Here is a 57,671-nt window from a genome sequence, read left to right on the forward strand (position 1 = left end):
CTCTTCCTGCTGGTGCCGAAGTTCGGATTGTTCGGAGCCGGGGTGGCTATGCTCTCATCGGCTGTGCTGCGGTTCCTGTTCATTATTCTCAATATCAGGTACAACCTGAAGGTTAAGCTTCCGCGGCTGCTCATTAACGCCCAGGACCTTCAGTGGATGAAGACGACGATGAATTCGTATATTCGCAAGAAACCTATGGATGTGTAGCAGTTAAGTAACTAGTTGTTTTGGCGAGCCGAGTACACGAGGCGAGCCCTTATCTGCTTAAAAAACCAAGGGACGGTGTTTGGAGAAGCGCAGAGAAAATTTGGAGCTGTAGGAGCGTTAGCGTCCGCCTTTGTTCTCTGATTTCACCCGCTATCAGCGGTCCAATCAAGGAAATCAGAGAACAACAGCGGCCGGAAGCCCAAACTTTTCTCGCAGCGACGACACACGCCGGACCCTACCAGGCAAAGGAGGATACCTATCATGGATTCAGTAACAAGCGTGCTTGGCGGCCGGGGCAGCTACCCGATCTCGGCGGTCATCATTGCCCAGGACGACGAAGTTCGGATATCCAAAGCGATTCAGTCCTGCCGGTTATTCGCCGATGAGGTGGTCGTAATCGACGGAGGAAGCAAAGACGGGACTGTAGGGCTATCCGAGAGCCTCGGATGCCGGGTGTATGTCAACCCCTGGCCCGGATATGCGAAGCAAAGGGAATTCGGAGTGGAACGTGCCATCCATGATTGGGTCTTTCTAATTGATACTGACGAAGTGGTCAGCGAGGAGCTGGCCCGGGATATCCTGGAGCGCAAGCCGGGACTGACCGATGCTACGGTCGCGTTCTCGCTGTACCGGATTGGCGACTTCCTAGGCAAATGGCTGGATAAAGGCGAGTATCTGGTGCGGCTGTATAACCGCAAGGAATACGGTATCCGCAACTCTCTGGTGCATGAGATGCCAGAGGTGTCCGAGGAACGGACCGTGAAGCTGAACGGAACGCTGTGGCATCAAGGCTTCCGCAGCATCAACGATCATGTCGCCCGGTTCAACAAATACACCGATCTGGAAGCAGAGAGTGCATTCGCCAGCGGCAAGCCATTCAAGCTGAGCCACCTGCTGCTGCGTCCGCCGGCTCGGTTCCTGCAGAAGTATTTCCTGCATGGCCTGTTCAAGAAAGGCATCTCGGGCTTCGCGGTATCCGTCTTCTGGGTGATGTATGAATTCATGGTCGGCTTCAAGCATTACGAATTGCACAGCGCAGGCAGGCTGGCCCGGCATAACGAAGCGGGTCAGGCCGAGAAGGAGAACAAGGGGGAGAGAAGCTATGTCGTACAATGACGGACTCAACATTATGACGACCGGCCTCAGCTGGCCCTCGTTACAGCCCGGAGGACTGAACACCTATTTCAAATCCGTGTGTGAACAGCTCTCTTCACGGAACCGGGTGCATGCCCTGATCTGCAGCCAAGAAACACCGGAGACGCCGAAGGAACTGATCATTCACAATGCCGGTGATCCGAAGGAGACGATCTGGAAGCGCAAGGATGCCTTCCAGCGCAAGGCGGCCTCCCTGATGGGGGATGGCAGCGGGCGGATTGATATTCTCTACACCCACTTCGCCCCTTACGGCATCGGGCCGGCAATTGAAGCGAAGAAGCGGGGGATTCCGGTCATCATGACCTTCCACGGCCCGTGGAACGAAGAGATGAAGATCGAAGGTCAAGGTATCAAGCATAAGGTCAAAACAACGATTGCCAAATCGATAGAACATAAGGCTTACAAGCTGGCGGACAAATTCATCGTCCTCAGCGATTACTTCCGTAACATGCTGCACGAACTGCATGGTGTACCGCTGCATAAGATTACTGTCATTCCGGGAGCGGCCAATGTCGAGCGGTTCACGCCCGCGACGAACCGGCTGGCGATCCGCCGGACGCTGAATCTGCCGGAAGGCGCAACAACGGTCCTGACCGTCCGCCGGCTGATGAACCGGATGGGGTTGCTGCAACTGCTGGAAGCCTGGAAGCAGGTGGCAGAGCGGTTCCCGAACGCAATTCTGCTGATCGGGGGCAAGGGCCCGCTGCGCGGGGAGCTGGAAGAGCGGATCGCCGATTACGGGCTGGGCAACAAGGTCCGGCTGCTCGGGTACATTCCCGATCATGAGCTGGCCTCCTATTATCAGGCGGCAGATATGTTCGTTGTTCCTTCCCAGGCACTGGAAGGCTTCGGCCTGATCACCGTTGAAGCCTTGGCCTCGGGGCTGCCGGTGATGGCTACGCCGGTCGGCGGCAACAAGGAGATCCTCCAGGGCTTCCGGCCTGAGCTGCTGTTCAAGAGTGCAGCCAGTGAGGATATGGCGGAAGGCATGATTCATATGCTGAGCAACCGCAAGCTGCTGCCGGGCCGGGACGAATGCCGGAATCATGTGCTGGAGAAGTACACCTGGCAGCATGTGGGCGACAAGATTGAATCTGTATTCCTCGAAACCTTGGGAAAGGGTGTGAGCGTAGGATGATCAAAGTCGCTTATATCGACCACACCGCCAAATGGAGCGGGGGCGAGGTTGCCTTGTTCAACATCCTCACCAACATTGGTGAGCAGATTGAGCCGCTGGTGATCCTGGCGGAGGAAGGCACGCTTGCCGAACGTCTGCGGGAGAAGGGCATCGATGTCCGCATTATCCCGCTGGATGAGAGCATCCGCAGCCGCGGCCGCAATGCCGTGAATCTCGGGGCTCCGGCGGCTGCAATGAAGCTGCTGGCTTATGGCCGTAAGCTGGCTCCGCTGCTAAAGGAAGAGAAGGTGGATTGCGTGCATACCAATTCCCTGAAATCGGCCTTTTACGGAGCTGTTGCTGCCAAAAAAGCAGGTGTGCCGCTGATCTGGCACATCCGGGATCACATCGGGGCGCCTTATCTGAAGCCGGTTGTCGCCAAGGCGATCCGGCTGCTGTCACGCCTGCTGCCCAACGGGGTCATTGCCAATTCCCACTCCACGCTGAATGCACTGGAGCTGCCGCGCTCGAAGAAGACGCTGGTCGTCTACTCGGCCTTCGCCAAGGCGATCGGTGAAGGGATCGGCCGGCGGGACCGGAAGGACTTCAACGTCCTGCTGGTCGGGCGGCTCGCCCACTGGAAAGGCCAGCATATTGTGCTGGAAGCGGCCAAGGCCTTCAAGCAGGACAGCCGCGTGAAATTCTGGCTGGCCGGTGACGCTCTGTTCGGGGAGGAAGAATACAAGCAGGAATTAATTGCGCAGATGCAGCAGGGGGACATCACCAATGTCAGCCTGCTGGGTCATGTAGATGATATACAAGGACTCATGAACCAAGCGGATTTACTGATTCATACGTCGATCACTCCTGAGCCGTTCGGCCAGGTCATCGTCGAAGGCATGGCAGCCGGACTGCCGGTGATTGCCTCCAATGAAGGCGGACCGGTGGAGATCGTGGTTCCTGGTGAGACAGGACTGCTGATCCAGCCGGGAGATGCTACTGTACTTGCAGACTCCATCACCTGGATGCTGAACCATCCCGAAGAGCGTAGACGGATGGCGGACAATGGAATGAGACGGGTGAAAGAGCATTTTGTCATCGAGAACACGGTCAAGGATATTGTCGCTTACTACAAAGGTCTGCTGGCAGTCACCTGACCTTCCCGCTCCATAATGCTTAAGGCTTGCATCATATCTGTCTCTAGCCATGCGTGTACTGCTTAATGATGCTGCTCCATAAAACTTTGAGGATGATTCACATGAAAATTGCGATCGCGCACGATTATTTAATCCAGATGGGCGGGGCGGAACGGGTGGTGGAGGTTTTCCATCACATGTACCCGGAAGCTCCGATTTTCACAACGGTTTTTAACGGAAGCCGCCTGACCGATAACCTCAAAGATGCCGATATCCGGGCCTCCTGGCTGCAGAAGATTCCGGGAGTGAAGCGTAACTTCAAAGGGGTGCTCCCGCTCTACCCCATGGCTGTCCGCGATTTGGACTTCAGCGGGTATGATATCGTTCTTAGCTCCAGCAGTGCTTTTATGAAAAGCATCCAGGTGCCCGAGTCCACCTTCCATCTGTGCTACTGTCATACGCCGATGCGTTTCGCCTGGGACTATGACACATACATGGAGCGGCAATCGAATTCCGGGTTATTCAAAAGACTGCTCAAGGTGTATATGCAGCGGCTCAAGAACTGGGATCAGCGCACCTCCAAAAATGTGAACCAGTTCGTCGCCAACTCCTCAGTCGTGAAGACGCGGATTCAGAATTATTACCACCGGGATTCCGATGTGATTTTCCCGCCCATCAATACGGCCCGCTTCTCCAGCTCTACGAGCATCGGCGATTATTATCTGATTGTCTCGCGGCTGGTCTCCTACAAGCGGATCGATCTGGCGGTGGAGGCGTTCAACCGTAACGGGCTCAAGCTGTATATTGTCGGGGACGGACCGGACAGGAAGCGTCTGGAAGGCATGGCCAAGGGGAACGTTTCGTTTCTGGGCCGGCTGGAGGATGAGGAAGTCACAGGGCTGATGTCCCAGTGCCGGGCGTTTGTTTTCCCGGGGGAAGAGGATTTCGGCATCACGCCGCTGGAGGCGAATGCTGCTGGAAGACCGGTCATCGCCTATCAGGCCGGGGGAGCGCTGGACACGATTATTCCATACGTTAACGGCGTGTTTTTCCAGCATCAGGAAGTTGATGATTTGCTTAAGGCCATTGATGAGGTGGAGTCCTATGCGTGGGATATCGACCAGATTATGGGCCATGCACGCAAATTCGATGAGCAGGCGTTTATGGTTCAGTTCAAGCAGTATGTGGAACAGGCCTACGTCAATTTCCTAAAAGGAGGATGAAAGTATGAAACTCGCAGTGATTGGTACCGGCTATGTAGGACTTGTATCAGGCGTATGCTTTACCCTAAATGGAAATCATGTCATCTGTGTGGATAAGGATGAACAGAAGATCGAGAAGCTGAACCGGATGGAATCCCCTATTTATGAGCCGGGTATTGAAGCCCTGATCGAAATGAATCTGCGCGAGGGGCGGCTGAGCTTCTCGTCCGATCTTCAGGAGTCGGTCCGCCGCTCCGATATCGTCATTCTTGCTGTGGGTACACCTTCTCTGCCGGGCGGCGAAGCCGACCTGAGATATATCGAAGGGGCCGCTGCCGAGATTGCGCAGGCGATGGAAGGCTATAAGATCATTATGACCAAGTCGACCGTCCCTGTTGGAACCAATGAGCGTATCCGCCAGCTGATCTCCTCCCTCACGAATCATCCCTTCGATATCGTCTCTGCGCCTGAATTCCTCCGTGAAGGCTCTGCCATCCGCGACACGCTTCATCCCGACCGGATCGTAATCGGACTGGATAATCAGGCGCTTGAGCCGACTATGCGCGAGCTGCATAAGGGCTTCACAGAGAATGTATTCGTCACGGATATCCGCAGCGCCGAGATGATCAAATATGCCTCGAATGCTTTTCTGGCGACGAAGATCTCCTTCATTAATGAGATTGCCAACATTTGCGAAAAGGTAGGAGCGGATGTCACCGAAGTCGCAGGCGGCATGGGGATGGACCAGAGAATCGGTGCGACCTTCCTGCAGGCCGGTATCGGCTATGGCGGCTCCTGCTTCCCGAAGGATACCAATGCGCTGATCCAGATTGCCGGGAATGTGGATTATGAGTTCAAGCTGCTCAAATCCGTCGTTGAAGTCAATAAAGGCCAGCGCTTCATGATTATCTCCAAGCTCCATGAATCGCTCGGCAGCCTGCGCGGCGCGGTCATCGGCATCTGGGGGCTTGCCTTCAAGCCCAATACCGATGATGTCCGCGAAGCCCCAGCCCGTGAGATCGTCGAGGCGCTGGTCGCCGAGGGCGCCATAGTGAAGCTGTACGATCCCATCGCCGCCGAGAACTTCCGCAAGGAATATGATCACCCGCAGCTCCGCTGGTGCGGACTGGCCGAAGAGGCAGCCGAAGGCAGCGATGCTGTCTGCCTGCTGACCGACTGGAGCCAGTTCAAGGAGATCAACCTGCACCAGCTTGCCGGAACCATGCGCCGCCAGGTGCTGATCGACGGCCGCAACGTCTATACCAAAGAGCAGATCGAAGGCACCGGCCTCGAATATATCTCCGTCGGCCGCCCGCAGATGGGCGGGCTTAGCGGATTCTCCGCCAGCGTGGCTGGCGCGGTGTAGACCGGCAATCCACTTGATGCGTTACGGCGATAAATCCCATTGAATGCGCCGAAAGTGGGCTGGATGGCGAAATGAGAGGGATAAATCCCATTAAAAGCGCCGAAAGTGGGCTGGACGGCGAAATGAGAGGGATAAATCCCATTAAATGCGCCGAAAGCGGGCTGGACGGCGAAATGAGAGGGATAAATCCCATTAAATGCGCCGAAAGCGGGCTGGACGGCGAAATGAAGAGTATAAGTACCCTTGATTTATCGAATGCTGGCCGAATGGAGCAAATGAGGAGCACAAATGTCCCTGGTTTCCCGAATTCGAGCCAAATGGAGCAAATGAGGAGCACAAATGCCCCTGATTTCCCGGATGCGGGCCAAATGGAGCAAATGAGGAGCAGAAGTGCCCTTGATTTCCCGGGTGCGGGCCAAATGGAGCAAATGAGGAGCAGAAGTGCCCCTGATTTCCCGGATGCGGACTAAATGGAGCAAATGAGGAGCAGAAGTGCCCCTGATTTCCCGGATGCGGGCCAAATGGAGCAAATGAGGAGCACTAGTGTCTAGTACTTAACTAACCAGCTTCTGCCGCCGCGAACTTGTGCGGCTAGCCCTTGGCACAAGAGTCTTGAATCCAGGTCTTGAATTCCGGTCTTGAATTCCATTGTCTTGGAACTCTTGTTCTCTCCAGCTGCTAGGTCAGCGGCGACGCCTTGGAACAAGCGGCACTTAAGAGTCTTTGAGCCTTTGAATTTTTCTCCGCCGCAACAGTAGGCGGCAACCAGGGATTCAATTGTCGTGAAGGCAGGCTACCGGCAACCAGGATTCAACTGCTGCCGCGCAAGCATAGCGGCGGCCCGGCTCCCCTTGCCGCTACAACAAGCGGCAATATCGGATCTTTAGCCGGGAGCTTCGCCAGCGGGCGAAGCGGATATAAAATCACAAGCCTGTTATGAAATGGAGCGGAGAGGAATTTTGGAGCTGTAGGAGCGTTAGCGTCCGCCTTTGTCTCCGGATGTTATCTGCTGCAAGCAATATAATCAACAACATCTGGAGACAACAGCGGCCGTAAGCCCAAAATTCCTTGCAGCGACCCTCATAACAGGCGGGATTTTAACTCACAGCTCCGCAACAAGAAATACCCAATAACAATACGATATGGAGGGTTCACTATGAAACTAGTACTTCTATCAGGCGGCTCCGGCAAGCGGCTCTGGCCGTTGTCCAATGATTCACGCTCCAAGCAATTTCTGAAGGTACTGGCAAGCCCGGCAGGTGAACCGGAATCAATGGTACAACGGGTATGGAGACAGCTGGAGGAGAACGGCATGGCCGGGTCCTCGTATCTGGCGACCGGGCGCAGCCAGGTGGAGATGATCCAGAGCCAGCTCGGCAGCGAGGTGCCGATCATCGTGGAGCCGGAGCGGCGGGATACCTTCCCGGCTATTGCGCTGACGGCGGCCTACCTGTATTCCATCGCGGGGGTGTCCCCAAGCGAGACCGTGGCGATTCTGCCGGTGGACCCATACGTGGAATCCTCCTTTTTCGAAACGGTGCTGCAGCTGGAGAACACCATGCTGGTGAGCGGGGCGAACCTGGCGCTGATGGGCGTAGTTCCCGAGCATGCTTCGGAGAAATACGGCTACATTATTCCAACGGGCGCAGATGCGGGAGCGAATGGTTACCTGCAAGTGAGCCACTTCCAGGAGAAGCCGGACCGCATCCAAGCTGAGGAGCTAATCAGGCGGGGAGCGCTCTGGAACTGCGGAGTGTTCGCCTTCCGTCTGGGTTACCTGCTGGATATACTGCAGCGCAAAGGGCTGCCGCTCAATTACGAGGAGCTGCAGAAGCAGTATAAGCTGCTGTCCTCGATTAGCTTCGATTACGAAGTGGTGGAGAAAGAAGAGAACATCGTCGTGCAGCCTTACGCCGGATTCTGGAAAGACCTGGGCACCTGGAATACGCTGACCGAGGAAATGACCAGTAACCATGTCGGCAAAGGCTTTATCACCGCTGACTCCGAAGGCACCTGCCTCATTAACGAGCTGGATATTCCAATCACGGTAATCGGGGCGAAGGATCTGATTATCGCCGCCAGCCCGGACGGCATTCTGGTGACACACAAGGCCGAGAGTCCGCGGATCAAGGAAGTGCTGAAGACTTTTGAACAAAGACCGATGTACGAGGAACGCCGCTGGGGCCACTACAAGGTGATCGATTATGTGAAATATGATGAGGGCAACGAGGTGCTGACCAAGCGGATTTTCATCAATGAGGGCAAAAATATCAGCTACCAGCTGCATCACAAACGCAGTGAAATCTGGACCTTCGTCAGCGGGGAAGCCAGCATTGTCATCAATGAGAAGATGCATAAGGTGAAGGCGGGAGATGTGGTGCGGATACCGGAAGGGACCAAGCATGCCATTCTTGCTCTTACCGATGTGGAGTTCATTGAGGTGCAGACAGGGTCTGAGCTGGTAGAGGAGGACAATATCCGTATTACTCTGGACTGGGAGGATATCGCTCTACATCAGTTCATTTCGTAGGTCTAACTTATCTATTTAACCAATTGTTACAATTTTTAATCAGGCATTTAGAACTATTTTTCAGACAAAATTTGTTTTTACTCTACATTAAATTTGCATATCGACGATACTTACGGTAAGAGGGATTGATCCTTCCAAAACGACAATGGCAAACCTAATCGAAAGATAGGGACGCAAAGCTATAGGGCCTTCGCAAGAGTGGCAGCCTGGCTACCGAAAGGAAGAGAATATTGTGAAAACTTACCGTAAGTCTCGTTTGCTCTGCGCTGTGCTGTCGCTGGCCGTGGTATTGTCTGCTGTACCCGTGGGACTGGGAATCGCCCCGTCCACTGTCAAGGCTGCTTCCTCTACAGGAGCGCCCGTGAACCCTAATGCCTCAGCCGAGGCGGTCAAGCTGCTGAACAGTCTCTATGAGATCTCCGGGAACGGAATCATTACAGGGCAGCATGACTATTTCGAAAGTCCGGATGAGCTGAGCAACAAGCTGAAGGGAACAAGCGGACAATACGCCGCACTGCATGGGTATGAGCTTGGAGCAATCGGTGGACAGAGCGAGAGCGGAGTAGCTGCACAACGCAAAAATATCGTCTGGAGTGCAACGAACTGGTCCAGAGCGGGCGGCATTGTCGCCATGACCTTCCACCAGAGTCTGCCGGGCACCAAGTACGAATGGTCCAATGTGCAGAAGCCAATTACTCAGGCGCAATTTAACAAATACGTAACCCCCGGCACGCCAGAGTATAATGCTCTAATCACTGATCTGGATAAAGTAGCTGTCTCTCTGAAAAGTCTGCGGGATGCTAAGGTTCCGATCCTCTGGAGACCGTACCATGAAATGAACGGCGGCTGGTTCTGGTGGGGCAAGAAAGACAACTTCACTGCACTATGGAATATTATGTATGACCGGTTCGTGAACGTTCATCAGTTAAATAATCTGATTTGGGTATGGAACCCGAATGCGCCGAATGCCAACTCTGATCCCTATGCACGGACCTATCCGGGCGCGGACAGAGTGGATGTGCTGGCAGCAGATATATATAATAACGACTACTCGAATAAATATCATGATGATCTGACCAGCCTGGCTGGCGGCAAACCGATCGGCATCGGCGAGAACGGCGAAATGCCGAACATCTCGAAGCTGAAGCTGACCCAGCAGAATTACGTGTTCATGATGAACTGGGGCAAGATGCTCTATGAGAATAACAGCACGGCTACGATCAAGAATTTCATGAATGACAGCTACACACTGACCCGTGACCAATATAAGGCCTGGTCTGCTCCGGCGGCGGCTCCTAAGCCAACGGCAACGCCTACCGCAACGCCGACTGCAACACCAACACCAACGCCGACTGCAACACCAACACCAACGCCGACTGCAACACCGACACCAACGCCGACTGTAACACCAACGCCGACTGCAACACCAACCGTTGCGCCGATTCCGAAGCCGGTCCCAACCTCCGGTGATACGGACAGTAAGCCTGCCCAGAATGGCTTGCTTGGAGAATACTTCAAGAACATGACGCTCTCGGGGACACCGGTTATGGTGCGTAACGATGATGTCATCAGCTTCAATTGGCGCCAGGGTACTCCTAATGCTGCACTCGGTGTAGACTACTTCTCGATCCGCTGGACCGGCCAGATTAAGCCGGCTTACAGTGAGACCTATCAGTTCTATACTACATCGGATGACGGTATCCGCTTGTGGGTGAACGGCACAGCAGTCATTGACAGCTGGGTCAAGCAGAGCGGAACGGCCCGCACAGGAAGCATAGCCTTGACTGCCGGGCAACTGTACGATATCAAGGTAGAGTATTATGAGAATGCAGGCGATGCGAATGTCCATCTGATGTGGCAGAGCCCCAGCCAGGTGAAGGGAACCGTGCCTGCAAGTGCACTTTTCTCCAGAGCAGGCAACACATCCATACCTGCTCCGGCTGCAACAGCAGTACCGACAACGGTACCAGCAGCGCCAGCACCGACACCAACGCCGGCACCAGTAACGACACCAATGCCAACACCAGCACCAACACTGACGCCAGCACCGACACCAACGCCAACACCGGTGCCTACGCCGACAGCGGTTCCTGTTCCCGTTCCTTCTCCTACAGCAACACCGGCGGATCTGCCGGTAGAAGTTCCTGCTGCCAATGGACTGTACGCGGAATACTTCAATAATATGACTCTATCGGGCGAACCCGCTGTAGTGCGTACTGATGCTGTGCTTGATTTCAACTGGCGCCAAGGCACGCCGGATGCCGCTATCGGCATAGACTTCTTCTCTGTCCGCTGGAGCGGGAAGATGAAGCCGCTGTACACGGAGACTTATCAGATCTACACCACTTCCGATGACGGTATCCGCGTACGGGTGAACGGTGAGCTTGTGATTGACAGCTGGGTGAAGCAGAGCGGCACCGAACGCATGGGCAGCATCAGCCTGACCGCAGGCGAGCTGTATGATATTCAGGTAGAGTATTATGAGAATCAAGGGGATGCAAAAGCGCGGCTGATGTGGCAGAGTCCAAGCCAGGCCAAAGGAACCATTCCGGCAAGCGCGTTGTTCCTCCCGTCCGCTTCGTAAGCTCATAAGGTCCGCAGCTGTGTTCAACATTGGCGCTGTTACTGGTTAAGACGTTACAATTATAAATCCTGTAAGCCACTCTTAATGGCCCTGCTTACCAGCAGGGCTACTAAGCTATAGAAAGGCAGACAATCCGGCAGGCGTAACCTCCGGGGCCCTGCCGGAGAGTGTGGCTGAAGAAAGGAGATTACATTGAACACTTACCGTAAGTACAGGCTATATACAACTATTTTTCCTCTAATCCTTATCCTTTCATTGCTTCCATGGGGGGAAGGGCGCAGTCTGCCCGCAGCCGCCAAGGTTACGGCACCTGCCGCCCCCGCTCCCATACAGCCCATTAATCCTTCGGCCTCCAAGGAGGCTTCCGCACTGTTAAGCTATCTCAGTAATCTCAGCGGCAAGGGGATGATATCCGGCCAGCATGATTACCTGGAGAGCCCCGATGAATTTAATAATAAGCTCCGCACCACAACCGGCCGCTATGCCGTTCTGCATGGCTATGAGCTGGGAGCCATAGGCAACCAGTCCAAGGAGACCATTGCCAAGCAGCGTCAGGCTGTCGTGGACAGCGCCATCCGTTGGCATGAGGGCGGCGGTATTGTCGCCATGACCTTCCATCAGAATCTGCCGGGAACCGCGCCGGTATGGACCAATGTGCAGAAGCCGCTGAGCCAGAGTCAATTCAAGCTGTATGTCACTCCCGGAACGCCGCAGTACAAAGCCCTGGTCGCTGAGCTGGATGAAGTGGCCAAGTATCTGGGCGAGCTGCGCGATGCCGGAGTTCCGGTGTTATGGCGGCCCTATCATGAGATGAACGGCGGCTGGTTCTGGTGGGGGCAGAAGGATGACTTCGCGAAGCTCTGGGACCTGGTCTATGACCGCATGGTGAATACGCATAAGCTGAATAATCTGCTGTGGGTATGGAATCCGAATGCTCCCAACAAGTCGTCTGAGCCGTATGCCGCCTATTTTCCCGGCCTCGCCAAGGTGGATATTCTGGCCGCCGACATTTATGACAATGATTTCAAACAGTCTTATTATGACAGCCTCCTGAAGCTGGCGGGTGGCAAACCGATCGGAATCGGGGAGAGCGGAGAGCTTCCAGACCCTGTCATCATGTCTCAAAAACAAAGCAAATGGGTATATACGATGACATGGGGCAAGATGCTGGTTGAGAATAACCCGACTGTGAAAATTCAAAGCTTCATGAACCATAAATACACGGTATCGCGGGAGGATTACAAGCTCGCGGCGGGTGCCAAAACGCATGCGGCGGCTGTAAGCTCAAGGAACGGCCTGAGAGGCCAGTATTATGGCAATATGGACCTGTCCGGCACACCGCTGCTTACCCGTAACGACAGCACCCTTCAATTCAACTGGCATGGCAATTCACCGGCTCCCGGCCTTCCCAAGGATGCATTCTCGGTACGCTGGACCGGGACCCTTAAGCCTCTCTACAGTGAAAAGTATACGTTCACCGCTTCTTCGGATGACGGCATCCGCATATGGATCGGCGGCAAGCTCCTGATCGACAGCTGGAAGAACCAGAGCAGTGCGAGCAAGGAGGGCAGCATCACGCTCTCTGCGGGTACCCCCTACGCCATCAAGGTGGAGTATTACGAGAACCGCGGGGATGCCAGCGTCAGTCTGATGTGGAGGAGCCAGAGCCAGAAGCAGATGATTATTCCCCAGAGCGCGCTGACGCTTCCTTAAGGAAGCTCCGCGGAAGACGAAGTGTGACGTAAACCAGGTACAGCATAGAATTCCGGAAGAAAGCGAGGACAAGGGAATGAGGACTAGAGTTCAAAAGAAACCCAGTAAATATCTCCACAGGCTACTAAAATTTGCAGCACTGATCATCTTGATTCTGTTGTCCGTCTCTGTCTTCGGAGATTACGGGACGAAGGACGGTGAAGATGATGTGGATCTGTCTTCATTGTCGGCGGCCAAGGATGCCGGTCCTGAGATGCCGGAAGGAACGGTTCTATGGAAGCTTGGCAAGCATGACGGTTCTGCCGGTGAGTTCAAGGCGGCAGGGTCAAGCGGGGTGAAGAAGACACTCAGCATAGCTTCAACCACTGCCAGGTCGGCAGAGCTGAAGTCACTGCCCTCCGGCCTGCACGGGGAGACCAACCCGGAGCTGCGGATTCAGTATGAGCTGGATAAGATCCCGGAGCACGGGGTCTTATTTCGCGTGAGCATTATCGATGCTTACAAATCCGTTCCCCAGATGAGCGTGTTCTCCAACCGTCAGCTCTCAGGCATCATTCAGATCGCAGGGATTGCCGGAACAGGCAGCAAATACGACTTCCGCAAAACCTATGAGCTGTACATTCCCAAAGAGCAGCTCATCAGCGGCACCAACGAGCTGACGCTGCGGACGGCCAGAGGAATCTATTCCTCAGAGGCTGAGGATAAGTACAACTGGTGGACATGGGATAATCTCAGTCTGGAGGCGCTGAAGTCTCCGATTAAGGAGCCGATTCACGGCAGCTATACGCTGACGGGGACGGTGGTGAATAACAAGCAGTTTTATTTTGACGAGGGGGCGGTTACCCATCTGCCTTATATTATGAAGTGGCTGGGTGTAGCCTATAGCGGCAATATCATGCGGACCAGCTGTGCCAGCGATGTAGGCCGCTCGTGTGAGAATATGGAGGAGTACTACAAGGTCCTGAAGGATTACAATATGCAGGCCGTAGCGCTCTATCTGTACACAGGCGATATCAAGCTGAAGGCGGACGGAACGCTGCCGGAGGATGCGGAGAAGAAGCTGACGGATTATTTCCAGAAGTACAGCCCGTACTTCCAGTATTACGAGGTGGATAACGAACCGGGCCTGTTCAACCGTTCCAAAGCGGTCAATCTGGCCATAGCCGAGTGGCTGAACAGCAAGGGTAAGACGATCGCCCCGCATCTGCAGACGGTTGCACCCGGATGGGCCTACTGGCCGGGCTACAGCGAAGACTCGTGCGGCAATCAGAAGGGTCCGGTGAAGCAGTGCGGAGACCCGGACGGCTGGGAACGCGATCCGAAGCAGCGCGATGAGCTTGAAGCGGTAACGGATCTGACGAATGGCCATTCTTATGGGGATTCCTATATTTTCGGACAGGGCGGGAGCTTCACGGAGAACCTGAAGACCTTCGGGGGCTCGGTAGACGGCCTTAGCAAAAAAATGCTCGCCACCGAGTTCGGCACCTCTGACTCCCATGTGGACGCGTATCAATATGGGGCCAAGGAGCGGACTTCAGCGGTGTTCGACCGGATTATGCGGGCACATATCGGCTATGCCGAGATGTTCGTGCAGCATGCCGCCTTTTTCAAGAATTTCAGCCTGTTCAAATACGGCTTCAATCTGGAGGATCATGATCCGGCGGCTACAGAGATCTACTACACCAAGGAAGGGGAAGAATCCCGCGTCAGTATCATGCGCAGGCTGGATCTGGCTTATGCTACACACGGCGCTCCGCTGACCTACCAGATCAGCAATAAGGAGGAGCTGAAGGATAAGCTGGTCTACGTAAGAGCAGTGGACACCTCCACGCTTGAGCCGCTGGCGGGCAGCAAGGCGACCTCCAACAAGGTGCTGGTGAACTTCGTCAATTTCGAGAAGACGGAGCAGACCGTTAAGGTCAAGGTCATTATGCCGAAGAAAACGGAGTACGAAGGAGAACGGTTCGGCAAGGGCGATACTTATGAGGAGGCCCGCAGCTATGTAACCGTCAGGGCTGCTTCGCCGGAGCTGGAATTCACGGAGACGCTGGCTCCGGGAGAAGGCGTACAGTACATTCTGGAGCCTTCCTCTGAGGTGGTGGATACGGCGCCTCAGGGCCTGAAGGCGACTGCTGTCAAGGGATTGTCGATGCATCTGAACTGGCTGGAAGCCCCCGGAGCAAGCTATGAAGTGCTCCGGGCGGACGGCCCGGACGAGAAGCTGAAGGTCATCGCTACAGCAGTGAAGGGAACCGAGTACAACGACAGCAAGCTGAAGGAAGGCACACTTTATACTTATGCTGTAAGAGTGTCCGGCTCTGGCGTGATGTCAGAGAAGACACAGATTACAGCAACCGGACTTGTCCCGCTGGACCGGGCAGGCTGGAAGGTGACGTCCAGTGTGAGTAAGGAGGCTTCCAATCCGGCAGGTGCCATTGACGGAGACCGGCGGACCCGCTGGGATACGGTCAAGCATCAGGCTTCGGGGGAGTACTTCCAGATTGATCTGGGCGCAGAACATACGGTAGAAGCTATAGATATGGATTACCCTTTATCGCCATATGACTATCCGCGCGGCTACACTGTCCACGTATCGGAGGATGCCAAGAGCTGGAGACAGGTCGCAGCGGGCAAAGGCCAGCTGGAGAAGACCAAAATTACGTTTGCCCCGGTCAAGACCCGGCATATCAAGATTACCCAGACAGGCTCCGGCGGCAACTACTGGTCCATTCAGGAGCTGCAGGTGTATTCAAGAGAATGAAGGACGGCATAATAACCTCCGTGGAATTCAGCCCACCGGGGTTTTTTTCTGTCTCAGAATCATACACATACTATAAAATACATGGGGCTAAGGCGGATACCCGGCTCCGGGGAAGGTGTGAACCGGTTCATGACTCATCTTGCAGATCAAATCATCCTGCTGCTGGCGGCTTTGCTGCTGATCGCCGTGCTCTCCACCAAATTCTCCACCCGTTTTGGCATGCCTGCTCTGGTCCTGTTTATTGCAGCCGGCATGGTACTCAGCCATTTCATTTATTTCAACAATGCTTCGCTCACGCAGATTGCCGGCATTTTTGCCCTGGTGGTGATTCTGTTTGAGGGCGGGATGCAGACGAGCATGAAGGATATTCGCCCGATTCTGAAGCCGGCGTTGTCGCTGGCTACACTCGGAGTGCTGCTGACTGCGGTGATCGTCGGTGTGTTTGCCAAATTTATACTTGGAGTGCCCTGGGCGGAGAGCTTCCTGTTCGGGGCCATTGTCGGTTCGACAGATGCAGCGGCGGTATTCTCCGTGCTGGGCGGCAAAAATATCGACAAACGGCTAACCTCGACGCTTGAAGCCGAATCCGGCAGCAATGATCCGATGGCTGTATTCCTTACCGTGTCGCTGATTGAATGGGTGCAGCACCCGGATACCGCAGTCTTGCGCCTGGTGCTGTCGTTCTTCTGGGAGATGGGGGTAGGACTGCTGGTCGGGATCATCATCGGCAAACTGGCGGTGTACCTGATTAACCGGATTAATCTGGACTCCACCGGATTGTATCCAGTCATGGCGGTCGGCTTCGCAGTTCTGACTTACGGGGTTTCGGCTATGGTACACAGCAGCGGATTGCTAGCTGTCTATGTCATGGGGCTGGTGCTGGGGAATTCCGAGCTGATGTACCACCGCACCATTATGAATTTCAGTCATGGCTTTGCCTGGATGATGCAGATTGCCATGTTCATTCTGCTCGGGATGCTGGTCTTCCCGCAGGAGCTGGCGGCTGTGGCCTGGCAGGGGCTGCTGCTGTCCGTGATTCTGATGGCCCTAGCAAGGCCGCTCGGCGTATTCCTCAGCCTGCTGTTGTCCCGGTTCTCCTTCCGTGAAAAGACACTGATCTCCTGGGCCGGGCTCCGGGGAGCCGTCCCGATTGTCCTGGCGACCTACCCGCTGCTCGCGGGGCTGCCGCATGGCAGGCTGTTCTTCAATGTCGTATTCTTCGTTGTTCTGACCTCGGCAGTGATTCAGGGAACAACCATTTCACCCCTGGCCTCGCGGCTGAGGCTGGTGGGCCGGGAGCAGGAGTCCCAGCCATCCTTGATGGAGCTTGTCGCGCTAGGGAAGACTGATTCCGAATTCAATCATATCGGAATCGACCGGCAGATGGCGATATCCGGCATGCAGATAGCAGAGATCGGCCTGCCGGACGATATTCTGTTCACGGCCATTATACGGAACAAGACCATCGTGACGCCGCATGGCAGCACGGTGATTGAGCCCGGAGATACGGTATATGTGCTTAGCCCCAAGAGCAAGCGGGAGGAGATGCGTGCCATCTTCCGCAGCGGACTGGGACGGGCGGCAGAGACGGATATCCCTACGGTATAAGGGACATCCTACGGGAGGATGTAAGCTTCTCTTCCGGTTCAGGTGATTTATGTCAATCCATGTGCTTTTGCAGAATTGTGATTCAAATTATAGGATAGCCTCCCGGAGGAGTGCTAGAATGTGCAGTACATCAAGGATGCAGGACATTAGATTGCAATACAGTAAAAAGTGTGTTAAATTGTATATAGATTTAGAACGAGTCTAAATACAATGTATTGTAGAATACACATTCCGGGAGGTTATTTAAATGAGTACACAAGTTAACAGCCACACTGCACTGCATGCTGTTCTGAACCGTCAGACCGCGAACTGGACGTTGCTGGGAGTGAAGCTGCATCACTACCACTGGTATGTCAGCGGAACCCAATTCTTCACCCTGCATGAGAAATTCGAAGAGCTGTACAATGAAGCCGCGGGTTATGTGGATGAGCTGGCTGAGCGGCTGCTTGCCATCGGCGGACGTCCTGCTTCTACGATGGCAGAGTACCTGAAGCTCTCCAGCCTGAAGGAAGCTGCCGGCGGTGAGAGCGCCAAGGAAATGGTGGCACAGCTGGTTCAAGACTTCGCTGCCGTAGCTGAAGAGCTGAAGCAGGGCATTACTAGCGCAGAGGAGGTCAGCGACCAGCCTACCGCCGATCTGCTGATCGGCATCCGGACAAGTGTAGAGAAGACAGCCTGGATGCTGAACGCTTACCTTGCGTAATTCCGGCATAGGACATATAGAAGAGCGCCCGCGTTACACCTGCGGGCGCTCTTTGCTTAAAATATAAGAATTTATATGTTGCACACAATAACTTATCCTTCTATTTCTCGCTGAAACGGTACCGTCCTTTAAAAGGACGGCAATGCCGTTTCCATTTACTTAATAAATACACCGCCGAAGGGCAGGGCTTCCCGCAGGAATCGCTTGATAATACCGTCTTCATTATTGTCGCGCTCGAAGCGTCTGCTCTGGCGTCCGGCTTGGAACAGAACAGGCCCGTGGCCGGTCATCTTCCAGTGATAGCTCATATGCTGGCTGGCGAGATGGTTGCCGTACACCGTCAGCTCAAGCTTGGCATTCTCGGGATAAGCGATAATACTGCCGGCATCGACATAGAGCGGATCGAAGGGATGCAGCTCGGCTTCGCAGACCGTGCCCTCCGTCAGAATGCCGATGCTGCCGCGGCCGGAGAATTTGACCTTGACGATATCCCGGGTAATCAGCATATTCTTCATGCTCAGCACTCTCGTCTGCATCGTGACGCCCTTGCTGTAGAAGAAGAGGTGCCTGAAGTCGTAGAGCAGATCGCTTTTGCTGTCGAGCTGGATGGTCTTGACCCGGTAGCCGGGCGGCAGCGCGGCTGTGAACCGGCAAGGGCCGGTCAGATCCGCCCGGATCAGCTTGCGCTTGCGGTACATCCCCTTCACATCCATGAACCGGTCGGCCCGTCCCGCCGAAGGGCCCTGGTAGGCAATAATCTGCTGCGGATGCAGCACATGGACCTCCTCGTTCTCCTGAACGGTAAAAGCAACCGCCTGTCCGCTGCCGCTGTCGCCTTCATCCTGAATGTCAATGTTCATTCTTCATCCTCCTTAACGCAGCCGGTCGCTTCTTCTGGAGCGGTACCGCATTGTGAAGCGCAGCACCCGGATCAGCAGGAAGTAGCCCAGCAGAAGAGCAATCCCGGAGATGACCGTCACCTTGATCCGGTTGAAGTAGTTCTCTCTCGCCGTGCGGTCATTCTTCAGCTCGTCCACGACCTGGCTGAGCTGGCGGTTCTGCTCCTGCAGGGCAGCATTCTGGGACTGATACGTCTGCATTTGCTGCAGGCTGTCCGTCAGCTGGTCCTTGGCTTCACCGAGATCCTCCTTCGTCTGCTGAAGCTCTTCTGCAGTCTTCCGGTAACTCTCCTGCAGCTTGGTGACTTCTCCGGGAAGCTCCGAGAAGCTCTGGATTCCATTGTATATATCATTCAGATAATTGGCCTTGGCCTCGGGGGCAGGCCAAGTGAGAGTAAGGCCAAGCATAAGCAGGGACGAACCCAGCAGCTTCAGCAGCACTCCTGTTACCCGTCTTTTCATCAACTGATCACCACCTGTTAGAGCTAATTGTCTTCTCATTTTATCATAGCTGCTTGCCGTTTGAACAACCCGGGCGGCTGTAGGCATAATTACCCTTTGTATCTATGGAGAGAACCAAGAGGTAATACAGTGTTAAGGCAGGGATGGTTTCCATAATATTGAGTGTCGCTGCAAATTAACGTATACTGTGAACGGAAAGGGGCTGTATTCAATGAATAGATGGCTCAAAACACTGTTGTTCCTGGCGGGCTCCGCCCTGTTGACCCGGTTTATTCCGTTCTCCTCCTTATTCCGTAATCTGGATACCATGTTCCATGAATTCGGCCACGCGCTGATGACTCTGCTGCTCTCCGGCAATGTGCTGCGCATTGAGCTGTATTCTGATCACAGCGGTGTGACCTATTCGGCGATTGCTGCCGGAGGCAAGGCGATCCTGGTGTCGCTGGCGGGTTATCCTCTGGCTTCACTGTTCGCGTTGCTGCTCTTCTATTTCTATAGTAGAGATAAGCGGGAATGGGGGCTTGTTCTGACCAGCCTGGTCGCGCTGATTATGCTTGTGCTGTATGTACGGGGCGGCTTCGGGATGATCTGGCTAAGCGGCTTCATTCTGCTGAATGCTGCGATGCTGTTCCTCTGGCCGAAGGTCAGCAAGGTGTACTATCTGTTTCTTGCGTTCCTGACCCTGGAGGAGTCCGTGATGGGGACCTTATTCCTGGTCTATGCTTCCGTCGTGACACCTTCCCGGGCAGGGGATGCAGCGAATCTGGCCAGATTGACCATTTTACCGGCCCCTGTGTGGTCACTCCTGTTCTTCCTCTTCGCATTGCTGTGTGCAACCTGGGCCCTTGGGCTGTTCTTCCGGCATGAGAAGGCGGGCAGACGGGTCCGATTGATGTAATGCGTAAAACTTTGTTCGTCATATTTTGACAAAAGAATAGACTTTCATAAAGAGGCAATCACCTTTTGGGGTAGGTTGGCTCTTTTTTTGTCGATATTATAGGACCGAACATACATTCCATGACAAGGAGTTGTCCGCCAATATTGGTACATTAATAGAAGACCCAAATTAAGAAAGAGGTGGAAATATGCAAGCAAGTATTCAGACGTTGTTTACATGGAGCCAGGAGCGTATTTTGGCAGGCGGTGCCAAGAAAATAGTGCTGCTCGTGGAGTGGAAGGGAGCGCTACAAGGGGAGGATTCCCGCAAGAAGAGCCGCAAGGTGGTAGCCCGTGATATTGAGCTGCGTGTCTGGCTCGAAAGTCATGTCAAGGTAACAGGATGTTACGGCTGTAGTGCAGAAGAAGGAGAGGGGAGATCACTGCTCCTGAAGCTTGGCAAAATCCATTCCGGGCAGCGCAGGTACATCGCCCTGGAATTCATGATGGCGGGTATGCCTGCAGGCATACATGAAGCCCTCTGGCTGCAATGGCAATACAAGCAGCCTACGGTGGAACGTATCCGCGAGCTGCCGCTCAAGAAGCTGGGAATCGAATATTCCCATCATACCGGCCTGCTGGGGGCCAGCTCCTGCTTCCATGTGGAGAAGCATCTGGCGCTGCTGCAGACAGAGGCGCTAATCGTGGAAGTCCAGGAGGCCCGGATGAGGAACAAGCCTGAGGTACCCGCAGATATTCTTCGCAGGCAGGCCGATCAACTACTCCTGATGGCTGCCCGCTCCGGGGATATGCAGCTGCTCAGAGAAGCGGAAGCGCTATATAAAAGACTGGAGGCAGAGCATCTGCCGCTCAGCAGGATAGGAATGAGATAATTGCTGGGAAGCTGCGTAGATAGAATAGGAATTACCCATACATAGGGCTCAAATATAGAATCACACCGGGCGGAGCAGATAAAGAAATGCGTAATATCTAAATGTGGTAACATAGTAAAATAGTTCTATTATATTTTCTTATCTCGGTTATTACATCCTTGGTTATAGATATATATAACTAGTTTATTTAAAAATAATGGGTCTATTTTACCATAAGTCAAGGAGAACTGAATATGACAGACCGATTGATCCGGCTGATGCGCATCATTACGCTAGTTCAAGCCAAACCGGGAATTCTGGCCCGTGAGCTGGCGGAACGATGCGGCAACAGCGAGAGAACGATTTATCGGGATATGGATGCGCTCAGTGCCATGCATATCCCCATTACTCATATGGGACATGGCAAGGGGTATGCTTTTATCGGTAATTTCGCGCTGTACCCCTTGGATTGGTCAGAAGAGGAAGAAGAGGCTTTTTCTCAGTTGCGCAGTATTATGGCGGAGATCAAACCTTTGCTGCCCCCGGGCTTTGAAGACGCATACGAGAAAGTGATGGCGGCAGATTATAAGCAAAAGGCAGAAAGGGAAGAAACAATGGAGCGTACGAAAAAGGAAGCCGGACCAAACTGGACGGAAAATAGCAGATCTCAGGGAGACCAGCCCCTCTTTCTGACCGACATTCTGGATGCCGTAATGAAGCAGAGAAGCATACAAGCTGACTATAGTGAGAATGCCTACGAAGAAAAAGGTATCCGGATTGATCCCTATTGCCTGGTCCCGCTAGAGAATCGTTTTCACCTGATTGGTTTCTGTCACCGCTTCGGGATCATCCGCACCTTTCATATTAACGGCTTCTCCAGTGTCAATCCGCTGGACAGGTGGTTCTCCAAAGACCAGTTCGATCTGCAGTCCTTCATGGAGCAGAAGTGGTCCCTGGAACAGGACAGCCTGCAGGTTGAATTCAGAGTCAAATTCTCGCAGCGGATGATGGAACGGCTGAAGCAGGAGGAGATGTTTGTGAAGCCGAGCAGGGTGGACCGCCAGAACCGCAGCCTGCATTTCAAGGTCGCTGTGGAGCAGGATATCGGCTTCGTTCATTGGATTATGAAATACAAGGAAGAGGCTGAGATTATGGAGCCGCTATATTACCGGGATGTGCTGAAGCAACAACTGGAGAAGTGGCTGTCGCTGTACAAATAACTGCAGGTATATTTTCCTCACACTTTTATGCTCTGATATATTCATATAAAATTCATAGGGTTAGTTATATGTACAAATTTTCCTTGCCTAGATAGGACATTCATAGTAAAGTTATACATTAAATAACAGTAATATGTATTTAAAGTTAATTAGATTACTTATTATGTTAGGTATTGGTTAATATATCTAACTTTTTAAATAGTTTTCCTGAGCAGGCATTTGACCTTCGTTCAATTTTTAACAGAAAAGAGGGAGAGACTTGATCCAGCCGATTCTGAGCATTGAAAACCTGCATACCCACTTTTTAACGGACCGCGGTGAGGTTCCGGCAGTGGATGGTGTCGATCTCTACATTAATCCGGGCGAAGTTCTGGGTGTCGTAGGAGAATCCGGCTGCGGTAAAAGTGTCACCTCCCTGTCTATCCTGAAGCTGGTCCCAAGCCCCCCAGGGAGAATTGTTGACGGACGCATCCTGCTGAAGGGCCGCGATATTGTTCCGCTGAAGGAGAAGGATATGCGTAAGATCCGGGGGGATTCGGTCTCGATGATCTTTCAGGAGCCGATGACCTCGCTGAATCCCTTATTCACGGTTGGACAGCAGATTATGGAGACGGTACGCCTGCACCGTGGTCTCTCCAGGAAGGAGGCCCGGGAGCATGCTGTCGGTATGCTGCGCAAGGTTGGAATTCCCCGGCCGGAAGCGATCATCGACGAGTACCCGCATCAGCTATCAGGAGGCATGCGCCAGCGTGTCATGATTGCTATGTCGATCTCCTGCAGCCCGGAGCTGCTGATTGCCGATGAGCCGACAACCGCGCTTGATGTAACCATTCAGGCTCAGATTCTGGAGCTGATCCGCCAGCTGAATGAGGAGCAGGGCACTGCCGTTATGCTGATTACCCATGATCTTGGCGTAGTAGCCGAGATGTGCCACCGTGTGGCTGTGATGTATGCCGGCAAGGTGGTGGAGGAAGGCAGTGTGCATGATATTTTCAAAAATCCGCTGCATCCGTATACGAGAGGACTGATTGCCTCCGTCCCCCGGATGGATGAAGCTAAGGAACGTCTCTACTCCATTCCGGGCAATGTGCCGATTCTCAGCACAGAGATGCAGGGCTGCCGGTTCGCACCGCGCTGCCCGGAGGTCATGGAGCTCTGCATGCAGAGCCTTCCGGCGCTGACACGGCAAGAGGAGCAGCACAGCTGCAGATGCTGGCTGCATGACAGGGAACAGGAGGATGCGGTATGAGTGAGAGCCTGCTTGAGGTCAAGGGACTCCGGAAGTATTATCCGCTGAACAAGGGCTTCTTCAGCCGGGAACGCGGCAGTGTGAAGGCTGTGGATGATATCTCCTTTGCTGTGAGCAAGGGGGAGACCTTCGGTCTGGTAGGGGAGAGCGGCTGCGGCAAATCGACTACCAGCCGCGCGCTGCTCCGGCTGATTGAGCCGACAGCGGGCGAGATCTGGTTCGAAGGGCAGGAGCTTACGAGGCTGTCTGCGGAAGATATGCGGCGGCAGCGCCGGGAGATGCAGATTGTCTTCCAGGACCCGTTCTCCTCCCTGGACCCGCGTCATACTGTGCAGCGTATTCTCGAAGAGCCGATGATTGTACACGCTACTTGCGATGCCAGGCAGCGCAAGGCAGAGGTGGAGCGGCTGGCGGATGTAGTCGGATTGTCCAGGGCCCATCTGCAGCGTTACCCTCACCAGTTCTCCGGAGGACAACGCCAACGGATCGGCATTGCCAGAGCACTGGCACTCCATCCGAAGCTGATTATTGCGGATGAGCCTGTCTCTGCGCTGGATGTATCGATCCAGTCCCAGGTTATTAACCTGATGCAGGATTTGCAGCGGGAATTCGGCTTAACTTACATATTTATCGCCCATGATCTCAGTGTGGTGAAGCATATCTGCGACCGGGTAGCGGTAATGTACCTGGGGCGGATTGTCGAAATTACGGACAAGCATAAGCTTTATGCCCGGCCGCAGCATCCTTATACGCAGGCTCTGCTGTCTGCGGTTCCTGAACCTGATCCCGATATCCGTAAGGAGCGGATCATTCTGCAGGGGGAGGTACCGAGTCCGGCGAATGCGCCAGTCGGATGTGCATTTAACACGCGTTGTCCGCGCGTGATGGAGCAGTGCCGGGTGATCAGGCCTCCGCTGATGGAGACAGAATCCGGACACTTCACAGCCTGCCATCTCTATGATGGAGAAGCCAATACACCGCTTGCCTGATTTGCTTGCATCTTAGAGCCATTTACAGAAGAACCTTGGTTTATAGCTGTGCTACCTGCACGGCTCTATATAAACACTTTGATATTTCAATGAAAGAAGGGAGCTTTCTGGAGATGAAGAAATGGGGTAATCTCGCATTGGTACTGATGCTTGGCGCGGGAATGGCGCTCAGCGGCTGCGGCGGAGGGAACAACACAGGCAACACGGGAAATACCGGAAATACCGGAGGGAATGCGGCCGCAACAAATGCTCCGGCAAGCCTACCTGAGACCTCCGGGATAGCGCAGGATACCCTGATCCTGGGGCGCGGGGGCGACTCGGCTTCCCTGGACCCGGCGATTGTGACGGACGGGGAGTCGCTGAAGATTGCGCATCAGGTCTTCGATTCGCTGCTCGAGTATAAGCCGGGTACCTCTGAAGTCCAGGCCTCACTTGCCGACAGCTGGGAAGTAACGCCGGACGGGCTGAGCTACACCTTCAAGCTGCATCCTGGCGTGAAGTTTCATGACGGAACCGATTTCAACGCCGAGGCAGTCGTGTTCAATTTCCAGCGCTGGACTGATCCGGCCAGTGAATACAAATTCGAAGGTGATTCTTTCGATTACTATGACTCCATGTTCGGTCCGGACGGGGCGCGGGTGATCAAGGAAGTGAAGGCGGTGGACGAGTCGACGGTTCAATTTGTACTGAACCAGCCGCAGGCGCCGTTCCTGCAGAATATCGCCATGACCACCTTCGGGATTGCCAGTCCTGCTGCGGTCAAGGAGAAGAAGGAGAATTTCAAGAATGAGCCGGTAGGGACAGGCCCGTTCGTGTTCAAGGAGTGGAAGCGCAATGATTCCATAACACTGGATAAGAATACCGCCTACTGGAAGGAAGGGCTTCCCAAGCTGAACAAGGTCATCGTGCGCTCGATCCCAGACAACTCAGCCCGCTTCACGGCGCTGCAAAACGGGGAAATCGATCTGATGGAAGATCTCAGCCCGGATGACTTGTCCACGCTGGAGAGCAACAGTGCTCTGACCAAGATTGAGCGTCCGCCGTTCAATGTGGCGTACCTCGGCTTCAACTTCAAGAAGAAGCCGTTCGACAATGTGAAGGTAAGGCAGGCGCTCAGCCATGCAGTCAACAAGCAGGAGATTATCGATGCATTCTTCGCCGGCCAGGCCCAGGCTGCGGTCAATCCTATGCCGCCTTCCCTGTGGGGCTATAACGACAGTGTGAAGGATTATGAGTATGATCTGGACAAAGCCAAAGCGTTGCTGGCCGAAGCGGGTTATCCTGACGGACTGCCTGATCCGGTGACCCTGTACGCGATGCCTGTATCCCGTCCTTATATGCCTGACGGCAAGAAGGTAGCCGAAGCGATTCAAGCGGAATGGGAGAAGATCGGGGTCAAGACCGTTATTGAGTCCCCGGAATGGGCGACTTATCTCGATGACACCAAGGCCGGGGAGAAGGACGATATCTTCATGCTAGGCTGGACCGGCGACAACGGCGACCCGGACAACTTCCTGTACACCCTGCTGGACAAGGATGCTATTCCCGGCAATAACCGTGCCTTTTATGTGAACGAAGAATTGCATACGCTTCTGACCGGCGCCCAGAAGGAGACAGACCAGGGCAAACGCACCGAGCTGTACAAGCAGGCTCAGGAGATTATCAAAGCCGATGCGCCATGGATTCCGCTGGTTCATACCACACCGCTGCTGGCCGGCAAGGCCAATCTGAAGGGTTTCGTTCCCGGACCGACAGGGACAGAGTATTACAGTGAGATTTATTTTGAATAAATACACCTTTGGAAGGTGAACGGAATTGAACTCTTACCTCATAAAACGTGTGATGGTGCTGTTCCCCGTGCTGATCGGTATGACCCTGATCGTCTTCTCCATTATCCATGCCATTCCGGGTGATCCAGCCGAGACGATTCTCGGCCAGAAGGCGACGGAGCAATCCAAGCAGGCGCTGCGTAACCAGCTTGGCCTAGACAAGCCCTGGCTGCAGCAATATTTTAACTACATGGGTGATTTGGCCCGGGGGGACCTCGGGACTTCGATCCGCACCAAAACGCCGATTGCCAAAGAAATCGTACCGTATCTGGCCGCTACGCTGGAGCTGACGGCTGCCAGCATGCTGTTCGCAACCTTCGTCGGAGTGAACGCCGGTATCCTCAGCGCCTGGAGGCAGAACTCCTGGTTTGACTATACGGCGATGATCATCGCGCTCATTGGGGTATCGATGCCGATCTTCTGGCTGGGGCTGATGGAGCAGCTGCTCTTCGCGCTGAAGCTGCACTGGCTGCCGTCCATCGGCAGGATGGACCAGCGCAATCCGGTGGAGACGATAACCAACCTGTACGTGCTGGATACGATTCTGGCCGGACGGTGGGACCAACTGTGGACGGTCATTAAGCATCTCATTCTGCCGAGTATTGCACTTGGCACGATTCCGATGGCGATCATTGCCCGGATGACCCGCTCCAGTATGCTGGAGGTGATGAATTCCGATTATATCCGTACAGCCAAGGCCAAGGGTATGTCGCAGTTCCTCGTGGTCTATAAGCATGCGCTGAAGAATGCACTGATTCCGGTGCTGACGGTAATCGGTCTGCAGACGGGGGCGCTGCTCGGAGGGGCGGTGCTGACCGAGACGATTTTTGCCTGGCCCGGTGTAGGGCGTTATATCTTCGAAGCGATCAGCTCGCGGGATTATCCGGTGATTCAGACGGGGATTCTGATTATTGCCTTTATCTTTGTGGTCATCAATCTGTTGGTGGATCTGCTGTATGCCGCTATCGATCCGCGCATCAATTACAAGTGAGGGGGAGCAGCTATGGGACAGGCAGCACTACAGGCTTCACCTCCTAAGGCTCCGGCGGATCAAGCCTCCGGCCCCTGGCGCGATGCGTGGAAGGCCTTCCGCAAGAACAAGACGGCCATGGCCGGGCTTGGCATTATCCTGTTCTTTGTACTGATTGCGCTGCTCGCGCCATGGATTGCCCCGTATGATTTCAAGGCCCAGCAGCTGGTGAACCGCCTGAAGCCGCCGTCGGCAGAGCATTGGTTCGGTACGGATGATCTGGGGCGGGATCTGTTCACCCGGGTAATCTATGGGGCGCGGATTTCACTCTGGGTGGGATTCTTTTCCGTAATCGGCTCGATCATTGTCGGCACTGCGCTGGGCATCCTCGCCGGATACTACGGCAAATGGATGGATATGATCATTTCCCGTTTGTTTGACATTTTGCTGGCTTTTCCGAGTATTCTGCTGGCCATCGCTATTGTAGCTATTCTGGGACCTTCCTTGCAGAATGCGCTCTACGCGATTGCCATCGTCAACATCCCGACCTACGGCCGGCTGGTCCGGGCCAAGGTGCTGAGCCTGAAGTCCGAGGAGTACATTACGGCGGCCAGGGCCATCGGGATGAAGAACGGGCGGATTCTGTTCAGCCACATCCTGCCGAACAGCCTGACGCCGATCATTGTTCAAGGCACTCTTGGCGTCGCGACAGCCATCATTGAAGCCGCTGCCCTGGGCTTCCTTGGACTGGGCGCTCAGCCGCCGGACCCGGAATGGGGCAAGATGCTCTCCGATTCCCGCCAGTTTATCCAGAAGGCCCCCTGGACCGTGGTGTTCCCGGGCCTGTCCATCATGCTGACGGTCCTCGGCTTCAACCTGATGGGCGACGGCCTGCGGGATGTGCTGGACCCGCGGATGAAGAATTAAATCTGAATAGAAGGTATTAGCAAGGGCTGTCCCAAGCCATATCAATGGCTGCTTGGGACAGCTCTTGTTTTGATGGAAGGTGGTTTCCTGTGTTAGTTGCAGAATGTACACTTAAAAGCAGCCAAAAGGCATAGTTTCATCTTCTAACTGTATTCTGTACAACTAAATCTGCCCAATTAGCTGATAAACGGGAGAAGGCTGCCTTTTAAATGTACGAAATACAACTAAACGTGAGAAGGGTTAGGAATCGGGCATTTTAGTTGTACGAATTGCAATTAAGCCAGTTCCACCTCCTGTCCTCGGGTCAGGGCTAAACCTTAGTTCAGCATTAGCCCAACGTGGTTCCCGAATGGGAGATTCGTTTCTCAGCGTTCTGTGAACCGAAGCCCTATTTTTCCCAAAAATAACTTTGTGAATTTTCGAACAATATCTGAAACGCTTCGTAATGTAGGTTGAAAGGGTGGGCGGAGAACAGATGATGACCGACAAACAGCTCGTTGAAGGATGCAAGTCCGGTCAACAAGAGCATCTTGAGTTTCTCATTGTCAGGTATAGGGATGATTTATACCGGTTCTGCCGCCATCTTACCTTGAACCGGCAGGATGCGGAGGATTTGTTCCAGGAGGTATGGGTACGTGTGCTCCGCAAGCTGGAGAAGTATGATGCAGAGCGTCCCTTTAAGCCTTGGCTGTTCCAGGTGGCCTTCAACATGTACCGTGACCGCTACCGGAAGTGGAAAAGCGTGTATGCCCTTTGGACCTGGTTGTCCTCGGATGCTGAGCTTATACATATTAGAGACCCGGCTCCACTGGCAGAAGAGGATCTGCTGCGGCATGAGGAGCACCGGTTCCTGGAGGAATGCCTGCGGAGTCTGCCCAAACGTTACCTTGCCCCTCTCGTGCTGTATTACTATGAGGAGTTCAGCTATGAGGGCATAGCGGAGGTGCTGGGGGTTCCCCTCGGAACTGTCAAATCCCGATTGAATCATGGTAAGAAGCTGCTGCACAAGCTAATGAAGGAGATGAATTAAATGAAGGAGTCCGGAGACGAAGACCGGCTGCTGACGGAATATTTCAATCTGCCGCTCACGCCATCACCAGAGCTTGTCTCTAATACGATTCGGCGGATTCACGGGCGCAGAAGAATGGTAATCCTTTCCGGGTTAATGGTCCTGCAATGGCTGGTATTCCTGGTGCTGGGATTGTATTTCCTGGCCGGTCCGGCTGCCATGCAATGGAAGATCAGCATGGGGCTGCTGTTCATCCTGTCTCCAATGGTCGCCGGAACATTGCTGTTGTACAGTACTATGGGAGGCGGGAGAGGGTCTTATGAAAGTTCACTTAACCGTTGAGAAATTTGTTTTTTGGGCGCTTACAGCAACCATCCTGGTAAGCTGTATTGCGCTGGGGTACGCTATAAGCCCCTATATGGGCGAGTTTATGGAGGAGAATCTGACCTGGCTCATCGTGATAAGCCTGTTGGCCCTGCTGTTCCTGGGGCTGAATGTGCTAATCGCGGTATTCATTTATAAAGATGCCTCGCGGCGGCGGATGAATGCCTGGCTGTGGGTGACTGCGGTCATCTATATCCCTAATTTCATCGGTCTGATCCTGTATCTCCTGGCAAGGAAACAGCATCACATTCACATAGCATCTAATGCAGGCAATGAGGGTATCCGTTGTCCGCACTGCGGCCATCTAATCTAAACCGGGGAGTGTTAGGGATATGAAGAATAAATGGATGAAACTGGGGATTTTGATCGTCATGGCGTCGGTGCTGCTGACTTCCTGTGACAAGAAAATAATGTACGTCGGGTCCAGCACGAAGAGCAAAATAAGCGGCTCCTACAAGCTTTTTACGGGCACAGAGGAGAAGAAGCTGAGCATGAAAAGCGGCGAAACGATCAGCATCGATTACAAATCCAAGGTGGAAAAGGGCCAGCTGTCCATGAAGTTATACGGGCCGGATAATGAGGTGCTTACTGAACTGGCAACTAATGAATCAGGTACCGAGAAGGTGGAAGCCGGGAAGGACGGGAAATACCGGATTGAAATCAAGGGGGAAGATGCCAAGGGAAGCTTCAAGGTTGCTTTCAAGGTCGAATAACTGGAGCTATATAGATTGAACTAAAAAATTTAAGTTAAAGGAAAAGTGGCGGAGGGGAATTTTGGAACTGGAGGAGCGGTAGCGACCGCCTTTGTCTACGGATTTCAACCGTTAAAAAAGGTATAAAATCATGAAATCTGTAGACAACAGCGGCCGGAAGTCCAAAACTTCTCTGGAGTCACGGCTAATTCCAAAACATAAAAACATTAGTTCAATTTATATAGCGAGAAGATTATTGCAGATAGCCTTAGAACAGGCCTCTTCCCTATACATAGGGCGGGGTTTTTTTGCTGTATGGATTAGGGGAGTCCCTATTTTGTTAGGATTTATATGTTTTGGGGTCCCCGCAAAGTACCTGATTCATCATCGAAGCTAAAGCTGCACTTTGTGGGGGTGTTTTGATACTAATTATAACTAAACATATACAAACATAATCAAATGCATTGTATAATTCGATTTAACTTGCTAGAATATGATCAAAATAAAGAATAGGGATTGGGAGGTATGGAGTGTGCTGAAGAAGTGGTTGGCGGGATTGGTGGTGCTGCTTATGGTGGCGGGCGTGTCGGCGGGCTCAGCAGGAGATGTTGAGGCGGCAGTGAAGAAGACGGAGATTATTGTCTCCGCAGCAGCGAGTCTGCAGGATAGTCTGGACAAGATTGCTGTGCAGTATGAGAAGCAGCATCCTGAGATTAGGCTGGTGTTTAACTACGGCGCCTCCGGTACGCTGCAGAAGCAGATTGAGCAGGGGGCACCGGCCGACTTGTTCTTCTCGGCAGGCGATAAGCAGATGAACGCGTTGGTGGATAAAGGGCTGATTGCAGACCACAAGGCGCTGCTGAAGAATCAATTGGTCGCCGTTGTGCCTTCCGATTCGAACACGAAGCTTACAACCATTACTGACCTTACCGCTCCAGCCTTCAAAAAGGTAGCCGTAGGCCAGCCGGAATCGGTACCAGCCGGACAATACGCTCAGCAGTCCTTGACCGCGAAGAAGGTATGGGATACGCTGCAAAGCAAGCTGGTCTTCGCTAAGGATGTCCGCCAGGTGCTGTCTTATGTGGAGACAGGCAATGCAGATGCCGGGTTCGTCTACAAGACGGACGCGTTAACCTCGAAGAAGGTGAAGATCGCCCTGACGGTGGGCGGCCATGTACACAAGGCGATTAACTATCCGGTGGGCATTGTTAAGGATTCGAAGCATCAGGCGGAGGCTAAAGCGTTCTACAGCTATGTGCAGACTGCTGCCGCAAGCTCGGTCTTTACTGGCTACGGGTTTCAATTGGCGAAATAAGTAACTTCTATTAGATAGGGTGAAAAGAGATGGAGATCAATTGGACCGACTTTTTCGCCCCGGTCTGGCTGTCCATCAAGATTGCGGTATTAACCAGTATGATCGTGTTCCTGCTGGCCACACTGGCTGCCCGGAAGATGGCGGGACGCCGGTTCTTCGGACACAGCCTGGTCGAAACGGTCCTGTTGCTGCCGCTGGTGCTGCCGCCAACCGTGGTCGGCTTCGTCCTGCTGGTGATCCTCGGCCGGCGGAGCTGGATCGGCAGGCTGTATGAACAGTTCACAGAGCAAACGATTCTGTTCACCTGGGGGGCGGCAGTCATTGCCGCTGTTGTGGTTGCTTTTCCGCTGGTATACCGTACGGTCAAGGCAGGCTTCGAAGGGGTAGAGAAGGACCTTGAGGATGCAGCGAGGGCGCAGGGAGCCAGCGAGCTTCAGGTGCTGCGCTATGTGACCCTGCCGCTGGCCGGGCGTTCGCTGGCTGCCGGTTATGTCCTCGGCTTCGCCCGCGGGCTGGGCGAGTTCGGGGCAACGATTATGGTGGCGGGCAATATTCCGGGACGCACCCAGACCGTGCCTACCGCGATCTATGTAGCGGTGGATGGCGGCAATATGACGCTGGCCTGGATGTGGGTCGGCTCGATCATTGTCATCTCCACACTTATGCTGATGTTCGTGAACCGCCGTACCTGACGGCTTAGCTTAACAAGGGTAACCCCCGTCCTCACCGGAATTTCCGGTGAAGGCGGGGGCTTTTTACGGTAAACCGGATACAATCGGCTGGTGTGTGTGGTGAGTGGGCCGAATGTAATCGAAAAACCGACCACATTCCGCGTTGAGCGGGCGCGTGGAGCAAATGTAATCGAAAAACCGACCATAATGTGCGTTGCGGAGGCACGTGGACCAAATGTAATCGAAAAACCGACCACATTGGGCGTGACGGAGGCGCGTGGGCCAAATGTAATCGAAAAACCGACCATATTGGGAGTGACGGAGGCGCGTGGAGCAAATGTAATCGAAAAACCGACCATAATGTGCGTTGCGGAGGCACGTGGGCCAAATGTAATCGAAAAACCGACCATAATGTGCATTGCGGAGGCACGTGGGCCAAATGTAATCGAAAAACCGACCACATTGGGCGTGACGGAGGCGCGTGGACCAAATGTAATCGAAAAACCGACCATAATATGCGTTGCGGAGGCGCGTGGAGCAAATGTAATCGAAAAACCGACCACAATCGGCGTTGCGCGGGCGCGTAGGCAAAATGTAATCGAAAAACCGACCACATGGGACCGGGAGCGGCGCGTAGACCATGCTGCTGTTCCTGTACCTATATACTTTGAGTTCCCTGCCGGCGGTAGTCGGAGGGGGAGACGCCGGTCTCCTTCTTGAAGATCCGGTTGAAGGACCGGTAATTCTCGAAGCCGATGGATTCGGAGATTTCGAAGGTTTTGTGGTCGGTGGTGAGCAGCAGCAGCTTGGCCTGTTCGATCCGCAGGCGGGTCAGGTATTGGACAAAGCTCTCACCGACGGCCTTCTTGAACATGGAGCTGAAGTAGGGCACGCTGTAATTGATCGAAGCGGCCAGCTCCTCCAGCTTGTAGGGATAGCTGAGATCTTCGCGCATCTGTTGAATGATACGTGTGATGGAGGCATCGATCTTCCGGCCGCCCTCCTGCAGCTGCTGAAGCTTGCGGAAATGATCGCAGGTGATCTCATGTACAGCGTTGAATGTCTGGCACAGCTCGATTTGTACACGCAGCTCTGCTTCGAGATCCGCCCCGCCTTCCGCCCCAATAACGTTATGGCTCATATCCAGAAAGACTCGCAGATATAGGGACTTGATCTGCTCCGGGTCCCAGGCTTGCTCCATCGCCTGACGGTGCAGGGATTGGCGCTCCTGCTCTAGAGCTGCCGTGCTGAGATGCGGCTCCAGCAGCGCTTTCTTCAGCACCTTGCTCCAGAAGCGGCTCTGCGGCTCAGGAATCCGCTGGAAGCTGGAGAGTTGCCCCCACTCCCCAATGCCGATAAGCTCATTGCAGCGGTAAAAGAACGGATACGGCGCCGAAGCCAGCCGCTTCAGTGTCTCCGGCCGCTCCTCCATTCCCTGGTCGAAGCTGCACAGCAAGGCGATGCAGCTCATCCGGAGATTCGCGGCCAGGGATTCCAGCACCTGCTCCAGGAAACGGGGTCTCTCCGTCTTGAAGCTGTCGGTATACAGGGCAAGGAACCGCCCTTTGTCGAGGGCGATAACCTTATGCGGGCCTATGCTGCCGAGCAGCTCCTTCAGCACGTTCACCCCGGCGAATTGCCACAGCTTCAGCTCCTCCAGCTGGTCGATCGGGAAGCGCAGGGAGTTGCGGTCCAGCTCCAGCAGCAGGGTCATGAAGCCCTGGCCGTGAAGCGGGAGCTGCGAGTCCGCAAGACTGCGCAGCCATTTGGCTTCAGCCGCCGGGCTGCGCAGCATGTCGAGGAACAGGCTCTGCTCGATCTCGACTTCGCTCAGGCGGACCTGCTGCTCCAGCTGCAGATAATTGTCTCTCGTCTCGCCGCGTGAATCCGCCAGGACTGCCAGCTCCTCCATCGTCCGGGTCAACAGGCCCGGATCGGAGAGGCAGTCATCCTTGATCAGATAGGAGGCCGCCTTCAGATGAATAGCCTGCTGGGCATAGTGGAAGTCCTGATGACAGGTCAGGATAATGATCTGAGGGGCAGGTGCCCCGCTCCGTTCGATCTCGCGCAGCATCTCCAGCCCGTTCATGCCCGGCATTGTAATGTCGGTAACAATCAGCTCCGGCTTATGCTTCAGGAACAGCTCCAGGCCGTCCCGGCCATCCTCGGCTTCGCCGACAAGGGTGAACATATCTGCACGCTCCTCAATGAAATGCCGGAAGACGGTTCTTGCCGGAATCTCGTCCTCCACAAGGACAACTCTATAGTGATTCATGATGTTCCTCCTTAATCAGAACGTTCCCGGACGGCAGCAGCATGCGGATGGTCAAGCCTTCGCCCGGAGCGCTTGTGAGCAGGATCTGTGTCTCCGCCCCGAACAGCAGCTTCATACGCATCCATACATTCTGCAGTCCGATGTTCTCGGCAGACTCTTCCTGCTGGAGATGGAGCTGCAGCTTCCTCAGCTCAGCCTCTTCCAGACCGTTCCCGTCGTCCTCGACTTGTACAATAATATGGCTCCCGCCGGGACTTCTGTATACGCGCACACGGATATGCCCTTCCGGTGCCTTAAGCGGGAGAATGCCGTGGAATACGGAGTTCTCAATCAGCGGCTGCAGACCCAGCTTCGGAATCATCATGCCCCGCAGCGGCTCCTCAATCTCAGCCTCCAGATGGATCTGGCATTTGTAGCGCATATTCAGCAGCCCGACATAATCCGCCAGATAATCAAGCTCCTGCTGGAGCTGTACCGTCTGCTCGAAATTCTCCATGGAATACCGCAGCAAGGCCACCAGCCTTCCCATCAGGGAGTTGATCTTCTCATAATCCTTCATCATGGCGAACATACGGATCGTATTGAGGGTATTGTACATGAAATGGGGGTTGATCTGCGACTGCAGCGCCCGAATCTCCAGCTTGCGCTTCAGATCCTCCGAATCATGCAGGTCTGCCAGCAGATCCTGTATGCGGACAGCCATGGTATTGAGCATCCGGCCCAGATCCCCGATTTCATTATTGGCGAAATGGGTGACCCGGGCCTCGAAATTCCCTTTTTTCAGAGCATCGACCTGCCGCTTCACAGCTTGTAGAGGCCGGTAGAGCTGATACCCGAAGCCGACCACACAGAGCGCCCCCAGACAGACCAGAATCAGCAGAAAATAAGTGACCGTCCGGCGGATAATCTCGGCGCTGGCCGTCAGCTCCTTGGACGGAATCTCCGAGAGCACGATCCACTTGTCGTAGGTGGAGGTCTGCTTGACAGAGACAATAGAGGAGCCTGCCGCGAACTGATCCGGGCGCTTCAGCTCCTTCCAGCGCCCCAGAATCTCCTGAACCCGCTGCTTATCCGCCTGCTTCTCCAGCTTGCTGGTCGTGGCAATGGTCAGGCCGTCTTCCGTCAGCAGGGAGATAGAGCCCTCGCTCCCAAGCTGAATATTCTCAATCTGCTGCTGGTATTGGCTATTATTCATAGAGATCAGCAGTACGCCCTTCAGGTCCTTATATAAGTCGAAGGGAACGCGTGAGATATAATAGGTAGACGAATTCAGAATAGCCAGCTGAGGCAGCGAATGCTTGTCCAGAAAAAGATTCGGCCGTCCCGAAGCCAGATACGCTTCAATCAGCGGCCGGTACGGGGACTCCTCCAGCATGGCCGGGGCTTCCGTGGAGGAGAGAACCTCTCCTGTAACGGCGGAATAGACCTGTAGGCCCTCCACATTCCCGATGATGGCGGACGCGCCGCTGAGCACGGAGATCAGATCCTTTTTGCGGACCACCTCTTCAAAATATTGGGCAGAAGGCGAGACCAGCGCGCTCTGAATGGACGAGATCCGCGAGTATTGCTCGCTTAGCTCCCGCAGCCGGGTCATGGTTAATTCAATCCGGTCCACGACCTGATTGACGAGCTGGGCATTCAGGCGGTTCACCTGCTGCTCCACCGTCGTGCTGGATACGCTTACAGAAATGAAGGACAGCACAATCAGCGGAACCACCGAGATGGCGAACATGACCACAATCATCTTAATATAGAAGCTCCGCCGCAAAAAGCTGAAAAAGGGTGAATTCATAGCGTCACATCCGTTAAGGGTTTTGGACTACGGATACCGGGCAGGCTATCCTAAACAGATTATAGTACATTGGCGGACATGGAGATACCTGCGGCCCGGCAAATCTTAAAAATGGTGACACTTTGGCTGGAATCCGGCATGTTCTTAAGCTCCGGCGTCTTCTATAATCCAAAGTGTAAGCACGATGTAAACGCAATCAATACAAGCAAACGGGGGATGACAATGAATATTACAAAAAAGCTTGTACCGCTTGTAGCTTCGGCGGCGTTGATGGTAACTACACTGGCGGGCTGCGGCAGCGGTAATAATTCAGCGGCAGGCAGCACAGCGGCACCAGAAGGCAGTACACCAAGCGGTGCGGCTAGCAAGCCGGCCAGCATCAAGGCCATGACCATTCTTTTCGGCAATCCGCCGGAGATGACGAACAACAAGGCACTGGAGGATCTGGAGAAGCGCGGCAATGTAGATCTGAACGTAACCTTCGTGCCATCCGAAGCCTATACGGACAAGCTCTCTGTGGCGGTATCGGCCGGAGATTCCTATGATCTGCTGCTGATGGATGGCGGCAAGGACGATAAATTCAACAACCTCGTGAAAATGGGCGCTTTTCATGACCTGACGCCTTACCTTGCGAAGACCAAGAATATCAGCCAGATTGATGAGGTGGTCTGGAATGGTGCCAAGATTGACGGCAAATCGTACGGGATTCCCCGGCCGCGCGGTCTGTACGGCGGAGGCGAAGCCAATATTCTGATCCGCAAGGACTGGCTGGATAAGTATAATCTGCCAGTTCCGAAGACGATGGACGAGCTGACGAATGCGCTTGCAGTGTTCAAGGAGAAGGACCCGGCGGGCGGCGGCAAAACCATCCCGTTCACGATCTACGGTTCAGACGGTGTGAATAGCCCCGGGCCGTTCTCGGGTGTCCTCCCGATCCAGTATGCCTTTGGCATTCCAAATGTGTGGAAGCTGGACGGCGACAACGTGGTCCGTGATTTCCAGACGCCTGAATACAAGGCCTTCCTGGAGTGGCTGAGAGATTCGTGGAGCAAGGGCCTGATCGACAAGGATGCGCCGGTACTGAAGAACCAGGGGCAGGCGCGGAGTAAGTTCCTTGCGGGCACAGCGGGTGCTTTTGTCGGGAATGTCAGTGATATTGTAGAGACCAACGTAGAAAAGCTGAAGCAGACGGACCCGAAGGCCGAAATCGCGATTGTCGATGTGCTTGAAGGCGCGAACGGACAGAAGGGTGCTTCTGTACTCTCCGGGTACTACGGACTGTGGGCGGTTCCAAGCTCCGTACCGGAGGATAAGGTGCAGCAGATTGTAGACTTCCTTGACTTCACGGCCTCTGAAGAGAATGTAGCGTTCTCCAAAGCGGGAGTCACCGGCATCCATTCCAGCGATTTCAAGAATGGGGTTGCGGTGCAGACCGAGGAGCAGAAGAAGCAGTATGAGCTGGATAAGCCGAACAATTTCATCCTGGAGAACCGCGCAGATCCATATGTATACGCCAACTCCAAGGAGCCGGACATCCTGGCGCTGCAAAAGACAACTCTCGATACGATCAGCAAGATCGGGGTGGAGAATCCGTTCCTCAGCTACAACTCACAGTACGCCAGCAAGAATCCGGACAGCTATAAGAAGATGAGTGCGGTAATGACAAAGTATGTGCTGGGCGAGGGAGCCTGGGAGGATGTGCAGAAGGAGATTGATACCTGGACGGAGGGTCCGGGCGTGCAGATCACCAAGGAACTGCAGGACCAGTATAACGCAGAGCATTCCGCGAAGTAATACAACAACACTATATACAGAGGCAAAGGAGGGGGCTTTCCCCTTTCTTTTGCCCATTTGGATAAGGAGGTTTAGCCTGTGCAGAGAGCTTTACGACCCAAACGGTTTCATCAGCTATGGCCTTTTTACTTACTGGCAGCACCGGGTATTCTCTACTTTCTCACCTTTCATTACATTCCGATGACTGGACTCATTCTGGCTTTCAAGGAATACAGCCCGTTCAAGGGCATGATGGACAGTCCCTGGGTGGGGCTGGATAATTTCAGACAGTTTTTCGGAACCTCCGATTTCTATATGTTGCTGAAAAATACGCTGCTGATCAGTCTGCTGAATCTGATCATTTATTTTCCCTTCACGATCCTCCTGTCGCTGCTTCTGAATGAAGTGCGGCTTAAGGTGTTCAAGCGTGTCTCGCAGACCATCGTATATCTGCCCCATTTTCTCTCCTGGGTCGTGATTTACGGGATTACGATTTCTTTCTTCGGGCCTTCGGGCGTCATTAACCATTACCTCGGCCAATGGTTCGACGGCAGCGCTAACTTCCTGGTCAGCAACGAATGGTTCCGGCCGCTGGTCATCTTCCAGTCGATCTGGAAGGATGCGGGCTGGGGCACGATTATCTTCCTGGCGGCACTGGCGGGGATTAACCCTGAGCAGTATGAAGCAGCCAAGGTGGATGGAGCAAGCCGATTGCAGAGCATCTGGCATATCACCCTCCCCGGCATCAAAGGGACCATCGTGATTCTGCTGTTGCTCCGACTGGGCTCCTCGATGGACTCCAACTTCATGCAGATCTTCCTGATGACCAATAGCCTTAACCTGGATGTCTCCAATGTCTTCGATCTGTTCGTCTACCATGTCGGTCTGGAGCAATTCAATTACAGCTTCGCGATTACCGTAGGCATGTTCAAATCCGTTGCCAGTCTGATCCTGGTCCTCGGGGCCAATTATGCGGCGAAGCTGCTGGGTGAGGAAGGCATATTCTAGAACAAGAACAGGAGTGGAGAGGTTATGAAGCTTAAGGCAACCTGGTTTGACACCATTATTGTAGTCATGATTTGCTTAATCAGCTTGCTGGTTATTCTGCCTTTTCTATATATTATCGCGGTCTCGTTCAGTCCGCCGGGAGATTCGATGGCCGGGAATTTCTTCATCTGGCCCAAGCACTGGACACTGGACGCCTACAGCTATCTGCTGAATGCGAATACGTTCCTGACCTCCGTCAAGAACTCTGTAATTATCACGGCGATGGGCACGGTGCTCAGCCTGTTTGTCTCGATTACACTGGCTTATGCCCTGTCGAAGAAATTTCTGCCCGGACGCCGGATCATGCTGCTGGTTATTTTCTTCACGATGATCTTTCACGGGGGCATGATTCCGAACTATCTGGTCGTCAAAAATCTGGGTCTGATCGATTCTTACTGGGCGGTAGTGCTTCCGGCAGCCTCCAGTGCCTTCAATATTATGGTCATCCGCTCGTTCTTCCAGAGCCTGCCTGAGAGTCTGGACGAAGCGGCAAGAATAGATGGGGCGGGGGAATTCAGGATTCTCTACTCGATCGTGCTGCCGCTGTCCAAGCCGATTATCGCCACGTTCACCCTGTTCTTCATGGTGCAGTTCTGGAATGAGTTCTTCTCGGCGGTTATCTATCTGAATGATACGACACGCTGGCCGATTCAACCGCTCCTGCGGCAGATGGTGGCTATCAGCGCCTCCAATATCTCGGCAGAGGCAGCGGTAGATGCCTCGCTTGCGGCCAACCTTGGACCCAATGTCCAGAATGCGGCCATTCTGCTGGCGATGCTGCCTATCGTCATAGTGTACCCGTTCCTGCAGAAGTATTTTGCCAAGGGAGCCATGCTTGGTTCGATTAAGGAATAGACTCAGGCGGAGAGATCCGCGAAGATAGAGGTGATGATAGAATTGACTATGGGGTATAAAGATCTGCGGCACAATCCCGCATACACTAAGCCGCAGTTATCTGCTGAAGAATTCTTAAGCACGAGGCTGGACTTGACCAGACTGGAGCTTGCCGGAGTAGCGGCTAAGCTGGATATAGGCGATGTCCCCGGTGCACGGGATGCTTATTTAGAAGTCATTGCAGCAGGTAACAACGGGAGATACTACTTTGAGGTGAGGGATGTTCCTAAGCTGAAGGCATACGCCGCCAGCCATTACAGCGGAGAGGAGGAGGCGCAGCAGGATATTGCCGAGGCGGACCGGATTGTGGAGGGAGATATCCCCCTGTTCAAAGGGAAAAGAGTGCTCTTCCGGAACGGAAGCTACGACTGGAACAGCTGGCTGTTCGACAGCTCGCAGTATCAGCTGCATCTGACCCGGTTCGTCTATGTGAAGCGTCTGTCCAGAGCCTACGCGCTGACCGGGGATGATAAATACGCCAAATGCTTCAATGATATGATCAGTCATTTCATTGACGATAACCCTATGCCGGTGGATGGTACGTTCCGGGCGGAGCATTGTAGCTGGGACCCCCTCTCGGCCGGTGTGCGGATATTCATGCTGCCGGAAGCCTTCATTACCTTCTTCGGCTCTCCGGCCTTCGAGCCTGAGGTGAAGCTGAAGCTGATTCAGTCCTTCCAGCAGCACGGCGAATATGTGCGCAAATACCATGCCAGCGGCGGCAATCATGTCTGCATGCAGCTCCGGGGGCTGACTCAGACGGCGCTGCTGCTGCCTGAGCTGAAGGATTCCGCCGAGTGGCTGGAATACGCCGGGCGTAAGCTGCCGGGATACATCCTTGAGAACGTCTACCCCGACGGGGTACAGTTCGAGGGCAGTCCGAACTACCACCTGATCGTCATGCGCGATCTGTATGAACTGGTGGCCCTGTACCAGAAGCTCGGCATCGATGCCGGAGAATACCGGGAGACGCTGGAGAAGATGTATGTCGTCACGATGCATCTGCTGGCCCCGGACGGGCAGCTGGTCAAGTTCGGCGATACCGATGTTCAGGTGGTCAGCGAGCTGCGTAATGTCATGAGCCTGGGCGCTTACCTGTATCAGCGGGGGGACTTCAAGGCGCTGGGGCATGAGCGGCTGCCGTTCTCCCTGCTGTGGAGAATCGGGCCGGAGGCTGCAGCGGAGTATGCTCAGCTCAAGGCTGTTGAGCCTGCGGAGACGGCGGCCTGCTTCCCGGCAGGCGGTTATGTGACCTCGCGCCAGGGCTGGAGTCCTGACGATATGTACATGGCGATGCGGGCAGGTGTCGGGGTCGGCGGGCATGCTCATTCCGATGCGCTCAGCCTGGTGCTCTACGCCGGAGGACGCGAACTGCTGGCGGATTCAGGTATGGGCTTGTTCGAGTGGAACAAAGAACGTAAATATACAGTCTCGACCCGTGCCCATAACACTGTAGTTGTCGACGGTCAGGACCAGCATGTCCGCAGCTTCCACTGGAATACGCCGCCTACGGCGAGCTGCAGAATCTGGGATACCCAGTTCAATGAGGCGTATGACTATACCTTTGCAAGCCAGTACGGATATACCCGGTACGAAGATCCGGTGGTTCACTCCCGTAAGGTGCTGTTCGTCAAGAACAGCTATTGGCTGATCGTGGACCTGTTCCAAGCAGAAGGGCAGCACCGCTATGAGCAGTATTTCCACCTGCCGCCGGGTGCAGCAGCCTACGATTCTCTCAGCGGGGAAGTGGTCTCGCAGCTGGAGGGGGCCAACCTGCTGCTGAAGCCGATGCCCTCCGGGCTGGCGGACGACCAGCTGACGCTGGAGCAGGGCCTGATCTTCAAGCAGGGCCACTACAGCGGGAATCCGGTAATGAAACGTTCCCTTACCCTGACCGGAAGCGCAGCCATCGTTACCCTGGCCTTTCCGTTCGGAACAGCGAAGCCGCAGGTGAGTGTAGAACGGCTGCCGGTACGGCAGCATGGGGAACTACTCTCCGTACAGGAGGCCACCTCGCTGCGTATCGTCATGGAAGACCGGGTGGATGACATCTGCCTCTATCATAAGAGTGTCGATGTCACCAGCTACCTCGACCATACCGGCAATATAATCTCCGAAGCGCTGCTGCCCCGCAAGACGGAGCCGGAAGGCATCGCGTTTGCCGGAGGCAGCTATAACCGGGATGTTATTGTCAATATTGGTCCTAGAGGATAGCAGAACAGAACTAAGCAACGCCCATCCTGAACTGGGGATGGGCGTTGCTTAGTTGTCTAATATATTCCATCTGTCTTCCGGTGATAGCTTGGGGCAAGTGCTGCAATACTCTCCGGCATCAGGCCCAATCCTGATCCGGTAGGCCAGGCAGCAATGCGTGCGCAGATATAATGAACGGCCACGCAGCTTCGGATGCTCATAGCTCTTGAACCGCATGGATAATTCATCCGGCTTCTCCGGCTGAAGCAGGGCAGTATAATCCTGGCTGATGATCCGGCCCCGATCCTCAGAGTCCCAGAGTCCCTTGTCCGTATGCAGCCGTCCATACAGGTTATGCAAATTATGTGCAATCAGCGACCACATGACCTTCTCCTTAGCTCCCGTATACCCTGATACAGCCTGGAGCACCTGCCGTAAATGTGCCAGCAGGCGATCCATATAGTGGGCAAGGCAGGCTTGACGGATTTTCGAAGAGTTATCGAACCATCTGTCCGTGGCTGCCGTCTCCGCTTCATACTGCATCATTCCTGCATCCGTTAGCTTGAACCGTAAAGCACCGGGCAGCAGGGAGAGCGGGGTATCGAAGAGAGTGATGGAGGCGGCCAGTCCCATAATCAACACCGAGTACCTTTTGGCAAACAAAGTTCCTACTACAATTCCCGGAGGCTGCCCAAGCTGGAGTGATTGCTGCCCGATAATTAGCGGAAGCTTCGCTTCATCCAATAGATCTTCTGTACTGAACGGAAAAGAATTACTCCGGTTCTCCGTGACCGTCAAGGCAAAATGCTGCTGCATGAAATCTTGTATCCACTGGCTCCCAAAAGGTTCAGCGCTGCTCATGGCTCCATCCATGCCATTATTTCATCAATAATCTCACCCCGGCCGATCACTCCCCAGCCCTTGAAGAGCCAGAAGGAATCGGTCTCAAGAACCTTTCCTCCCTGTACGGCAGGGATGTTCTTCCAGAGTGCGCTGGCCTGCATATTGTCCAGGAAATCGCGGGCATTGGAATCCACCTCAAGGACGATAAAGTCTGCCCCCAGCTCCGGTATTTTCTCCAAGGATAGATCAACTCTTTTCTCTTCCGGCGTAAGTGCGGCAGGTTCGAACCCGAGATCCTGGTAGAGTAATGCATTGGTTGGATGACCTTGTTGTGCGTACACTTGGAGTGTCTTCTCCCGTACACGGAGGTAGGCGAGTTTTTTGTTGTCCAGCGCTTTGATTTTCTCGCTGGCCTGGATCGTTTTCTGTTCCAGTTCAGCAATTTTTTCCTTCGCCAGGTCCGTCTTGTCGTACATCTCCGCAATGGTTAGCAGATCCTTGGTCCAAAAGGAAGTATCGTCGCCATAATCAAGCCATTCATTTCCAAGAACGATGGTAGGGGCGATTTTGTTCAGTTGCTCATACGAATTCTCGGCCGTCCGGCTCTCAATAAGAATCACATCCGGATCAAGCAAGGTAATGGCCTCAAGGTTGGGATTATCCGCCGAACCTACGGTTTGTACCCCCTGCAGCTTGTCAGCCAGATAGGGAAGATACTCTCCTCCGTACCGGACCTCTGTGTTCACACCGGAAGGCTTCTCTCCGATAGTCAACAGATGATCTATGTACTCTGCTGTGAGAACAACGATCTTATCGATTTCGGACGGAATCACAGCTTCTCCCTTAAGGTGGGTAATTGTGCGTGTGCCCGTTTCCGCAGCCCCCTGATCGCTGGTTTGGGAAGCGGAGGGACGCGGTTCTTCAGAAGCCGGTTGTCTTGCTCCATTGCTGCACGCAGCCAGTATCAGCAGCAGCACGGCAAGGAGCATGATCTGGAGGGATTTCAATCGCTTCATTTATTTCTAGTCTCCTTTGTGCAATAGATAATAATAATCATTATCATTATGATAGGAGAACGATACCTACTTTACAATGGATTATAACCCTGTGTTGGCGTGGATAATTCTATCGGCCGGCCTGCTAATCCGGGATGCAACATACGACATGGCCCACTTTCTGCCTGAGGGTCCAAGTGTTTTGAACAACAGGTCTCCGGCATCGAATACCCGGGACTGCTTCACTGCATCCAGTGAAGACCATTCTCTGGACGAGAGCAGTGCTTCCAGCCGTTGTCTCGATTCCAGGGTAGGGTCCGCAGCCAAAAAGATGGTTCCCGGGTTATGCCGGGGAAGCTCATGAATCTCGAAATCCATTGCTTCAGTCTGCTCACGGGTTGAGGGGGGCGGACTCAGTCCAAGATCTTGGTATAGCAGAGTTCCTGTCTGATTGGAGGCGCCGTATAAGCGGTAGAATTCAGAGCTGACTCTGATAAAAGAAACTGTGGGCCGCACATCCTGTGCCTCCAGCTGTGATCTAAGGAGGTGCTTCTGCTCTGCGTAGCGGTTCATCCAGTCGTCTGCCTGCTGCTCTCTGCCCAGAATGCGGGACAAACGGGACAACTGCTGCTCCACATTATCGGTATGCTTAAGAACAACCGTCGGTGCGATGGACTCCAGCAGCTCGCCTGGTAACAGGCGGTCGCTCCCAATAATCAGATCAGGCCTCACCCGTGCCAGCTCTTCATAATTCAACCGGGAACCGTTCAGGCGGACAATTTCCTGCTCCGGCACACCGGGGTGGGGAAGGCTGTAATTTCTTGACACCCGCTCCCGGTAAGACAGCGCAGCCACTGGCATCAATCCAAGTGTCATCAGATAATCATCCAGACCATAGTAGAGAACAGCAATACGGATATGATTGTTTTTGAGGTAGCTGGCCGGTGCCACGCCTTCCGATTTCTTGAACACCCGGCTGAAATAATGCTCGTCCTTATAGCCCACTTCCTTGGCGATCTGCTTGACACGTTCGGAAGAGAAGAGCAGCTGCTTGGCCCTTTTTATCCGTTCCTCCTGCAAATAGGCCATAGGTGTCTTGTCTGTAAGCTGCTTGAACGCTCTGATAAAATGATTGGTGCTTAAGCCCGCCATTAGAGCCAGTTGCCCAACTTTAAGCTCTTGGTTGTAGTTGTTCTTCATGTGGGCAAGCACAATATCCATCCCTACAGCCTTGTCCTGCACAATACGCTTACTTGGTTGAAGTATCAACGCGAGCAGCTGTTGCAGCCGGTGCTTGGCGTGCATGATTTCCTCCAGGTTACGGGTACGGTGAAAGGAGGTCATTTGCCGGTTGATCTCTGCAGCCTGCGGATGGCCAGATGCTTCAAGCTTCCCGCTAACCGGAAATACCGGAGGATGTAGCTCCTGGTGCCTGTGATCCTTACGAAGCTGTATACAGGAGAAGAAAATGATCACATAACGTAGCGGTTCTGTCGTCAGCGCTTTGCCTTCCACTGAAGTTTCGGGCAACAACAAAAAGAAATCTCCTTTATTCGCTGTAAGCAGCCCTCCATTTAGGATAATCTGTCCTTTACCTTCTGTGACATAACACAAGGCATGGTGGTGAAGGGTCCTTCGGGGCAAAGCTTCCCCTTCTGCCAATCTTCCGTAATAGCTGTGTACGCTTGAAAAAAACAAGCGCTCCAGCCTGAACGCTGCCTGCGGTATTGTGGATAACATGCGTACCTCCTCTGTTTTCAAGTCTCGTAAATAATATTGCCCGTCTCACTCAGGTCATAGCTGTGAATTGAGCTTAGCTCACTGCGGAAGGCCTCCGAGCGCAGAATATCCAGAATGGCGTTAATCCAGGCTTCATTCTCCGGCTTCTTCACCATGACCAGATCGTAGCGCTCGCGGATCAGCGGAATGAAGTCGATGCCGTCAATGATTCTGGCGGCTTTCTCGGTGCCGATGCCCACATCTGCCCCGCCTCTTGCCACCAGGCTGGCTACTGCCAGATGGCTGTTCTCTTCATTAATGTATCCGTTCAAGCGGGGGGACGGAATTCCATGCAGGCGCAGCTGTTCATCCAGCAGCACCCGGGCGCCGGAGCCGCGCTCACGGTTAATCAGCGTTAGCCCGTCCTGCCGGAGATCCCCCCAACTGCGGATGCCCAGCGGATTGCCCTTCTGCACATAGAAGCCTGCGCTGCGTGTTAGCAGATGCACTACAATATAGGAGAAGCCTACGAGCAGCTTGCGGATATAGGGCAGGTTATATTCGCCGCTATCGCCATCCAGCAGATGGGTACTGACAATATCTGATTCGCCCTGATACATGGCGATGAGGCTGTCCAGACTGCCCGCATAGGAACGGAGCGGGCGGGTGGAGGGCAGGGTCCGCTCCAGATGGGTCGCCAGAATATCGAGCGACATATCCTGGCCGGTGATGACTACGTTTATACCGCTGCTCTTCATGCTGTGCGGCGGCGGGGAAGCGAAGGCCTGATAAGGCGCGGCGAACGGGGCCGTCTGCTGCGAGGGCTGTGTCTGCGGCAGTGCAGTTTCGCTCAGCCCGCCCCCGGGCAGCGGATGCGCAGAAGGCCCGCTGTTGCGGGAATTCTGCTTGTACCTCTCCAGATCAGAGAGGTCAACCCGCATCTGCTTGCCGACACGGTAAGAGGGCAACTCGCCCTTTTTAATGAGATCATAGACCTTGAGCTTGGAGATTTTGAGCAGCCGGGCGATTTCCTCGGTTGTATAGGAAGTATTCTCGGTCATGTATTGTACCCTCCTGGGGGATGGACATCGGCAGATTCACAAATAGCCATATTAGGATAGCCTTATTATGCTCAAGACTACCTTATTTTGTGAACCTGTGCAATCCGGGCAGGCCCCCTAATAGGTCATATGCCGGTCTGTCTTCGCCTGCTGCACATCGGATAGCTGAATCAGCTCCGAGACGGTAACAAACCGGAAGCCCTGCTTCCTCAGCTCAGGCAGAATGATCTTCAGTGCTTCCTTCGTCTGCGACGGCCCGTGGACATGGTCGTGGAACAGGACAATATCGCCGCTCTTGGCATTGCGGATCACCCGGCTTGAGATGTTCCAGACGCCTGGGCGGTTCCAGTCGCGGGTGTCCTGATGCCAGGACCACAGCACGGGCTTAAGGCCCATGCTGTTGGACACATCGATCAGCGTCTCGTCATACATGCCGCCCGGCGGTCTGAACAGGCTGCTGTGTCTGCCGGATATCTTCATAATTTCCTTCTCCGTCAGCGCAAGCTCCTCCTGAATCTGCTCCCCGGAGATCGGCCTTTTGAAATAGACATGATTATAGGTATGGTTCGCCAGCTCATGTCCTTCATTAATCACGCGTCTGGCGACATCGGGATAAGCGGCGATCCGCTTGCCAATCGCAAAAAACGTGCATTTCGCTTGATACTCATGCAGCACCTCCAGAATGCCGTCCGTCTCCAGGGGGTCCGGGCCGTCATCGAAGGTCAGCGCAATCACCTTCTGGCTGGTGCGTACTTCCCAGATCATATCGCCGCGCTCCTCATAGTAGTAGCGGTTTTTCGCCTTGTTCGGACTGCCCAGGGCCAGATCGGAAGGGCTGTGCATCAGCGCCAGTGCGGCAAGAACTGCGGCGGTCAATCGGGTGGCTGTTCTCATGGCTCTCAAATTCACTCCACACTTGTTTTTATAAGCGGTTCTTGCTGCTTAAGTCTTAGAATGCTCTATCCCCCTTGGTTGCTATGCATTTATAGCAGCCCGCAGGGCGATTTGCATTTTAGAGTGAAAGTTCCGGCAGAAATGACTTATAATAAGTTACTAAATACAGATCAAGGAATAGGGGCGGCGGAGATGACACTGATTGAACAAAGAGAGCATAGACAATATCCGGAAATCACGAAGCTGGAGACCTCCAGAGCCGCATATGAACGCGACTATTCGCGTCTGATCCATTCGCCGACCTTCCGGCGGCTGCAGGGCAAATCGCAGGTGTTCGGGGCCGGAACCGGGGATTACTACCGGACGCGCCTGACCCACTCGCTGGAGGTGGCGCAGATTGCCCGCGAAGCGGCCAAGAGTCTGCTGCGTTCTTACCCGGAAGTAGAGACAGGAGCGGCGGAGAATCCGGGCCTGGTCATTGATCCCGAGGTAGTGGAATGTGCGGCAATCGCCCATGACTTCGGACATCCCCCATTTGGGCATAAGGGAGAAGAGGTGCTGGACAGCCTGCTGGAGAAGCTGGTTACCCGCAAGACGGTGGAGGCAGTGGCCAAGTCAGGCGCAGGTCCGGTTCAGCAGCAGACGATTCATGAGAGCATGAAGCGCAAATATGAGCATTTTGAAGGTAACGCCCATAACTTCCGCCTGATTATGTTCCTGGAGAAGCGCGAGAATATCGACGGTCTGAACCTCTCTGATGCGGTGCTGCTGGGCATTAACAAATATCCTTTTCCCGGGACGGTGCTGAAGAAGGGGATGTATCTGCACGAATGGGAGTATATCCACGAGATCCGCACCCAGTGGGGCATTCCGGCAGGCAAAAAGACGCTGGAAGCGCAGCTGATGGACCTGTGTGACGATATTGCTTATTCGGCGCATGATCTGGAGGACGGCATCAAGGCCGGTAAGATTGAGGTACATGAGCATTTCCTGCATGACGACTATATCCAGCGGCTGATTGTGGAGAAGATCACTACGCTTGAGGATGCCTTCTGGTCCGGCTGGAACAAGTCGGCGATCCGCTTCAAGGTGGAGGAGGTGCTGAGTTCATTCCTGCGGGTCTGGAAGGAGAAGATGCCTACCTGTGAGAATGACTATTCCCGCACCCGCCGTGAAGTGAAGGCCTATTGGGTCAGTACCTTCGTCGCTAGCCTTGGCGTGATCGGGGACGGGGACTGGAAGAAGGTTACCTTCATTAAGGAAGGCAAGGAGGATGAGGATATGCTGCGGACCGTCAGTGTGCTCAAAAGCTTCGCCTGGGTAACGATGATCCGCGATTTGCGCGTGCAGCGTCTGCAGAAACGGAGCGAGTGGATACTGCGGCGGCTGTGGGAGGCATTCCTTGATCCCGAGACCTCCCGGAGCATTATCCCTTCGGACTGGCTGCAGCGGTTCGAGAAGGATCAGAAGTCGGCCAAGCCGATCTGGACCTGGGAGCATATGGTGACCGATTATATCGCCGGAATGACCGATGCCTTTGCCGAGAAAATCTACAATGAGCTGTACGGGCTGAAGGTCGGTTCGATATACGATCTGGATTAGACCTATACTGGATTAGACCTATATATGTGGAGCCTTTACCTGTCCGCCGTTTGGGCTGGCAGGTAAAACCTTACATCGAGAGAAACATGTAAATTTTTAACCGACTGTTGCCGACATAGTAAATGTAACCTATTTTTTTTTGCTTTTTTTATGAAAATAAATGAAATCAGATGGAAAATGGTGTAAACATCCAGATATTATCAAGGGGGCACACAGGTGTGGGTATAGGTCAGCGACTGAAGGATCTGTTAGGAAAAGGGAGGAAGGGAGCAGACAAGGAGCAGCAGGCAAGTCTGTTCCGGGGCAGAAAAAGCATCGGCTCCAAGATAGCCTACGGTTATGCGGCTCTGGCTGTATTCGTTATGATTAGCGGCGGGGTTTCGCTCTATCAAATGAACAATATGCAGAAGAACACCGGGAACATTATTAAAAATATCATTCCCGAGCTGAACAAAATACACAATGTCAATTACCTTACAGAGCATGTTATGGCCCTTAGCCTGCAGCATATCCTGAGCACTGATAACGCGGACAAAAACGCGCTTGCGGAAGAACGGTCCAAATTCATCGGCAAAGTAGCGGATACTTTTAAGGAATATAAAGCCAATCTGAAAGGAGAGCAGGAGCTGAAGCAATTACAGTCGCTTGTCGGGAAATGGGGCGAGTTCTTGACTGTCAACAATCAGGCGATCCTGCTCAGCAGCTCGAATGACGAGAAATTAGCCCTGGAGGTATCGCGGAAAGGGATTGACGCTTTTAATTCCATGCAGGTAGATCTGGATGCGCTGGTGGCGCACAGCCAGAAGGATGCTGAGGACGAGGGCAAAACTTCTGCGAGTATTTTCAATACCGCCGGGAGAATGAATATTGCAACTGTGCTGATTGTCCTTATCGTTATCGGTTTGGTGAACATGTTCGTCCGCAGAACGATCATCAATCCGCTGAAGAAAGTAACGGCGCAGCTGCAGCAGATCTCGAGCGGGGATCTGACGGCGGAAGAGACGCTGATCCGCAACAAGGACGAGATTGGCCTGCTGGCCAAGACCGTGAATGAAACGAACCGCACGCTGCTGGAAATGGTCAGCCGGATCAGAAATGTATCCAGGGTCATTACGGAGCAGGGCGATGTGCTGATGCATACAATTGCTGAAACCAAGGAAGGCAGCAGCCAGATTGCGCTGACGATGGAAGAGCTGGCCACAGCCTCCGGAAGCCAGGCCGAAGCAGCGGTGGATGCCTCCAAGGCGGTGGAGGAGCTGAATACGTTAATTGAGAATTTTGCCGGCAGAGGTACGGATCTCTCCAATCATTCAGAGCAGGTACGTCAAAAGGGTGAAAAGGGCCGGGCGCTCATGGAAAGCTCCGTGGCGCAGATGAACGAGATTGCCGATGCGGTCTCGCAGTCTATGGACACCGTAGAAGAGCTGAACCGCAAGAATGAAGGTATCTTCCATCTGGTGGGGGCCATACGAAGCATCTCGGAGCAGACCCATCTGCTGGCGATCAATGCCGCTATTGAAGCCGCACGGGCCGGTGACAGCGGACGCGGCTTCGCCGTTGTCGCACAGGAAGTGCGGAAGCTGTCAGAGGATGTGCAACAGACGGTCTCGGAGATCACAGAGATTACGCAGGGCATCCAGCTCGACTCCAGAACCATGGTAGAGCAGCTGCGCGGCGGGGTAGCCAAGACGGAGCAAGGCAGCCGGCAGATTGTCGAGACCGGTGATGCGCTGGCTGAGATCAACGGCTCGGTCCGCATGATGGCGGTGACTATCGACGAGATGAGCCAGGATCTGCAGCAAATGACCGGTGCCAGCGAGACCATGAACGAGTTCAGCCAGCATATCTCGGCACTCTCCCAGCAATCGGCGGCAGGTGTCGAAGAGACCTCCGCTTCAGCGCATGAGCAGCTCAGCTCGACCACCGCTGTGGCTAACGGCATCTCGGAGCTGAAGCTGCTGCTTGCGGAGCTCCGGGAGTCGGTGACCCGCTTTAAGGTGTGAGGGGGATAGATTGGAGCAGCGAAATTTCGGAGATTAGGGATACGCCGTGACTGCAGAGAATGTTTGGACTTCCGGCCGCTGTTAGATTTGTATTTCCTCATTTAAGCTGCTGTAAGCAGTAGAAATACAAATCTAAAGGCGGACGCTAACGCTCCTACAGTTCCAAACTTCTCTTCCGCCACTGCTCCCTAATGGGTGAATTTCAAGTTCAATCTATTTAGGGATGGAAGTAAATAAAGAGCCTCTGCTTAGTTCAGCAGAGGCTCTTTATTATGCGTGAATTAGTGAATCACTGGATGAACTGAATTGCTGAAATTAGTTGAAAGAGTTGAACGAGCTGAGCATTTATCGACATGTGGGTGCTGGTGATGCTAATGCTGGTAGTGATGCTAATGCTGGTAGTGATGCTAATGTTAATGCTGATGTTGGTGTTGGTGCTGTTGCTGTTGCTGTTGCTGTTGCTGATTCTGTTGCTAATGCTAATGAGTCCGCATGGAATCCTGCACAATTTGCAACATTTACCTGATCAATATGAGGTGAATGAGGGATTGTTGCACAAATGTCAGCAATTCTTGTCCAGTTGGCCGATGAAGGGAACAATTCCTGCATTTCATGCAACATTCCACTCGAATAGCCAAAATTGGCGATACACGAGTTGCAATAAGTGCAACATTTGGCGGAGGGGACCGTTAGAACTCTAAACTGTGGGTCTGCGAGTTAACCAACTTGCTATTACGCAACCCACCCACTAGCTCGCCAACGTGCTAAGCTACGGTCTGCCAACCCACCCACTAGCTCGCCAACGTGCTAAGCTACGGTCTGCCTGCCAACCCACTAGCTCGCCAACCCACCAACGCATCAAGCTACGGTCAGCCCGCCGACCCACTAAGCTCGCCAACGTGCCAAGCTACGGTCTGCTAACCAACCATAGCTCGTCCACCACCAACACACAGCCTGCCAACCAAATAGTCCGCCAACCCGCCACTCGCCAGCGCACCAGTCTCCCCGGCTGCCCAAGCCCCCTAATACTGGCGGCTATAATCCACCAGGTTGCGCGAAGGCTTTCCGGATTCCAGGTAGGCCTTCATGTTCTCCACGAAGATGTCGACCACCCGGTCGGCATAGCGGTCGGTTACCCCGGCACAGTGAGGGGTGATGATGGCCTGCTCCATACCCCAGAGCGGGTGGTCCTCCGGCAGCGGCTCGGTCTCGAAGACATCGAGGCCCGCACCGGCCAGCTGGCCGCTGTTCAGTGCAGCGATCAGATCGTCCGTATGCGTGGTGACACCGCGGCCAATATTAATATAGTAGGCCCCCTGCTTGCAGGCGGAGAAGACCTCAGCATCGAACAGCCCGCGCGTTTCGTCGGTGAGCGGTAGCGTGTTGACTACGAAGTCTGCTTCGCGAACGGAGTCCTTCAGCTCCCTGGTGGTGAAGATCTGGTCGAAGCCGTCCACCGGTCGCCCGGAGCGGCTGACACCGACCGTCTTCATCCGGAAGGCTTGGGCGATTCTGGCGGTCTCGCTGCCGATCGCGCCGGTTCCGGCGATAACAATCGTCTTGCCGGTCAGCTCGCTCTCCTGTCCGTTCGAGTGCCAGCGGCGGTTCTGCTGGTTACGGATGGCTGTGTGCATATTCCGCGTGAACATCAGCATGAAGCTGAGGATGACAGCAGTAATCGGTTCCGCATGCACGCCGCTGGCGTTCGTCAGCTGAATTTCGCGTTCCTTCAGGGCATCCAGCGGAAGCTTCTCTACTCCGGCGGACCAGGCTTGTACCCAGCGGAGCGGTGAGCCCTGGCGCAGCACAGTGTCCCGGATGCCTTTGCCCCAGCCGATAATAATCTCTGCGCCGGAGAGCAGCTCCAGATCAGGGTTCCTGGAATCTCCAAGGGTAAGGGTGTACTCTGGTGCAGCGGCGCGGATCAGTTCCTGTTGAGCAGAGGACAGCGGCTGCATACAAACGATGGATTTAGTCATGATGGTTCCCTCCTGTTCTACATTTCAGTAGATAAATAGACGATAAGTATAGATAAGCATAACAAATCTGTCTGGAAAGGTGAAATTCGCATGAGCCATTTGGACCCGGAGCAAGAAGTGGAGCGTCTGTTCGTTGCGGTGCCGTTGCCTGATACGCTGCTTGAATATCTGAAGAATGAGTCTGCCCGTGTGTCGTCCGGACTTAAATTTGCCAGATGGACACATTTCAAAGATTTCCATATTACGCTTCAATTTCTTGGAGATACCCCCAGGGAAAATATTCCACCTCTATATGAGGCGCTCCGGAAGGTTGCGCGTTCAAGTAAAGGCTTTCAGCTGAAGCTCGGCGAATGGGGCACCTTCGGTCTTCCAGACTCGCCAAGAGTGCTCTGGGCCGGGATTTCCGGCGAATTGGAGCCGCTGAAGGAGCTGCAGCAAAAGGTGGTTTCAGCGACCCTTCCCCTAGGCTATACCCCAGAGATGCGAACGTACAATCCCCATTTGACAATAGCCCGCAAATACCGAGGAGAAGATCCGTTTACGCTGGAGCAGCTGGAAAATTTACGGATAAAGAATCAGCCCCCGGGCGAATTACTTCCAGACATAGGCTGGACGGTAGAGGGTTTTGTGGTGTATGCTACCAGGATGCATGCCATTCCTATGTATGAAATGACTGAAAAATTTACATTTTTCTGAATATAAAATCGACAAGAAAGTTTTCAAAGCTTCCATTTTCGGTTACATACAATAGGAATGTGCCGTAAAATAGGAGGTAAAACATGTTGATTTTCAAACAGAGCCGCTGTATTGCGCTGCTGGTTGGTGTAATCCTAGTGTCTTTCTCAGCGATAAGTTTGATGAACCCCGAAGGAACTGCTGCTACCGGGGAGAATGTAATAGAAATGGGTAAGCTGAAGTCTGCAAACCATCAATCGGTAGAGCAGCTTATTCCGCAAGCCGCATCGGTCCTGCACAGGACAAGCCATTCAGCCGGAATTATTACACCCATGCTCTACACCACAGCTGCCAAACCGGTTCATACCTGGACCCGCACGGTGAGTGCAGGATGGTTAAGTCCCGAGAAGCTGCAGCGCAAGGACGCTGTCAAGCCGGCTTCCATTGTGACTAAGCCTAAGGTAACTGTGGTGAAAGCATCGCCGCCAGTGGCGCAAGCGCTGAGGATCGCGGCAACGGGGACGAAGAGTGTGAAATCAAGCAAGGCTGTAACTCAGCAACATCCCCCCGCAACATTGTTCTTCTCCCGGACCAAGCTACTACCCAAGGAGCAGCAAGCTGAAGCTACCTGGAGCTACGCCGTATCCGGAGAAGACCTGCATCTGCTGCAAAAAATCGTCATGGCAGAGGCAGAAGGCGAACCGTACAAGGGCAAGGTGGCAGTTGCCAACGTTGTTCTAAACCGGCTGCGGTCAGCCAATTATCCCGACACTATTAGAGAAGTAATCTATCAGAAAAGGCAGTTCAGTCCTGTGGCCAACGGGCGTCTTAAGCGCGTGAAGCCCAATGCGGACAGTATTAAGGCTGTAAACGCAGCGCTTATGGGGGTCAAAGAAGTTACGGATGATACCTATTTCTTCCTGTCGCTGACGCTGGCACAGGATCTTACCGTACATCATTCACGGACACTCGCCAAGACCATCGGCAATCATACTTTTTATAAATAAAAGACTTGCTACACTTCAGACGCTATACGTCTATATTATTACGGCCATATGGTCTTAACGGCAACTGCAGCCAACTTGAGGATATCGCCGGCTTCTCTGTCTTGTCAGCTCCGTACAAAAAGAGCCTCCAAATCCAAGCTTAACGTTGGATTGGAGGCTCTTTGCGGTTCGGGTAGGGTAACCCGCTTAAGGTGTGACATAGACGGCTTCTTCGCTCCGTACTTTGGGCGGAGGGGCACTCCACGCCTCGGAGAAGACCGCTTCCGCAGCTGGCTTGCCCAGCATCTTAAGAATGGTGGCGGCGCAGTGCTGCGGCTGCTGGAGGTCCGGAGAGGCCTTGCGCTTCTGCGGTCCCCCGAATCCGGCATATTCGCTTAGCAGCATGGAGAACCATTTGTCCACGACGCCCGGATTAAGCATCTCGGCCAGCCCCAGCTCGACGAAATACTGGCTGTTCTTCTCTTCCTGGCCGGGGATGGCGTTATAGAACAGCATCGGAATGCCTTTGGCCTGACCTTCAGTGCAGGTCATTCCGCCGGGCTTCGTGATCAGCAGATCAGAGGCATCCATCAGCTTGTTGATCTCGCTGCTGTAACCGAGAATCCTTACATTGGGATGGTTCAGCAGGGGGTTGGCCTGCATTTTGGCTATAGCCTTGTCGTTGCTGCCCATACAGAAGATAAGCTGGATCTCATTGATCCGGGCGGTGAGCGAGTTCATAATATCCTTGCCGAACATCAGGCCCCAGCCGCCGCCCATAATAAGCGCAGTCGGGATGTCGGCAAGCCCCAGCTCTTTGCGCAGCTTAGTCTTGCCCTGGGACTCCCAGAATTTCGGATGCACGGGAATCCCGGTCACTGTCACCAGCTCGGAGGGGACGCCGCGCCCCGTAAGAATGGATTTGACCCTTGAGGTCGATACCAGATATCGGTTGGCTTCCGCATTCACCCAGCTGCCGTGGGCATCATAATCTGTAATCAGCGTATAGAATGGTACATCAAGCCCCTGGTGCTTCAGCCTGGAGATGACCGCAGCGGGAATCGGATGCGTGCAGATAATCAGATCCGGCCGCAGCTGTTCAATGACCTGAGAGGCATGGGTATAAAAAATCCGGTGAAGGGCCAGCTTGGTCAACCGGTTCAGTGATTTATGATATTGGGTCTTATACATCATGCCGACCAGCTTCGGCTGGCTGCTGACAGTTTTGCGGTAAGCGGAAAGAATCCAAGGAGCGACCGTAGGATTCAGGAATTTTCCGAGCTCGAAGACCCGGCACTGAACATCGGGATTCAGCAGTCGAATTCCTTCAGCCAGAGCATAGGCTGCCCCTGTATGGCCCGTGCCGAAGCCTTCCGAAAACAGCAGTACTCTTTTCTTTCGCATAAGTTCACCTGCAACTTTCCATTATAGATAGGTTTGTTAGATAGCTTCATTAGTAGTCCGTCTGCGGTTACCGCGTACATGCTTCTCCTAATATTATACTAGGGATTTTGCTTCTTTTCTCACATTATACAAATAAGACGTAAATAGAAAGTTAAAACACTGCAATAAAATAAAAAAATTTAGCAAAAGTATTGCAAAGGCATAGGCAAAGTGGTAAAGTTGGTCTTGACCGAGTGACCGGATCAGTAAATTGGTCAGAACGGAAGTGTCAGACGATCCTTCAGGAAAGGGAGTGTATGAATGGCTGTGGTAGATCGAAGGCAGCAGGTGCTGCAGGCGGCGACGAAGTCTTTTTCATTATTCGGGTATAAGGCAACAACGATGGACCAGGTCGCCAAGATTGCCAATGTCGGCAAAGGGACGATTTACACCTTTTTTACGAACAAGGAACAGTTATTTGATGAAATCCTGCGCGATGTTATCCTCGAGATGAAAATGATCGCCGAGCGGGAGATTAGGCGCGATAAGCCGTTTTTTGATAATCTGCACCGTGTGCTGGATGCCCTGCTGGAATTTCGGAGCGAACACGAGCTATTCATCAAGCTCTCCCAGGAGAGTCTGGACTTCGGAACGCCGCAGGCTGGTGAAGGACTCGACAAGATCGAGAGTGTGGTGCTTGAATATCTGGAACGGGAGGTGGAGCAGGCCATTCGTCAAGGGGAAATCAAACCCTGCGATCCCCAGATTGTGTCGGTGGTAATGTTCAGGTTATATATCGCGCTTACTGCTGAGCTGAGCAAGGTACATGTGCCGTTGACCAAAGAACAGATCAAGTATTACTTTCATCTATTTTTGGCAGAGGGGCTGTCACAGTAAAAGTTAAGTCCGGTATAGGGATGGCGTTTCGTACAGCTGCGCTTTCCCTGATAGGAATTGACGGGCTGAGGCGGATGGTGCTGAGTTGGATCGTACTGAACAGGATAGACCCATTTTTTTTGCCTTTGATTGACCAATTGGGGAAAACAGTCATCCAGTGTTACTGTAATATTCACGAAACTATCATTTCACAGCAAGACATCGTATTTTCAAG

48 protein-coding genes and 1 riboswitch (1 of these 49 cut by a window edge) are annotated in these 57,671 nt (G+C 53.7%); of the genes, 37 read left to right on the forward strand and 11 right to left on the reverse strand.

Going from position 1 to position 57,671, the window contains the following annotated elements:
• The 12 genes from NYE26_RS03355 to NYE26_RS03410 all read left to right on the forward strand — a co-directional run.
• Window positions 1-207, forward strand: partial view of an oligosaccharide flippase family protein gene (locus tag NYE26_RS03355; RefSeq protein ID WP_339253881.1) — the 3' end only. It extends 1,173 nt beyond the left edge of the window; only the last 207 of its 1,380 coding nucleotides appear in the window; the start codon falls outside the window, past its left edge; its stop codon occupies window positions 205-207.
• Window positions 208-468: 261 nt separating this feature from the next.
• Entirely contained in the window at window positions 469-1,323 is an 855-nt protein-coding gene (locus NYE26_RS03360; RefSeq protein WP_036693614.1) for a glycosyltransferase family 2 protein, read from the forward strand.
• Complete coding sequence (locus tag NYE26_RS03365) at window positions 1,310-2,500, forward strand: glycosyltransferase family 4 protein (RefSeq protein ID WP_209879419.1); 1,191 nt, start codon at window positions 1,310-1,312, stop codon at window positions 2,498-2,500. Before NYE26_RS03360 ends, NYE26_RS03365 begins: the two co-directional genes overlap by 14 nt.
• Window positions 2,497-3,636, forward strand: a complete 1,140-nt coding sequence (locus tag NYE26_RS03370) for a glycosyltransferase family 4 protein (RefSeq protein WP_209879422.1) — start codon at window positions 2,497-2,499, stop codon at window positions 3,634-3,636. The genes NYE26_RS03365 and NYE26_RS03370 overlap by 4 nt, the downstream gene beginning before the upstream one ends.
• A gap of 101 nt (window positions 3,637-3,737) precedes the next feature.
• A complete protein-coding gene (locus NYE26_RS03375) occupies window positions 3,738-4,838 on the forward strand; it encodes a glycosyltransferase (protein WP_036723418.1) in 1,101 nt (366 codons plus the stop codon).
• A 4-nt stretch (window positions 4,839-4,842) separates the two neighbouring features.
• Window positions 4,843-6,183, forward strand: coding sequence for a UDP-glucose/GDP-mannose dehydrogenase family protein (locus NYE26_RS03380; protein WP_036723416.1), 1,341 nt, complete (start codon window positions 4,843-4,845; stop codon window positions 6,181-6,183).
• Between the two features lie 1,156 nt (window positions 6,184-7,339).
• Window positions 7,340-8,713, forward strand: a complete 1,374-nt coding sequence (locus NYE26_RS03385) for a sugar phosphate nucleotidyltransferase (protein ID WP_339253882.1) — start codon at window positions 7,340-7,342, stop codon at window positions 8,711-8,713.
• 137 nt (window positions 8,714-8,850) lie between these two features.
• Window positions 8,851-8,931: riboswitch (cyclic di-GMP riboswitch) on the forward strand.
• Window positions 8,932-8,945: 14 nt separating this feature from the next.
• A complete protein-coding gene (locus tag NYE26_RS03390) occupies window positions 8,946-11,297 on the forward strand; it encodes a PA14 domain-containing protein (protein ID WP_339253884.1) in 2,352 nt (783 codons plus the stop codon).
• A 192-nt stretch (window positions 11,298-11,489) separates the two neighbouring features.
• Window positions 11,490-13,010 (forward strand): glycosyl hydrolase, encoded by a 1,521-nt coding sequence (locus NYE26_RS03395; protein ID WP_339253886.1) that lies wholly within the window; start codon window positions 11,490-11,492, stop codon window positions 13,008-13,010.
• A 208-nt stretch (window positions 13,011-13,218) separates the two neighbouring features.
• Complete coding sequence (locus NYE26_RS03400; protein WP_339257304.1) at window positions 13,219-15,771, forward strand: discoidin domain-containing protein; 2,553 nt, start codon at window positions 13,219-13,221, stop codon at window positions 15,769-15,771.
• A 129-nt stretch (window positions 15,772-15,900) separates the two neighbouring features.
• A complete protein-coding gene (locus NYE26_RS03405; protein WP_339253887.1) occupies window positions 15,901-17,379 on the forward strand; it encodes a potassium/proton antiporter in 1,479 nt (492 codons plus the stop codon).
• 247 nt (window positions 17,380-17,626) lie between these two features.
• Window positions 17,627-18,082 (forward strand): Dps family protein, encoded by a 456-nt coding sequence (locus tag NYE26_RS03410; protein ID WP_076078998.1) that lies wholly within the window; start codon window positions 17,627-17,629, stop codon window positions 18,080-18,082.
• Between the two features lie 155 nt (window positions 18,083-18,237).
• Here the strand turns inward: NYE26_RS03410 and NYE26_RS03415 are convergent, their stop codons facing one another.
• Entirely contained in the window at window positions 18,238-18,942 is a 705-nt protein-coding gene (locus NYE26_RS03415; RefSeq protein ID WP_036723116.1) for an AIM24 family protein, read from the reverse strand.
• A gap of 12 nt (window positions 18,943-18,954) precedes the next feature.
• Window positions 18,955-19,446 (reverse strand): hypothetical protein, encoded by a 492-nt coding sequence (locus NYE26_RS03420; protein ID WP_339253888.1) that lies wholly within the window; start codon window positions 19,444-19,446, stop codon window positions 18,955-18,957.
• Between the two features lie 208 nt (window positions 19,447-19,654).
• On the opposite strand from NYE26_RS03420, the gene NYE26_RS03425 reads away from it, so the two are divergent.
• The 15 genes from NYE26_RS03425 (at window position 19,655) to NYE26_RS03495 (ending at window position 33,166) form a co-directional block, all read left to right on the forward strand.
• Window positions 19,655-20,341, forward strand: coding sequence for a M50 family metallopeptidase (locus tag NYE26_RS03425; protein ID WP_209879442.1), 687 nt, complete (start codon window positions 19,655-19,657; stop codon window positions 20,339-20,341).
• Window positions 20,342-20,528: 187 nt separating this feature from the next.
• Window positions 20,529-21,212 carry a hypothetical protein gene (locus NYE26_RS03430; protein WP_339253889.1) on the forward strand — a complete coding sequence of 228 codons (684 nt, stop codon included), beginning with the start codon at window positions 20,529-20,531 and terminating at the stop codon, window positions 21,210-21,212.
• Window positions 21,213-21,445: 233 nt separating this feature from the next.
• On the forward strand, window positions 21,446-22,411 hold the full coding sequence (locus NYE26_RS03435; protein ID WP_036723123.1) for a WYL domain-containing protein: 966 nt from the start codon (window positions 21,446-21,448) through the stop codon (window positions 22,409-22,411).
• 259 nt (window positions 22,412-22,670) lie between these two features.
• Window positions 22,671-23,660 (forward strand): ABC transporter ATP-binding protein, encoded by a 990-nt coding sequence (locus NYE26_RS03440; protein ID WP_036723125.1) that lies wholly within the window; start codon window positions 22,671-22,673, stop codon window positions 23,658-23,660.
• Window positions 23,657-24,649 carry a dipeptide ABC transporter ATP-binding protein gene (locus NYE26_RS03445; RefSeq protein WP_339253892.1) on the forward strand — a complete coding sequence of 331 codons (993 nt, stop codon included), beginning with the start codon at window positions 23,657-23,659 and terminating at the stop codon, window positions 24,647-24,649. The genes NYE26_RS03440 and NYE26_RS03445 overlap by 4 nt, the downstream gene beginning before the upstream one ends.
• A 113-nt stretch (window positions 24,650-24,762) precedes the next feature.
• Window positions 24,763-26,439 (forward strand): ABC transporter substrate-binding protein, encoded by a 1,677-nt coding sequence (locus NYE26_RS03450; protein ID WP_339253893.1) that lies wholly within the window; start codon window positions 24,763-24,765, stop codon window positions 26,437-26,439.
• Window positions 26,440-26,464: 25 nt separating this feature from the next.
• Window positions 26,465-27,469 (forward strand): ABC transporter permease, encoded by a 1,005-nt coding sequence (locus NYE26_RS03455; protein WP_339253894.1) that lies wholly within the window; start codon window positions 26,465-26,467, stop codon window positions 27,467-27,469.
• A 12-nt stretch (window positions 27,470-27,481) separates the two neighbouring features.
• On the forward strand, window positions 27,482-28,375 hold the full coding sequence (gene nikC, locus NYE26_RS03460; RefSeq protein WP_339253896.1) for a nickel transporter permease: 894 nt from the start codon (window positions 27,482-27,484) through the stop codon (window positions 28,373-28,375).
• A 475-nt stretch (window positions 28,376-28,850) separates the two neighbouring features.
• Window positions 28,851-29,405, forward strand: a complete 555-nt coding sequence (locus NYE26_RS03465) for an RNA polymerase sigma factor (protein WP_083685401.1) — start codon at window positions 28,851-28,853, stop codon at window positions 29,403-29,405.
• Window positions 29,406-29,726, forward strand: coding sequence for a hypothetical protein (locus NYE26_RS03470; protein ID WP_339253899.1), 321 nt, complete (start codon window positions 29,406-29,408; stop codon window positions 29,724-29,726).
• On the forward strand, window positions 29,704-30,081 hold the full coding sequence (locus tag NYE26_RS03475) for a PLDc N-terminal domain-containing protein (protein WP_339253901.1): 378 nt from the start codon (window positions 29,704-29,706) through the stop codon (window positions 30,079-30,081). Before NYE26_RS03470 ends, NYE26_RS03475 begins: the two co-directional genes overlap by 23 nt.
• Window positions 30,082-30,100: 19 nt before the next feature.
• On the forward strand, window positions 30,101-30,481 hold the full coding sequence (locus tag NYE26_RS03480) for a hypothetical protein (protein ID WP_339253903.1): 381 nt from the start codon (window positions 30,101-30,103) through the stop codon (window positions 30,479-30,481).
• A gap of 550 nt (window positions 30,482-31,031) precedes the next feature.
• Window positions 31,032-31,775 carry a molybdate ABC transporter substrate-binding protein gene (gene modA / locus NYE26_RS03485; RefSeq protein WP_339257306.1) on the forward strand — a complete coding sequence of 248 codons (744 nt, stop codon included), beginning with the start codon at window positions 31,032-31,034 and terminating at the stop codon, window positions 31,773-31,775.
• A gap of 29 nt (window positions 31,776-31,804) precedes the next feature.
• Entirely contained in the window at window positions 31,805-32,467 is a 663-nt protein-coding gene (modB, locus tag NYE26_RS03490) for a molybdate ABC transporter permease subunit (protein ID WP_339253904.1), read from the forward strand.
• A 99-nt stretch (window positions 32,468-32,566) separates the two neighbouring features.
• Complete coding sequence (locus tag NYE26_RS03495) at window positions 32,567-33,166, forward strand: hypothetical protein (RefSeq protein ID WP_339253905.1); 600 nt, start codon at window positions 32,567-32,569, stop codon at window positions 33,164-33,166.
• Here the strand turns inward: NYE26_RS03495 and NYE26_RS03500 are convergent.
• Together NYE26_RS03500 and NYE26_RS03505 are read right to left on the reverse strand one after the other, a co-directional pair.
• Window positions 33,105-34,721 carry a helix-turn-helix domain-containing protein gene (locus tag NYE26_RS03500; protein WP_339253906.1) on the reverse strand — a complete coding sequence of 539 codons (1,617 nt, stop codon included), beginning with the start codon at window positions 34,719-34,721 and terminating at the stop codon, window positions 33,105-33,107. The two genes, NYE26_RS03495 and NYE26_RS03500, sit on opposite strands and share 62 nt — an antisense overlap.
• Window positions 34,708-36,513, reverse strand: coding sequence for a histidine kinase (locus NYE26_RS03505; RefSeq protein WP_339253907.1), 1,806 nt, complete (start codon window positions 36,511-36,513; stop codon window positions 34,708-34,710). The genes NYE26_RS03500 and NYE26_RS03505 overlap by 14 nt, the downstream gene beginning before the upstream one ends.
• A 222-nt stretch (window positions 36,514-36,735) precedes the next feature.
• Here NYE26_RS03505 and NYE26_RS03510 point away from each other — a divergent pair, with 222 nt between their 5' ends.
• From NYE26_RS03510 to NYE26_RS03525, 4 genes are all read left to right on the forward strand, one after another.
• Window positions 36,736-38,307 carry an extracellular solute-binding protein gene (locus NYE26_RS03510; RefSeq protein ID WP_339253908.1) on the forward strand — a complete coding sequence of 524 codons (1,572 nt, stop codon included), beginning with the start codon at window positions 36,736-36,738 and terminating at the stop codon, window positions 38,305-38,307.
• 78 nt (window positions 38,308-38,385) lie between these two features.
• Entirely contained in the window at window positions 38,386-39,294 is a 909-nt protein-coding gene (locus NYE26_RS03515; protein WP_036723142.1) for an ABC transporter permease subunit, read from the forward strand.
• Window positions 39,295-39,318: 24 nt separating this feature from the next.
• Window positions 39,319-40,188 carry a carbohydrate ABC transporter permease gene (locus NYE26_RS03520; protein WP_036723143.1) on the forward strand — a complete coding sequence of 290 codons (870 nt, stop codon included), beginning with the start codon at window positions 39,319-39,321 and terminating at the stop codon, window positions 40,186-40,188.
• Window positions 40,189-40,221: 33 nt separating this feature from the next.
• On the forward strand, window positions 40,222-42,441 hold the full coding sequence (locus NYE26_RS03525) for an alginate lyase family protein (RefSeq protein ID WP_339253909.1): 2,220 nt from the start codon (window positions 40,222-40,224) through the stop codon (window positions 42,439-42,441).
• Between the two features lie 48 nt (window positions 42,442-42,489).
• On the opposite strand, the gene NYE26_RS03530 is transcribed toward NYE26_RS03525, so the two are convergent.
• From NYE26_RS03530 to NYE26_RS03550, 5 genes are all read right to left on the reverse strand, one after another.
• A complete protein-coding gene (locus NYE26_RS03530) occupies window positions 42,490-43,281 on the reverse strand; it encodes a (2Fe-2S)-binding protein (RefSeq protein ID WP_339253910.1) in 792 nt (263 codons plus the stop codon).
• On the reverse strand, window positions 43,278-44,279 hold the full coding sequence (locus NYE26_RS03535) for an iron-siderophore ABC transporter substrate-binding protein (protein ID WP_339253911.1): 1,002 nt from the start codon (window positions 44,277-44,279) through the stop codon (window positions 43,278-43,280). The genes NYE26_RS03530 and NYE26_RS03535 overlap by 4 nt, the downstream gene beginning before the upstream one ends.
• A gap of 81 nt (window positions 44,280-44,360) precedes the next feature.
• Window positions 44,361-45,998 carry an AraC family transcriptional regulator gene (locus NYE26_RS03540; protein WP_339253912.1) on the reverse strand — a complete coding sequence of 546 codons (1,638 nt, stop codon included), beginning with the start codon at window positions 45,996-45,998 and terminating at the stop codon, window positions 44,361-44,363.
• 17 nt (window positions 45,999-46,015) lie between these two features.
• Window positions 46,016-47,038, reverse strand: coding sequence for a helix-turn-helix transcriptional regulator (locus NYE26_RS03545; RefSeq protein WP_339253913.1), 1,023 nt, complete (start codon window positions 47,036-47,038; stop codon window positions 46,016-46,018).
• Between the two features lie 117 nt (window positions 47,039-47,155).
• A complete protein-coding gene (locus NYE26_RS03550) occupies window positions 47,156-47,932 on the reverse strand; it encodes a polysaccharide deacetylase family protein (protein WP_339253915.1) in 777 nt (258 codons plus the stop codon).
• A 192-nt stretch (window positions 47,933-48,124) separates the two neighbouring features.
• Here NYE26_RS03550 and dgt point away from each other — a divergent pair, with 192 nt between their 5' ends.
• From dgt to NYE26_RS03565, 3 genes are all read left to right on the forward strand, one after another.
• Window positions 48,125-49,534 carry a dGTP triphosphohydrolase gene (dgt, locus tag NYE26_RS03555; protein WP_209878243.1) on the forward strand — a complete coding sequence of 470 codons (1,410 nt, stop codon included), beginning with the start codon at window positions 48,125-48,127 and terminating at the stop codon, window positions 49,532-49,534.
• A 218-nt stretch (window positions 49,535-49,752) separates the two neighbouring features.
• Window positions 49,753-51,537 (forward strand): HAMP domain-containing methyl-accepting chemotaxis protein, encoded by a 1,785-nt coding sequence (locus NYE26_RS03560; protein ID WP_339253918.1) that lies wholly within the window; start codon window positions 49,753-49,755, stop codon window positions 51,535-51,537.
• Window positions 51,538-51,856: 319 nt separating this feature from the next.
• Window positions 51,857-52,063: a hypothetical protein gene (locus NYE26_RS03565; protein WP_339253920.1), complete on the forward strand. Its 207-nt coding sequence runs from the start codon at window positions 51,857-51,859 to the stop codon at window positions 52,061-52,063.
• Between the two features lie 496 nt (window positions 52,064-52,559).
• Here the strand turns inward: NYE26_RS03565 and NYE26_RS03570 are convergent, their stop codons facing one another.
• A complete protein-coding gene (locus NYE26_RS03570) occupies window positions 52,560-53,516 on the reverse strand; it encodes a D-2-hydroxyacid dehydrogenase (RefSeq protein WP_339253922.1) in 957 nt (318 codons plus the stop codon).
• Window positions 53,517-53,606: 90 nt separating this feature from the next.
• Between NYE26_RS03570 and thpR the strand changes: the two genes are divergently transcribed.
• Both thpR and NYE26_RS03580 read left to right on the forward strand, forming a co-directional pair.
• Entirely contained in the window at window positions 53,607-54,212 is a 606-nt protein-coding gene (gene thpR, locus NYE26_RS03575) for an RNA 2',3'-cyclic phosphodiesterase (protein ID WP_339253924.1), read from the forward strand.
• Between the two features lie 83 nt (window positions 54,213-54,295).
• A complete protein-coding gene (locus tag NYE26_RS03580) occupies window positions 54,296-55,198 on the forward strand; it encodes a cell wall hydrolase (RefSeq protein ID WP_339253926.1) in 903 nt (300 codons plus the stop codon).
• Between the two features lie 186 nt (window positions 55,199-55,384).
• On the opposite strand, the gene NYE26_RS03585 is transcribed toward NYE26_RS03580, so the two are convergent.
• Window positions 55,385-56,581: a UDP-N-acetylglucosamine--LPS N-acetylglucosamine transferase gene (locus tag NYE26_RS03585; RefSeq protein WP_036723158.1), complete on the reverse strand. Its 1,197-nt coding sequence runs from the start codon at window positions 56,579-56,581 to the stop codon at window positions 55,385-55,387.
• A 300-nt stretch (window positions 56,582-56,881) separates the two neighbouring features.
• Between NYE26_RS03585 and NYE26_RS03590 the strand changes: the two genes are divergently transcribed.
• Entirely contained in the window at window positions 56,882-57,457 is a 576-nt protein-coding gene (locus tag NYE26_RS03590) for a TetR/AcrR family transcriptional regulator (RefSeq protein ID WP_076081070.1), read from the forward strand.
• Window positions 57,458-57,671: the final 214 nt, after the last annotated feature.

The organism is Paenibacillus sp. FSL P2-0136 (assembly GCF_037975325.1).
Classification (GTDB): Bacteria; Bacillota; Bacilli; order Paenibacillales; family Paenibacillaceae; genus Paenibacillus_AQ; species Paenibacillus_AQ silagei.

Coding starts and splice junctions, on each gene's coding strand:
- NYE26_RS03465 (WP_083685401.1), top strand. CDS start 28,851: ATGATGACCGACAAACAGCTCGTTGAAGGATGCAAGTCCGGTCAACAA.
- NYE26_RS03445 (WP_339253892.1), top strand. CDS start 23,657: ATGAGTGAGAGCCTGCTTGAGGTCAAGGGACTCCGGAAGTATTATCCG.
- NYE26_RS03405 (WP_339253887.1), top strand. CDS start 15,901: ATGACTCATCTTGCAGATCAAATCATCCTGCTGCTGGCGGCTTTGCTG.
- NYE26_RS03500 (WP_339253906.1), bottom strand. CDS start 34,721: ATGAATCACTATAGAGTTGTCCTTGTGGAGGACGAGATTCCGGCAAGA.
- modB (WP_339253904.1), top strand. CDS start 31,805: ATGGAGATCAATTGGACCGACTTTTTCGCCCCGGTCTGGCTGTCCATC.
- NYE26_RS03425 (WP_209879442.1), top strand. CDS start 19,655: ATGAATAGATGGCTCAAAACACTGTTGTTCCTGGCGGGCTCCGCCCTG.
- thpR (WP_339253924.1), top strand. CDS start 53,607: ATGAGCCATTTGGACCCGGAGCAAGAAGTGGAGCGTCTGTTCGTTGCG.
- NYE26_RS03380 (WP_036723416.1), top strand. CDS start 4,843: ATGAAACTCGCAGTGATTGGTACCGGCTATGTAGGACTTGTATCAGGC.
- NYE26_RS03435 (WP_036723123.1), top strand. CDS start 21,446: ATGACAGACCGATTGATCCGGCTGATGCGCATCATTACGCTAGTTCAA.
- NYE26_RS03505 (WP_339253907.1), bottom strand. CDS start 36,513: ATGAATTCACCCTTTTTCAGCTTTTTGCGGCGGAGCTTCTATATTAAG.
- NYE26_RS03430 (WP_339253889.1), top strand. CDS start 20,529: ATGCAAGCAAGTATTCAGACGTTGTTTACATGGAGCCAGGAGCGTATT.
- NYE26_RS03480 (WP_339253903.1), top strand. CDS start 30,101: ATGAAGAATAAATGGATGAAACTGGGGATTTTGATCGTCATGGCGTCG.
- NYE26_RS03365 (WP_209879419.1), top strand. CDS start 1,310: ATGTCGTACAATGACGGACTCAACATTATGACGACCGGCCTCAGCTGG.
- NYE26_RS03580 (WP_339253926.1), top strand. CDS start 54,296: ATGTTGATTTTCAAACAGAGCCGCTGTATTGCGCTGCTGGTTGGTGTA.
- NYE26_RS03540 (WP_339253912.1), bottom strand. CDS start 45,998: ATGTTATCCACAATACCGCAGGCAGCGTTCAGGCTGGAGCGCTTGTTT.
- NYE26_RS03585 (WP_036723158.1), bottom strand. CDS start 56,581: ATGCGAAAGAAAAGAGTACTGCTGTTTTCGGAAGGCTTCGGCACGGGC.
- NYE26_RS03535 (WP_339253911.1), bottom strand. CDS start 44,279: ATGAAGCGATTGAAATCCCTCCAGATCATGCTCCTTGCCGTGCTGCTG.
- NYE26_RS03375 (WP_036723418.1), top strand. CDS start 3,738: ATGAAAATTGCGATCGCGCACGATTATTTAATCCAGATGGGCGGGGCG.
- NYE26_RS03470 (WP_339253899.1), top strand. CDS start 29,406: ATGAAGGAGTCCGGAGACGAAGACCGGCTGCTGACGGAATATTTCAAT.
- NYE26_RS03525 (WP_339253909.1), top strand. CDS start 40,222: ATGATAGAATTGACTATGGGGTATAAAGATCTGCGGCACAATCCCGCA.
- NYE26_RS03385 (WP_339253882.1), top strand. CDS start 7,340: ATGAAACTAGTACTTCTATCAGGCGGCTCCGGCAAGCGGCTCTGGCCG.
- NYE26_RS03450 (WP_339253893.1), top strand. CDS start 24,763: ATGAAGAAATGGGGTAATCTCGCATTGGTACTGATGCTTGGCGCGGGA.
- modA (WP_339257306.1), top strand. CDS start 31,032: ATGGTGGCGGGCGTGTCGGCGGGCTCAGCAGGAGATGTTGAGGCGGCA.
- NYE26_RS03360 (WP_036693614.1), top strand. CDS start 469: ATGGATTCAGTAACAAGCGTGCTTGGCGGCCGGGGCAGCTACCCGATC.
- NYE26_RS03370 (WP_209879422.1), top strand. CDS start 2,497: ATGATCAAAGTCGCTTATATCGACCACACCGCCAAATGGAGCGGGGGC.
- NYE26_RS03415 (WP_036723116.1), bottom strand. CDS start 18,942: ATGAACATTGACATTCAGGATGAAGGCGACAGCGGCAGCGGACAGGCG.
- NYE26_RS03410 (WP_076078998.1), top strand. CDS start 17,627: ATGAGTACACAAGTTAACAGCCACACTGCACTGCATGCTGTTCTGAAC.
- NYE26_RS03510 (WP_339253908.1), top strand. CDS start 36,736: ATGAATATTACAAAAAAGCTTGTACCGCTTGTAGCTTCGGCGGCGTTG.
- nikC (WP_339253896.1), top strand. CDS start 27,482: ATGGGACAGGCAGCACTACAGGCTTCACCTCCTAAGGCTCCGGCGGAT.
- dgt (WP_209878243.1), top strand. CDS start 48,125: ATGACACTGATTGAACAAAGAGAGCATAGACAATATCCGGAAATCACG.
- NYE26_RS03520 (WP_036723143.1), top strand. CDS start 39,319: ATGAAGCTTAAGGCAACCTGGTTTGACACCATTATTGTAGTCATGATT.
- NYE26_RS03530 (WP_339253910.1), bottom strand. CDS start 43,281: ATGAGCAGCGCTGAACCTTTTGGGAGCCAGTGGATACAAGATTTCATG.
- NYE26_RS03545 (WP_339253913.1), bottom strand. CDS start 47,038: ATGACCGAGAATACTTCCTATACAACCGAGGAAATCGCCCGGCTGCTC.
- NYE26_RS03570 (WP_339253922.1), bottom strand. CDS start 53,516: ATGACTAAATCCATCGTTTGTATGCAGCCGCTGTCCTCTGCTCAACAG.
- NYE26_RS03475 (WP_339253901.1), top strand. CDS start 29,704: ATGAAAGTTCACTTAACCGTTGAGAAATTTGTTTTTTGGGCGCTTACA.
- NYE26_RS03590 (WP_076081070.1), top strand. CDS start 56,882: ATGGCTGTGGTAGATCGAAGGCAGCAGGTGCTGCAGGCGGCGACGAAG.
- NYE26_RS03550 (WP_339253915.1), bottom strand. CDS start 47,932: ATGAGAACAGCCACCCGATTGACCGCCGCAGTTCTTGCCGCACTGGCG.